Source organism: Mucilaginibacter kameinonensis, assembly GCF_003675385.1.
Taxonomy (GTDB): domain Bacteria; phylum Bacteroidota; class Bacteroidia; order Sphingobacteriales; family Sphingobacteriaceae; genus Mucilaginibacter; species Mucilaginibacter kameinonensis.
Window position 1 is genome coordinate 1 of the sequence record NZ_RCWZ01000009.1, and the last position, 54045, is coordinate 54045.

At 37.5% G+C, this 54045-nt stretch carries 73 protein-coding genes (1 of these 73 only partly in view); 10 read left to right on the forward strand and 63 right to left on the reverse strand.

Annotation, left to right across the window (positions count from 1 at the left end; genetic code table 11):
• From EAH55_RS30085 to EAH55_RS30185, 21 genes are all read right to left on the reverse strand, one after another.
• The coding region (locus EAH55_RS30085; protein ID WP_162997108.1) for a hypothetical protein at positions 1-419 on the reverse strand (419 nt) is incomplete at its 3' end.
• Positions 419-1267: a conjugative transposon protein TraN gene (gene traN / locus EAH55_RS30090; RefSeq protein ID WP_121813030.1), complete on the reverse strand. Its 849-nt coding sequence runs from the start codon at positions 1265-1267 to the stop codon at positions 419-421. The genes traN and EAH55_RS30085, both read right to left, overlap by 1 nt.
• An 11-nt stretch (positions 1268-1278) precedes the next feature.
• Positions 1279-2529 carry a conjugative transposon protein TraM gene (gene traM, locus EAH55_RS30095; RefSeq protein WP_121812954.1) on the reverse strand — a complete coding sequence of 417 codons (1251 nt, stop codon included), beginning with the start codon at positions 2527-2529 and terminating at the stop codon, positions 1279-1281.
• Positions 2529-2978: a hypothetical protein gene (locus EAH55_RS30100; protein WP_121812955.1), complete on the reverse strand. Its 450-nt coding sequence runs from the start codon at positions 2976-2978 to the stop codon at positions 2529-2531. The genes traM and EAH55_RS30100 overlap by 1 nt, the downstream gene beginning before the upstream one ends.
• Positions 2956-3570, reverse strand: coding sequence for a conjugative transposon protein TraK (gene traK, locus EAH55_RS30105; RefSeq protein ID WP_121812956.1), 615 nt, complete (start codon positions 3568-3570; stop codon positions 2956-2958). The genes EAH55_RS30100 and traK overlap by 23 nt, the downstream gene beginning before the upstream one ends.
• Before the next feature lie 64 nt (positions 3571-3634).
• The gene (locus tag EAH55_RS30110; RefSeq protein WP_121812957.1) at positions 3635-4795 is read right to left on the reverse strand and encodes a plasmid transfer protein; all 1161 of its coding nucleotides are present in this window, start codon (positions 4793-4795) and stop codon (positions 3635-3637) included.
• Positions 4792-5586: a hypothetical protein gene (locus EAH55_RS30115; protein ID WP_121812958.1), complete on the reverse strand. Its 795-nt coding sequence runs from the start codon at positions 5584-5586 to the stop codon at positions 4792-4794. The genes EAH55_RS30110 and EAH55_RS30115 overlap by 4 nt, the downstream gene beginning before the upstream one ends.
• The gene (locus EAH55_RS30120; protein ID WP_121812959.1) at positions 5586-6248 is read right to left on the reverse strand and encodes a hypothetical protein; all 663 of its coding nucleotides are present in this window, start codon (positions 6246-6248) and stop codon (positions 5586-5588) included. The genes EAH55_RS30115 and EAH55_RS30120 overlap by 1 nt, the downstream gene beginning before the upstream one ends.
• Positions 6245-6895: a hypothetical protein gene (locus EAH55_RS30125; RefSeq protein ID WP_162997109.1), complete on the reverse strand. Its 651-nt coding sequence runs from the start codon at positions 6893-6895 to the stop codon at positions 6245-6247. The genes EAH55_RS30120 and EAH55_RS30125 overlap by 4 nt, the downstream gene beginning before the upstream one ends.
• A gap of 6 nt (positions 6896-6901) precedes the next feature.
• Positions 6902-7567 (reverse strand): hypothetical protein, encoded by a 666-nt coding sequence (locus tag EAH55_RS30130; RefSeq protein WP_244228407.1) that lies wholly within the window; start codon positions 7565-7567, stop codon positions 6902-6904.
• 17 nt (positions 7568-7584) lie between these two features.
• Entirely contained in the window at positions 7585-10242 is a 2658-nt protein-coding gene (locus tag EAH55_RS31380; RefSeq protein ID WP_162997110.1) for a TraG/VirB4 family ATPase, read from the reverse strand.
• 166 nt (positions 10243-10408) lie between these two features.
• The gene (locus EAH55_RS30140; protein ID WP_121812962.1) at positions 10409-10708 is read right to left on the reverse strand and encodes a DUF4133 domain-containing protein; all 300 of its coding nucleotides are present in this window, start codon (positions 10706-10708) and stop codon (positions 10409-10411) included.
• Positions 10708-11022, reverse strand: coding sequence for a DUF4134 domain-containing protein (locus tag EAH55_RS30145; RefSeq protein WP_121812963.1), 315 nt, complete (start codon positions 11020-11022; stop codon positions 10708-10710). Before EAH55_RS30145 ends, EAH55_RS30140 begins: the two co-directional genes overlap by 1 nt.
• Positions 11023-11261: 239 nt before the next feature.
• A complete protein-coding gene (locus EAH55_RS30150; RefSeq protein WP_121812964.1) occupies positions 11262-11588 on the reverse strand; it encodes a DUF4134 family protein in 327 nt (108 codons plus the stop codon).
• Between the two features lie 2 nt (positions 11589-11590).
• The gene (locus EAH55_RS30155; protein WP_121812965.1) at positions 11591-11974 is read right to left on the reverse strand and encodes a hypothetical protein; all 384 of its coding nucleotides are present in this window, start codon (positions 11972-11974) and stop codon (positions 11591-11593) included.
• A gap of 2 nt (positions 11975-11976) precedes the next feature.
• Positions 11977-12348, reverse strand: a complete 372-nt coding sequence (locus EAH55_RS30160; protein WP_121812966.1) for a hypothetical protein — start codon at positions 12346-12348, stop codon at positions 11977-11979.
• Positions 12333-12980, reverse strand: coding sequence for a ParA family protein (locus EAH55_RS30165; RefSeq protein WP_121812967.1), 648 nt, complete (start codon positions 12978-12980; stop codon positions 12333-12335). Before EAH55_RS30165 ends, EAH55_RS30160 begins: the two co-directional genes overlap by 16 nt.
• Positions 12981-12989: 9 nt before the next feature.
• A complete protein-coding gene (locus EAH55_RS30170; protein ID WP_121812968.1) occupies positions 12990-14828 on the reverse strand; it encodes a relaxase/mobilization nuclease domain-containing protein in 1839 nt (612 codons plus the stop codon).
• Positions 14829-15227 carry a plasmid mobilization protein gene (locus tag EAH55_RS30175; RefSeq protein ID WP_121812969.1) on the reverse strand — a complete coding sequence of 133 codons (399 nt, stop codon included), beginning with the start codon at positions 15225-15227 and terminating at the stop codon, positions 14829-14831. It abuts the gene before it with no gap.
• Between the two features lie 1157 nt (positions 15228-16384).
• The gene (locus EAH55_RS30180) at positions 16385-17317 is read right to left on the reverse strand and encodes a helix-turn-helix domain-containing protein (RefSeq protein ID WP_121812970.1); all 933 of its coding nucleotides are present in this window, start codon (positions 17315-17317) and stop codon (positions 16385-16387) included.
• Entirely contained in the window at positions 17314-17901 is a 588-nt protein-coding gene (locus EAH55_RS30185) for a GNAT family N-acetyltransferase (RefSeq protein WP_121812971.1), read from the reverse strand. The genes EAH55_RS30180 and EAH55_RS30185 overlap by 4 nt, the downstream gene beginning before the upstream one ends.
• 256 nt (positions 17902-18157) lie before the next feature.
• Here EAH55_RS30185 and EAH55_RS30190 point away from each other — a divergent pair, with 256 nt between their 5' ends.
• From EAH55_RS30190 to EAH55_RS30205, 4 genes are all read left to right on the forward strand, one after another.
• Positions 18158-18547, forward strand: a complete 390-nt coding sequence (locus EAH55_RS30190; RefSeq protein WP_162997111.1) for a helix-turn-helix domain-containing protein — start codon at positions 18158-18160, stop codon at positions 18545-18547.
• A 64-nt stretch (positions 18548-18611) separates the two neighbouring features.
• Positions 18612-19355, forward strand: a complete 744-nt coding sequence (locus EAH55_RS30195) for a ParA family protein (RefSeq protein ID WP_121812973.1) — start codon at positions 18612-18614, stop codon at positions 19353-19355.
• 4 nt (positions 19356-19359) lie between these two features.
• Entirely contained in the window at positions 19360-19626 is a 267-nt protein-coding gene (locus EAH55_RS30200) for a hypothetical protein (RefSeq protein ID WP_121812974.1), read from the forward strand.
• Positions 19627-19872: 246 nt separating this feature from the next.
• Positions 19873-20145 carry a hypothetical protein gene (locus EAH55_RS30205; RefSeq protein WP_121812975.1) on the forward strand — a complete coding sequence of 91 codons (273 nt, stop codon included), beginning with the start codon at positions 19873-19875 and terminating at the stop codon, positions 20143-20145.
• A 2-nt stretch (positions 20146-20147) separates the two neighbouring features.
• Here EAH55_RS30205 and EAH55_RS30210 read toward each other — a convergent pair whose 3' ends face one another.
• Genes EAH55_RS30210 through EAH55_RS30235 form a run of 6 tightly spaced genes read right to left on the reverse strand, consistent with a single transcriptional unit; the run spans position 20148 to position 26051 of the window.
• Positions 20148-21029, reverse strand: a complete 882-nt coding sequence (locus EAH55_RS30210) for a restriction endonuclease (protein WP_121812976.1) — start codon at positions 21027-21029, stop codon at positions 20148-20150.
• A 3-nt stretch (positions 21030-21032) separates the two neighbouring features.
• A complete protein-coding gene (locus EAH55_RS30215; RefSeq protein WP_162997112.1) occupies positions 21033-22931 on the reverse strand; it encodes a Z1 domain-containing protein in 1899 nt (632 codons plus the stop codon).
• Position 22932: 1 nt separating this feature from the next.
• Entirely contained in the window at positions 22933-23961 is a 1029-nt protein-coding gene (locus EAH55_RS30220; RefSeq protein WP_121812978.1) for a restriction endonuclease PLD domain-containing protein, read from the reverse strand.
• Positions 23962-23966: 5 nt separating this feature from the next.
• On the reverse strand, positions 23967-25061 hold the full coding sequence (locus tag EAH55_RS30225; protein WP_208644988.1) for a DNA cytosine methyltransferase: 1095 nt from the start codon (positions 25059-25061) through the stop codon (positions 23967-23969).
• A 52-nt stretch (positions 25062-25113) separates the two neighbouring features.
• A complete protein-coding gene (locus tag EAH55_RS30230; RefSeq protein WP_121812980.1) occupies positions 25114-25629 on the reverse strand; it encodes a hypothetical protein in 516 nt (171 codons plus the stop codon).
• The gene (locus tag EAH55_RS30235; protein WP_121812981.1) at positions 25626-26051 is read right to left on the reverse strand and encodes a very short patch repair endonuclease; all 426 of its coding nucleotides are present in this window, start codon (positions 26049-26051) and stop codon (positions 25626-25628) included. Before EAH55_RS30235 ends, EAH55_RS30230 begins: the two co-directional genes overlap by 4 nt.
• 68 nt (positions 26052-26119) lie before the next feature.
• Here EAH55_RS30235 and EAH55_RS30240 point away from each other — a divergent pair, with 68 nt between their 5' ends.
• Entirely contained in the window at positions 26120-26362 is a 243-nt protein-coding gene (locus EAH55_RS30240) for a hypothetical protein (protein ID WP_121812982.1), read from the forward strand.
• A gap of 399 nt (positions 26363-26761) precedes the next feature.
• The gene (locus EAH55_RS30245) at positions 26762-27040 is read left to right on the forward strand and encodes a hypothetical protein (RefSeq protein WP_121812983.1); all 279 of its coding nucleotides are present in this window, start codon (positions 26762-26764) and stop codon (positions 27038-27040) included.
• Between the two features lie 3 nt (positions 27041-27043).
• On the opposite strand, the gene EAH55_RS30250 is transcribed toward EAH55_RS30245, so the two are convergent.
• From EAH55_RS30250 to EAH55_RS30275, 6 genes are all read right to left on the reverse strand, one after another.
• Positions 27044-27319: a hypothetical protein gene (locus EAH55_RS30250; protein ID WP_121812984.1), complete on the reverse strand. Its 276-nt coding sequence runs from the start codon at positions 27317-27319 to the stop codon at positions 27044-27046.
• Between the two features lie 291 nt (positions 27320-27610).
• Positions 27611-28156, reverse strand: a complete 546-nt coding sequence (locus EAH55_RS30255; protein ID WP_121812985.1) for a hypothetical protein — start codon at positions 28154-28156, stop codon at positions 27611-27613.
• 187 nt (positions 28157-28343) lie between these two features.
• The gene (locus tag EAH55_RS30260; RefSeq protein ID WP_121812986.1) at positions 28344-28541 is read right to left on the reverse strand and encodes a hypothetical protein; all 198 of its coding nucleotides are present in this window, start codon (positions 28539-28541) and stop codon (positions 28344-28346) included.
• Positions 28542-28758: 217 nt separating this feature from the next.
• Positions 28759-29316, reverse strand: coding sequence for a recombinase family protein (locus EAH55_RS30265; protein ID WP_121812987.1), 558 nt, complete (start codon positions 29314-29316; stop codon positions 28759-28761).
• A gap of 13 nt (positions 29317-29329) precedes the next feature.
• Positions 29330-29527, reverse strand: a complete 198-nt coding sequence (locus EAH55_RS30270; protein WP_121812988.1) for a hypothetical protein — start codon at positions 29525-29527, stop codon at positions 29330-29332.
• A complete protein-coding gene (locus EAH55_RS30275) occupies positions 29524-30468 on the reverse strand; it encodes a CHC2 zinc finger domain-containing protein (protein WP_121812989.1) in 945 nt (314 codons plus the stop codon). The genes EAH55_RS30270 and EAH55_RS30275 overlap by 4 nt, the downstream gene beginning before the upstream one ends.
• Positions 30469-30664: 196 nt before the next feature.
• On the opposite strand from EAH55_RS30275, the gene EAH55_RS30280 reads away from it, so the two are divergent.
• Positions 30665-30886: a hypothetical protein gene (locus EAH55_RS30280; protein WP_121812990.1), complete on the forward strand. Its 222-nt coding sequence runs from the start codon at positions 30665-30667 to the stop codon at positions 30884-30886.
• Positions 30887-30903: 17 nt separating this feature from the next.
• Here the strand turns inward: EAH55_RS30280 and EAH55_RS30285 are convergent, their stop codons facing one another.
• The 4 genes from EAH55_RS30285 to EAH55_RS30300 all read right to left on the reverse strand — a co-directional run bounded on the left by EAH55_RS30285 (position 30904) and on the right by EAH55_RS30300 (position 34723).
• Positions 30904-31098, reverse strand: a complete 195-nt coding sequence (locus EAH55_RS30285; protein ID WP_121812991.1) for a hypothetical protein — start codon at positions 31096-31098, stop codon at positions 30904-30906.
• 161 nt (positions 31099-31259) lie between these two features.
• Positions 31260-32462 carry a hypothetical protein gene (locus tag EAH55_RS30290; RefSeq protein ID WP_121812992.1) on the reverse strand — a complete coding sequence of 401 codons (1203 nt, stop codon included), beginning with the start codon at positions 32460-32462 and terminating at the stop codon, positions 31260-31262.
• Between the two features lie 6 nt (positions 32463-32468).
• The gene (locus tag EAH55_RS30295; protein WP_121812993.1) at positions 32469-33758 is read right to left on the reverse strand and encodes a hypothetical protein; all 1290 of its coding nucleotides are present in this window, start codon (positions 33756-33758) and stop codon (positions 32469-32471) included.
• Positions 33759-33868: 110 nt separating this feature from the next.
• Positions 33869-34723, reverse strand: a complete 855-nt coding sequence (locus tag EAH55_RS30300; protein WP_121812994.1) for a DUF72 domain-containing protein — start codon at positions 34721-34723, stop codon at positions 33869-33871.
• A 58-nt stretch (positions 34724-34781) separates the two neighbouring features.
• Here EAH55_RS30300 and EAH55_RS30305 point away from each other — a divergent pair, with 58 nt between their 5' ends.
• Positions 34782-35042: a hypothetical protein gene (locus EAH55_RS30305; RefSeq protein ID WP_121812995.1), complete on the forward strand. Its 261-nt coding sequence runs from the start codon at positions 34782-34784 to the stop codon at positions 35040-35042.
• Position 35043: 1 nt separating this feature from the next.
• The gene (locus EAH55_RS30310; protein WP_121812996.1) at positions 35044-35721 is read left to right on the forward strand and encodes an SOS response-associated peptidase; all 678 of its coding nucleotides are present in this window, start codon (positions 35044-35046) and stop codon (positions 35719-35721) included.
• On the opposite strand, the gene EAH55_RS30315 is transcribed toward EAH55_RS30310, so the two are convergent.
• Complete coding sequence (locus EAH55_RS30315) at positions 35705-36994, reverse strand: Y-family DNA polymerase (protein WP_121812997.1); 1290 nt, start codon at positions 36992-36994, stop codon at positions 35705-35707. The genes EAH55_RS30310 and EAH55_RS30315 overlap by 17 nt on opposite strands.
• The gene (locus tag EAH55_RS30320; RefSeq protein WP_121812998.1) at positions 36900-37427 is read right to left on the reverse strand and encodes a LexA family protein; all 528 of its coding nucleotides are present in this window, start codon (positions 37425-37427) and stop codon (positions 36900-36902) included. The genes EAH55_RS30315 and EAH55_RS30320 overlap by 95 nt, the downstream gene beginning before the upstream one ends.
• A gap of 91 nt (positions 37428-37518) precedes the next feature.
• Between EAH55_RS30320 and EAH55_RS30325 the strand changes: the two genes are divergently transcribed.
• Positions 37519-37749 carry a hypothetical protein gene (locus tag EAH55_RS30325; RefSeq protein ID WP_121812999.1) on the forward strand — a complete coding sequence of 77 codons (231 nt, stop codon included), beginning with the start codon at positions 37519-37521 and terminating at the stop codon, positions 37747-37749.
• Between the two features lie 232 nt (positions 37750-37981).
• Here EAH55_RS30325 and EAH55_RS30335 read toward each other — a convergent pair whose 3' ends face one another.
• From EAH55_RS30335 to EAH55_RS30455, 24 genes are all read right to left on the reverse strand, one after another.
• Positions 37982-38287, reverse strand: coding sequence for a hypothetical protein (locus EAH55_RS30335; RefSeq protein ID WP_121813001.1), 306 nt, complete (start codon positions 38285-38287; stop codon positions 37982-37984).
• Between the two features lie 15 nt (positions 38288-38302).
• Complete coding sequence (locus EAH55_RS30340; RefSeq protein ID WP_121813002.1) at positions 38303-38830, reverse strand: hypothetical protein; 528 nt, start codon at positions 38828-38830, stop codon at positions 38303-38305.
• Positions 38831-38841: 11 nt separating this feature from the next.
• Entirely contained in the window at positions 38842-39204 is a 363-nt protein-coding gene (locus tag EAH55_RS30345) for a hypothetical protein (RefSeq protein WP_121813003.1), read from the reverse strand.
• Between the two features lie 143 nt (positions 39205-39347).
• On the reverse strand, positions 39348-39818 hold the full coding sequence (tmk, locus tag EAH55_RS30350; RefSeq protein ID WP_244228408.1) for a dTMP kinase: 471 nt from the start codon (positions 39816-39818) through the stop codon (positions 39348-39350).
• A gap of 16 nt (positions 39819-39834) precedes the next feature.
• The gene (locus tag EAH55_RS30355) at positions 39835-40305 is read right to left on the reverse strand and encodes a hypothetical protein (RefSeq protein ID WP_162997113.1); all 471 of its coding nucleotides are present in this window, start codon (positions 40303-40305) and stop codon (positions 39835-39837) included.
• 15 nt (positions 40306-40320) lie between these two features.
• Entirely contained in the window at positions 40321-41025 is a 705-nt protein-coding gene (locus EAH55_RS30360) for a hypothetical protein (RefSeq protein WP_121813005.1), read from the reverse strand.
• Between the two features lie 349 nt (positions 41026-41374).
• Positions 41375-42172: a Fic family protein gene (locus EAH55_RS30365; RefSeq protein WP_121813006.1), complete on the reverse strand. Its 798-nt coding sequence runs from the start codon at positions 42170-42172 to the stop codon at positions 41375-41377.
• Positions 42173-42186: 14 nt separating this feature from the next.
• Complete coding sequence (locus EAH55_RS30370; protein ID WP_162997114.1) at positions 42187-42423, reverse strand: hypothetical protein; 237 nt, start codon at positions 42421-42423, stop codon at positions 42187-42189.
• Between the two features lie 232 nt (positions 42424-42655).
• A complete protein-coding gene (locus tag EAH55_RS30375; protein WP_121813008.1) occupies positions 42656-42934 on the reverse strand; it encodes a hypothetical protein in 279 nt (92 codons plus the stop codon).
• Complete coding sequence (locus tag EAH55_RS30380; protein WP_121813009.1) at positions 42931-43140, reverse strand: hypothetical protein; 210 nt, start codon at positions 43138-43140, stop codon at positions 42931-42933. Before EAH55_RS30380 ends, EAH55_RS30375 begins: the two co-directional genes overlap by 4 nt.
• Positions 43141-43482: 342 nt before the next feature.
• Positions 43483-43734 carry a hypothetical protein gene (locus EAH55_RS30390; protein ID WP_121813011.1) on the reverse strand — a complete coding sequence of 84 codons (252 nt, stop codon included), beginning with the start codon at positions 43732-43734 and terminating at the stop codon, positions 43483-43485.
• 1072 nt (positions 43735-44806) lie between these two features.
• Positions 44807-45853: a replication initiation protein gene (locus EAH55_RS30395; protein WP_121813012.1), complete on the reverse strand. Its 1047-nt coding sequence runs from the start codon at positions 45851-45853 to the stop codon at positions 44807-44809.
• A gap of 196 nt (positions 45854-46049) precedes the next feature.
• Positions 46050-46409 carry a DUF6876 family protein gene (locus tag EAH55_RS30400; RefSeq protein WP_121813013.1) on the reverse strand — a complete coding sequence of 120 codons (360 nt, stop codon included), beginning with the start codon at positions 46407-46409 and terminating at the stop codon, positions 46050-46052.
• 350 nt (positions 46410-46759) lie between these two features.
• On the reverse strand, positions 46760-47095 hold the full coding sequence (locus EAH55_RS30405; RefSeq protein WP_121813014.1) for a hypothetical protein: 336 nt from the start codon (positions 47093-47095) through the stop codon (positions 46760-46762).
• Between the two features lie 73 nt (positions 47096-47168).
• Positions 47169-47486 carry a hypothetical protein gene (locus EAH55_RS30410; protein ID WP_121813015.1) on the reverse strand — a complete coding sequence of 106 codons (318 nt, stop codon included), beginning with the start codon at positions 47484-47486 and terminating at the stop codon, positions 47169-47171.
• Between the two features lie 150 nt (positions 47487-47636).
• On the reverse strand, positions 47637-48149 hold the full coding sequence (locus tag EAH55_RS30415; RefSeq protein WP_121813016.1) for a hypothetical protein: 513 nt from the start codon (positions 48147-48149) through the stop codon (positions 47637-47639).
• 132 nt (positions 48150-48281) lie between these two features.
• Entirely contained in the window at positions 48282-48701 is a 420-nt protein-coding gene (locus EAH55_RS30420) for a helix-turn-helix transcriptional regulator (RefSeq protein ID WP_121813017.1), read from the reverse strand.
• A gap of 62 nt (positions 48702-48763) precedes the next feature.
• Positions 48764-49279 (reverse strand): hypothetical protein, encoded by a 516-nt coding sequence (locus EAH55_RS30425; RefSeq protein ID WP_208644989.1) that lies wholly within the window; start codon positions 49277-49279, stop codon positions 48764-48766.
• A 130-nt stretch (positions 49280-49409) separates the two neighbouring features.
• A complete protein-coding gene (locus EAH55_RS30430; RefSeq protein WP_121813018.1) occupies positions 49410-49877 on the reverse strand; it encodes a hypothetical protein in 468 nt (155 codons plus the stop codon).
• Positions 49878-49978: 101 nt separating this feature from the next.
• Entirely contained in the window at positions 49979-50479 is a 501-nt protein-coding gene (locus EAH55_RS30435; RefSeq protein ID WP_162997115.1) for a hypothetical protein, read from the reverse strand.
• Between the two features lie 13 nt (positions 50480-50492).
• On the reverse strand, positions 50493-51032 hold the full coding sequence (locus EAH55_RS30440) for a PH domain-containing protein (protein ID WP_121813020.1): 540 nt from the start codon (positions 51030-51032) through the stop codon (positions 50493-50495).
• Positions 50968-52449, reverse strand: a complete 1482-nt coding sequence (locus EAH55_RS30445; RefSeq protein ID WP_121813021.1) for a hypothetical protein — start codon at positions 52447-52449, stop codon at positions 50968-50970. Before EAH55_RS30445 ends, EAH55_RS30440 begins: the two co-directional genes overlap by 65 nt.
• A gap of 155 nt (positions 52450-52604) precedes the next feature.
• Positions 52605-53306 carry a topoisomerase C-terminal repeat-containing protein gene (locus EAH55_RS30450; RefSeq protein WP_162997116.1) on the reverse strand — a complete coding sequence of 234 codons (702 nt, stop codon included), beginning with the start codon at positions 53304-53306 and terminating at the stop codon, positions 52605-52607.
• A 156-nt stretch (positions 53307-53462) separates the two neighbouring features.
• Positions 53463-54045: the 3' portion of a hypothetical protein gene (locus EAH55_RS30455; RefSeq protein ID WP_162997117.1), read on the reverse strand. The gene runs 122 nt beyond the window's last position; only the last 583 of its 705 coding nucleotides appear in the window; the start codon falls outside the window, past its right edge; its stop codon occupies positions 53463-53465.

The window sequence follows — 54045 nt, forward strand, 5'->3', positions numbered from 1 at the left end:
CGGTGGTCGCCCCAAAATAAAACCTGATTTCTGTTTGTTAATAAAAGGTCAAAGCCTTTGCCAATACTCTGCGCGTATTCTAAACCAAGCTGCGGGGCTGCAACAAACTTTTGAGTTGTCGAACCGAGGCCCGCTCCGAGCCTAAATCTGACTGCCGTATTGCCACTTCTAAACAAAACGGGCTTAAGGACAAATCCCCCCATAATAGTTTTAATATCATGGTTCTTGTAATTTTGGTAGTATTCACCAAAAATTTCATTTTGATTAAAATACCTCGTACTGATATCAAAGCTGATCGTACCGGTATAAGCGTTTTTAGCGACCCAACCGCCTTGCAAGCTGAAAAATTTTGTGCCGTTCTGCGCCCTAACATTTATGGCTGCCATAAACATAAAGGCAAAAAATAATACCTTTTTCATTATAGGGTATCTGCGTTAAGTACATCTGAATAATCAAGCTGTAAGGTGATCACACGGCCTGAAATTTGTTTTTCCGTAAGTTCAATAGCTAAAACTTTGTTATCTGGAAATGTGAATTTTTTGAATGCAAAAACGTTACGGTATTTTCTTTTAAATGCTGATTTATCATAAAGCTGATAAGCTGGTTTAATTTCAACCGATTGTACGTTTGTAGCCTTGGTAATGCGCTTATCATCGATCTTAAACCTGAACTCGTCCACATCGTATTTAAGATTAGTATTATTTGTGTACGTCACATCAATAAAAACATAATCGTCTACAGTATATATGTTATTCACCTGGGCATCCATTCCGTAGGCTGACGAACGGATTGCATGTGTTTTCGTACCTTGCTTTAATGCTTGTAAAGCATAATTATGAAGATCGTTTTGTGACATAGTAATGTTGCCGACATCTAACGGATTGGTGTTTTGTGGCTGAATTTCTATCTGCGTCTGAACGCTATCCTGGTTGTTTGTATACCACACATCGTATTGACCAATGAACTTTTCACCGACAACGGTAACTATCCCCAGGCTGCGGTTAACGAAGCCGTATTGCTTAATACTATCAGGTATAAATTTTAAACGTAAAACGTTTTTAACGGGCAGGTCGCCCAACATGCTTTTGGTGGAAATATCCGCGTATTGGATTGGCTCGGGTGAGACAAAATGCAATGATACACCGTCTGTTATATAAATCTTTTTAAGCTTACTCTTTTGTAAGGTGCCGTCCTTGATTTTTTCCTGTGAGTAGCCTTTAGAAGCTAAAAGGGAAACGATTGATAATAATATAAGTATCTTTTTCATGTGGCTTTGCATTAATAGGTTTGTTGTTTTTCTTTTAATTCGTCAGGGTCAATTAAGTACACGAACGTGCTGTATTTTAACTTCGCTTTGTTTTGTCGGATAAGCTTTGATACCGCTGTAGATGTTGAAGTAAATAACTTTGAAAGGGCGCTCATGTAAAGTTGATTTGCACTTGATGGGTCTTGCTGCATCTGAATACTTGAACCCAAGTCGCTAACTTCCTTAGTGAATGCTCGAAAAGCAGATGCGGGTACATATAACCCCTGCATACCGTCTAAATCATAGAGTTCTAATTTGACCGGCAATATTTTATCTTCGGTCATAACAGAGGTTACGGTTAGTTTTACCCGTTGGGCATCAAACCCCGATATGAGTGCATAGATGTAGGTGCCTTTCTTTATCAAGTGTTTTCCGGCCTTGATATCCTCCAATAACCTGATACGCACCCTTGAACCGGCATAGCCAGTTACAGTCTGATCTATGATCGCCTTGATAAAATCATTCTTTTTCTCAACTTGAACCGTATTAAACGCATCGTTTAAATTAGAGGCTTTAGCAACATCAAGTTTAGGCAGCTTCACTACTTCCTTATCGACTTTATTTAGTAATTCCTCTTTTTGTTTTTGGGCTTTATATTCGGGGTCGTTCGCCTTTCCAACGCTATCAATTACCTTCATTTGCTCCCGGAATAAAGACATTGGATCGTCGTATTTTTCTTTAGCAGATGGTGCGCTCGGTTGTGGATGGCCTGTGCCTCCTGTGCCTTTTAAATTAGATAAGGCATTAGCCAATTCTTTATCTTCTTTACTTAATGAATTGCCGTTGTCCCGATTTTCATATGCTGACATGCTTTGCGGGATGGCATTTCGCCCTCTGCCTGAATAACCACTACGGCCCGATGACACCGGTGTATTATACTTTTGTTTATATGCGGCCTCTACACTGTCCAGGACGTATTTCTCGCGTTCGTTATAGTGGCCCTTCAAGTCTGTGGTAGCTGTAGGGTCTTCGTCTAATGGATTTACGGCGGTATACCCATCCCCTTTTTTATATTGATCTTTAAAAGCATCAAGCTTATCAGCTAAATCCTTCTTTTTTATATCATCCGAAACGCCTGCAACGTTCGATTGTAATTCGGGTTTATTTTCAACCACCTTGCCCTTTTCCTTCGTAAAGGATAGAGCGCAAAAGTTGAAAAGGAAAACAAATGGCAGTATAATTAATGGAATGATATACTTTGGTTTTTTAAAATCTATTGTCATCACTTCTTTTGATTAAGGGTTTTACTTCTCATGGTTGGTTCCAACTGTTGAATAGCTTTTTCTAAAAAGAGCGTATCATCATGGGATAATTTGGGCTTTTTCAACACTACCTCGACCTGCTTTCGCAAGTCGTTCAAATTAGATATCCTTGTGCCCAGGTCAATGATCTGCCCTACACCGGTAGAAACCTCATTGCCTACATGTGTGGTTCCTTTTAATACATCAGGCATTTTTTCTTTCTGCCTTTGACTGGGCGTAAAAACCAAAAAGCATATTATGCCTGAAAGAACGATCATCACAACCATTCCAATAAAAATTTGGTTCGGATAAGCCTGTAAAAATCTATTCCGGTTAGCTGCTGCCTGGTCAAAGTATTGCCCAAACTCCCGGCGTATCTCCTTTGCAACTGTTGCATCAGGGTCAACATTAGAACTGATTTTTCTGAACATTGCTTAAGTCTTTATTTTCAAGTGTTTTCCAGTTTGTAATTAAAACCCCATGCGAATTATTATCGCTGCGCGGTATATCTTTAAGGTTACCGGTCGTGATAAGTGATCTTGTGACGGTTGAACTTCTTCGGTCGATGACCTGCTTACCGTAATAGACAAAGCGCTTATTAATCATATCAAGCTGAATGCTATCGGTCTGTATAGTTAAAACTGAACTGGAAGATAGAATTGAGTTAAAAAATCCTTTTTCTTTAAGGTTGTTGTATTGCAACATCCCTGATTCGTCAACCAGGTACATAGCCCGCTTCATTTGATATTCAATAAATTTGTCATCAGGTGTGAGAGAAAAAAATATTGAATGAAATAAATCAATACTTGCCCGGTATTCAGCAGGCCGATTCAACTGCATATTGGTTTGCTTTGCCAAAATGGGGACATTGTTGTCCAATATGTAAATACTCTGACGCGCGTTGCTTACTTGCTTATAAGAAGAAATACAGACCACAACGCATATTATGATGGAAGTAGCAAAGCTTCCGAGGGCAATAAATAAGGACAGCCTTATTTTATTCTCTATGTTTTTGATTAGCATAAAATTTCGATTAAATAAAAAAGGCTTGATAAATCAAGCCTTTGAATGTGTTTATGTTAAAGCATTATTTTAAAATTGCTTTGGAAGCAATTCGGGCAACTTGTGAGCCGGTTCGCGCTGCGGTAGATGTTGCAGAAGAAATACCGGAAGTAGAAATAATCCAGGTACTGATACTTGGTACTGTAGTAATGGCAATTGCGCCGACTAAAAAAGCAACGATAACAAGCCCAAAACTCAAAATCCCATTACCGGCAAACCATGCCATCTTTTCCATTGCATCACCGGTTGTTCCCGTTAAGGATTTATACTTATCGATTTCTACGCCGAGGGAATATTTTTGAAGCATTCCAACTATATAAAGGATTAGATACGCTACTCCTACATACAAATTAACGGATATAAAACGGGCAACCCATGTGCTAAATGCATCCCTATAGGCCGGTAAAACGCTTACAGCTACAGAAAACGGCCCAAGTATAACTAAGACTGTAGAGTAGATAATTTGCAGCATAAAAACGATATAAACGCAAATTCGCAAAATCCATATCGCGATTAATTCCAAAGCCTGTGTAACCAATAATTGTAAGCTGGTTTGCATTCGGATTTTCATTTCAACGATGGGGTTATAGATGTTATCGGCAAAGAAACCTTTAACACTTTCAACTATTTGCTTACCCACGCCCTGATTGGTGTCTTTAGCCTCGTCCGCTGCTATTTCTGTTTTCGCCTGAAAGGTCATTAATTGATCGCCTACCTGTATCATCAGTCCTGCCCTTTCAAGCCGCATGGCGTTAATTTCGTCCTGTTGTTCTCCAAACATGGCCTCGGCCTTTGCAGCAACTAAGTCGGTAGGGTAGGCAAGCACTCTACAAAAAACACCCCACCACATGATAACCATCATCAAACCAAATGGCCTCAAAAGCGGCATTATTTCTAACTGCTTATCACCAGACATCATTTCATATGATTTTATAGAGAAAAACATTAGCATAAAAATACATGCTAACCCCTGTGCATCATAGATAAAAGCCGCAAAGTTACCAAAGGCATAATCACGCATTCCTTCAAAAAACTTCATTACTGGCCGGTCGTAAACATCGTTTCCCTGTAGGAAGCCAATTGCATCCTTGTACTGATCAGGCGGGACAGGCGTTTGCGCTTTTACACCCAAACTAAAAAATACCCCGACTATCAGGATAAGTAACATTATATACTTTTTCTTCATGGCTTAAGTGTTTTACGGTTTTTTAATATTTCGTTCATTCGATCATCCTCGCTTTTTGTTGAGCCGCTAAAAAGATCACCGGCATTTTGGTTTTTATTTTTCATTTTGGCCTGGTAATCCAACATCGTTTCCGCCATTGATAGCTTATACTTCCAGTTGTCGGCCAGCTTTCTATGCTCCAACATAATGCGGTGATACAATAAAATGCGCTGTCCCCGGTCGATATCAACTCGCTTTGCATTTTCATATCGCTCTTTCAAGCTGTTCATTTCTGTTAAGTACCAATTATATGCGCCACTTTCAGCCATATATTGAATGACATTAGCCGGTACGTCTTTAAAGGCATTTCCTACAATATCATCTAAAGGGGATAACTCTTTTTTATAGAAAAGTATGTATAGTGGGTCTGTTGCTGAAACGGTGCCAGAGTAGTTTGCGAACTCCGCAATAGCAGTATTTCTTAAGGTGTCGGATTCCTTTTTATAATAGTTATTCGTAACCTGCATGGCCGCTGCCAAAGCAAGCCGTTGGGTTTGTTCACCACCGGCACGAAGCGGGCGTAAATCCGGCCCATTCTTATAGCCAAGGTGTAGCAACCATGTGAGCGAATAAGCATAATAGGAATTTGGTTTATACCATTTAAATTCAGGTGTAAACTTGTTTTTATCCCATTGCTTATATACCATTCGCTCTTCCTGATTGATAATTGCCTGATCATGTATTATCCCTTGACCAAAGCAGGAATAGCCGATTCCTGCAAACAATATGAGTAGATAGATAGATTTGTTCATTACTTTATGATTTGACGTTTGCGTAATATATCATCCATGATGGCATCATCTTTTGATACGTATTGGCGATAGGGGTTAAGGCTTTTAATGATTCCGCGCTCTTTTGCCCAATACATATTTTGCCATATTCCATACGCAAGGGCATTCATTATTTGTAATTCATTGACGACCTTTCGTATGAGTTCATCCCGAACATTATAATTCATCATTAGTTCCTCTTTTTGCTGTAAGACTACTGTTGAAACTTCGGTAACGATTTTGATTCCCCTGTCTCTCATTTGTTGTGTTGCAGACTGGGCGAACAACATTAATTCGGGATTATCCTTTGCCAAATCAAGTGCCTGATTGCTATATTTTGTTATGCTGCTGATCAGGGTGCTCAATTGCTTAATTTGGATGCCATCTTTTAACGCCTCGTTAACCTCCGTTAAAGAGCGGTGTATCATGGTTTGAACCAATGCCACACTTGAAAGATTAACAGCAATATCGTCCGTGTTTTTGTGGATTTGTTCAAGTGAATTATGGTAATTTATTTCGGCGGCAAGCCTTGTGGCTGCGTTTGAATTAACAATTTCCAAATGCCCAGGGTCAAAAACGATTCTTTGGCTATAGCTGACTTTTACCCAGAAAAGCGAAACTATGAGTAGATACACCGGCTTCATTTGGCAAGGGTTTTGGCATTAGCCATTATTTGGTTGACAATGCCCATTTCCTGATTAACGTACCCCGAAAACGGGTCTGTGCCTCGGCTTTTAATAACTGCTGCTTGTAATGACCGGGCCACACCGCCTGACAAATAAGATATAGTCTTTAATTCGTCAATGATAAATTGAAACAAAATCCGGCGGTCGCTTACCTTCATTTGGTTGATGTCGCCAATGGTAGCACACAACCCGATTAGATAATTAACAAGTGAATTTGCCCGTTGTACAAAAATGACCTCACTATCCATAGCAACGGGTATTAATACCGGGTCGCTTTGAGCGTAGGTAACGATTACCTGTTGCTGTTTGATAATTTCTTTTACAAGGGGGGTAGCGCTGATTCCAATATTTGCAGCATCAAAAACAATACTCATTTTGGCGAAGCGCTCCTGTAACGTTCTATATTTGGATTTTAAGGTTGTGGTTAAGCTGCGGTTGCTCGCTTCGATGGCGGTTGATTTTCCCTGTTCATCTTTGGCAGCAATTTGCTTTTTGTTTTCTGTTTGGCTATTGTCAACCAATTGGTGCAATAAAGGCACATTCAACTGCGCCTTAGCCTGTAGAGAGATACCCCCCACAAGCAACATAAATATAATTCGTTTCATACGGCATTATTTTAAGTACTTGCGTTTATTAAGTATATCATCCATGATCTGCTGATCGATATTTACATAGCCCTGGAAAGGGTTTAGTGAACGCAACACACCTCGCATTTGGGCGTAATACATTGCCCGGTACATGCCATAGGTCAATGATCTTAGGATTAGCATTTCGGTCAACACTTTATTTACGAGTTTTGCGCGTTCCCCGCTATCCATCAGGTTGTCACCTCCACCTTTCAAGGCAAACTCGCTGACCTCTAAAGCTAATTTTGCAGCACGTGTATAAAAATAATTGGCCTGTTCTTGGGCAAACACAAGCAATACTGGGTTTTTTGCTGCAACGGCTAACCCCTTGTTGATATCATCTGTCATGCCGATGGTGATTCTTGATATTTCCTGAACATCTGCCAGGTTCGTTAGAATTGAAGATACCTGCGAAAGCCCCTTGTAAATTTTTGATTGCATATCATTCACTATCCCTAACTGGCCGGTAACGGCAAGCTGCCCCTGCTCAACAAGTGTTAACTTGTCTTTCGTGGTGTTTAACTGGGAATTTATAATTGCAGCATGCGCTACCTGGGCAGCGGAAGTTACCGGGTCAACATAGAGTACCTGGGCTTTAACAATGCTTCCTATAAGACATAGTAAAAGCATTAATAAAATTTTTGCTTTCATAAATAAATGGATTATGATTAACTAACTAATTGTAGTACTTCGCCTTTGGGCTGCTCGAAGATTGGCCTACGTAAGCTGTTAACCTTATTGAAAAAGTCGGGTAGTTTTAATCCTGATTGCTTTAAGTCCTTCACAAAATTATTAATGCCATCCCGGTAGCTTCCGTAAAAATTACTGTAAAATTCAACGGCCCTCTTTTCAGGCTTTTCCGTTGTGTATATCAAATATTGTTCAAGGGCAACTTCTACGCCGTAAACTTCACCAGTTGCGCCCCTTCTGATATAAACCTCTTTAAACCTGCCTCTATTTGCTTGGTTATCCAGTTGGTTAATCGTTAATATTTTCTTACGCTCATGGGTATTGATAGACAGTAATTTTGCGATTTCATCAAAGTTGTCTTTGAACTTTGATTGATCTAACAACATGGTAGTATCGGAGTTATTTATAATACTATCCTTAACTACTGTATTGCCGATAATGTCGCCCAGTTCCTGTGTCACCACAATGGCCTCACCCCAAAACTTTCTCACTGTTTTGTACAGGTATAAAATGTAGCCGCCCATAAGCGGCGAAGCGATGGCCTTCCACGCTTCTTCTATAATTAAAGCCTTTCGCTGCTCGGTTCGGAAACGCATTTTTTGAATAAAAACATCCATTATTATGAGCGTTACGATTGGAAACAAGGTTTTGTGCTCTTTTATACTGTCTATTTCAAAAACAACAAATGGTTCGGTGAATAGGGAACTATCTGCTTCCTCGTTTAATATCGCTTCAAACTCACCGCCCTTGTAAAACTTCTTTAAAACAAACCGGAACTCGTCAACATCAAAAGGGATATTTTCTTGCTTTTTGATTTCGGGAATTTTGTATAAGGCGAAATCATAAAAGGAATTAAAGTTTAACTCAACAACGTTCTTCCTTTTAAATTCTTCTTTTGCTTTTTGTGTTGCTTCATGATAACGTTCAGATTGCAATTGATCTACATCGGCATCCCTTAGCCATTCAATGGTATCGTCCAGGTTTTCCTTGTAAAGTCGGTTATATTCCGCCTCATAGAAGGTTACTTTGTCATCATCGCTGCCGACAAAATTGTTAGTCAATTCCTGGGCTTTGCTTTTCATATATTCAATATCCTTTTCTACTAACTCCTTCGCCCGGATTGAATAGTCGGTACTATCCATCTCTGCCTTTACCTGATCGTAAATCGCATTAATTTCGGCATCGGAAATATCTGCAAAAAGTGGCTTTGTAAAGTAATTGCTGTAATAGGATGATATTACTTGTGCGATTACGTCACTTTCAACCTGATTTACGGTGCCATCTGCACCTTTCCATAAGAGGCTAATTAGGGTCTTTAGAAAATCTTTCTTTTCAATGTTGTATTCGCCTTCACTGATTGCAAAAGGGTTCATCGTAATAGGCTTTTCATCGGTATAGGTGATGTATTTACCGTTATAATAGGCGCATAAACCGGAATATGAGTGTCCAACATCAACAATTACAACGTCCATTAACCATTTAGGGTTTGGAGAGTAGTTATACATGCAATACTGTTCAATCAGGGCATTCATAAAAAACGATTTGCCGGAACCACTGGGGCCAAGCACGAACTTGTTTCTATTATTAATCCTATTTGTTCGCATCGGCAAATCTGCGGGGTCAATAGCGACTGGTATGCCCTGTCTATCAGTAAAGCGAATTTGAAAGCCACTCACTTCATCTTTACTTAGGGCTTCTTTAAAAAAAAAACAAAGGGCTGCATCTGCTGTCGTCAAGAATAAGTCGTAATCCTCTAACTCTACCGTATTGCCAGGCAATGCCGTTCTGAACAGTTCCATTTGATTGTAGGCGTTTTTGTTGGGGATGATGCCTTGTTGAAATAGTGAACTTTCAATATAATTACAAGTTTGTTGGATATTATCCAGTGATGCGCATACTAAAATATTGAAGTGGCAGTACACAAGCATTTGGTTTTCCCTGGCTATATCTACCAAAAGGTTATCAATATCCTCTACGCACATCAAATTTGCGGGGTCGGGAATACCTGAATGTCGCTTTTTTTTAAGTTCTAACTTTCGTTGTGTAATGTTTTGAGCAGGTATATCAATTATCTGATTATATACGATGGTTTGATATAAGGGCACACTGTATAATAAGCCCATCGTGTCAATGGGGAAACCCTTTAAAGTGTCTTTGTCGTTTCGCTCGATATGGGTTGAAACCTTTTCGGGTAAATCAATGGTATCAATATTCACAAGTGGGACGCTGCGCACGGCTTTGTCGCCCATTTGAATTTCCACATCTGTAGCGCGCATATTATTGAGTGAAACATGGTTAGTACTAAAATTCATACTAAGTATACGTTTCACGTAAAGATCAATTTCGTTCCTGGTTAAGAGTTGAGGTTGTAAGTTGTTCCTTTTAAGCAGGTCGTCCAACTTTCCAATATTTTGCTCGAAATCAGTATAGTTTTTCTTATTGTAAGTATAAAAAGAACCTCGCTTAGCCTTGCGCGTAATGACAAGGTAGGTAGTGAGGTCAGTATATTCCCTACCGTTAAAATGCTCGTCATATTTCTGCTGTAAATATTCCGTGCTATCTGCTTTATTATAAATTTTTTTGGTTAAAACATCTTGTTTTTGTATCACATACCCTTCACCCAAAATTTTTGTCATGTTTACGAATAGTTGATGCGAACTGTCGTATGCGCCTGGGTCGGCTGAATATTGAAGAACAGGATTATTAAGCCTGAATATTACCGAATAATCGCCTTTTAGATTATATAAGGTGGGATATAACCCACTTTCATCAATACCAAAATATGGTAAAGTGAACTCTGTTTTACGTTTTTGTGCCATTTCTCAATTTTCTAAAATCAGTACCTAACTTGAATATTCCTGTATGCCTTGTTTTAAAGTGTAGCCCCTTCTTTTGCTGTTGGGCGGTAAAAAAAAGCCCTCCGGCAAAGCCCCCCACGCAAATAAGTCCTCCATAGGCCATACTGGTTAAGCTGCCTACTACTCCACCTGCTACCAAACTAATGATCAGGGACGCTATACCCCATCCGATGAATTTTCCTTGAAAACCACGATAAATCAGGGGCTTTTGAAGCCCCCGATAAATGTTGAATTGCTTTGCCATTACACACCGAAGAATGCCTTGATGATAACACCAACCAGTACTAAGAATAGGCAAGAACCACCCCAGCCCATAAGTTCCTTGTTAATGTCTTGGTCACCACTATTCCATTTCACGTAGACGCGGACACCGCCGATAATACCAACAACCGCCCCGATTGCAAGACAAAGCGTAGATATCGGGTCAACGTATTGACGTAATGAGGTATTGGCGGCGTTAATGCCGGTAACACCATCCTGTGCCATTGATTGACTTGCAGATACTGCGATTAAGGTTGCAACTGCGAATGCTTGTTTTACTTTTTTAGAGATTTTCATAACAGATAAAAATTAATGGATTAAAAAATTGAATAATACTTATTGAATAAAATTTGTGGATTGTGAAGTTGATGATAGCCTTTCGCTATCAATTAGTTTGAACCTGGTTGGCTGCAGCCAAACAAAATGCTATCAAAATGAGCTGAGGATCTGCAAGCCGGTTTGAAATTTTGCTATCAATTTAGAATGTGGGCGGGCCTGGTCTGCGGATGCTCCGGCCTCGGTATGATAGCATTATGTCAAATGCCGTATATACCACCAATTATGACAGCGATTAATTGAAGAAATATAAATGCGCCTAACCAACCCATTACCTGGGCATCTATATGATGTTTACCTGATTGCCAATTATTATAAACCCTCAACCCGCCGACCAAGCCAAAAATGGCACCGAGTATTGAGGCCGTTGCGGTTAAAGCATGATATTGGCTTTTTACCATTCGTGTTGCATCGCCAAATTCTTGAATACCCGGTGGCTCTTGGGCTAACAATGAAATTGTAAGGCAACAAAAAAGGGCTGTCAATGTAGCAGCCCTGATAAAGTGGATTTTTTTATAATTTCTCATAGCTAAAAAACAAGGGAGCGTTTATAATCAATTGTATTAGTTTGCGCAAGCTTGATGACTTCGGACATTTGGGTAATGCCGCCTGTGGAGTTATTTATGTTATGCGAAACAATATTTAATTCCTCGGTGTCTTGTTCTTCTCTTTCCCAAACAGCGCTTAGACTGCCGTTTTCTAAATCATCATCAAAAGTTGATATTGGAATTACGGCTTGTTCTTCTTGATGTTCAACTGGGATAGATTGTACATCTTCGCTAAAGGTGAGCACATCACCATCGGTAGATACCGGGCGTACATTTTTGCTTTTGATTAAATCAAGTATGATGTTAAACCCATAGTATGCCACATAGGCGACTATCAGTATGATTGTAAACTTTGACCAATTCATAGTTATATTTCTTTAAGTGAATTTTTAATTGCGTTCTTCATTAATGTTTTAATTTCGGGATGTGCTTCAAAAAAGTATTCAATTGAAAAATTGACAAACTGCACTACGTTGACTTTTAAAGCCGGTTGAAGCATATTAAGTATGGGCATATGTTTATCATCAAACCTGATTAACATTTTAGTTTGCCCGGAAACCTTTGCAGAGGTTATTTGCCCTATTAGATCGGTTAACTCGGCACGGCCATTTTCGGTAATTTCATCGACTGGGGGGCTGTTGGGTGCTGGCTGTTCAACATCTGTACCGGCTCCCCTGACTAAGCTTTGTTCTCTTTCTTTTCGTACACGCTCGGTTATTGATTTTATACCTTCTCCCATGACCGCGCATATTTATGTATGAACTCATTAAAAATCAAATCGAATACCGGAGACACAACCTGAATGATACTTGGCGGGGTTTCAAAAGTGGTTATGCGCTGGAAGTCTATCCTTTCAGGGATAGGCTTTGTAACTGCCCCAAAATTTGACAGTACCTTATTTACACTTTCAAGGGTTTCATATTTAACGTTAGTTTTGATACGGTTAGGTATAAAAATGATTTTTGCTTTTTCGTTAAGTGTACGTACCACTTCTGAAAAATCGATAGTCGCTCCTACTGAAAATTCATCATAGGCAAAAGGGCAGATTATCAGATCAACTCCTTGAAAAACAGGAATGAGGTGGTCATTTTCAATATTACCAGCCACATCCAAAATAGTAACCAGGTTTTCATTTTCCCTGACGATGGAATTTATAGTAGCAAACTGCTCCATTTCGGCTGCTTCGACTTCGTACAGGGGTTTATTCTCCAAAACTTGTGCAGCTTGAAATTTATTATAGATTGACCGTTGGTTGTCCATATCAAATAAAACAACCTCTTTATTCTGTACTAATGACAAGTAGTTTGCGAATAAAACGGCAAGGGTGGACTTACCCACTCCCCCCTTTTGGTTTGCGAATAGTGTTATCATAAAATTGATTTATCTGGTGTTAATTCTTGCTTTTTTCTCCCTGCGCCTGTTTCTGCCGTTGATTTGTTCATCGTCGATATCATCTGCGATACTTAACTCAAAACCTATAATAGCATCTAATAAGGCACTTTCTTGTTGATACAATGATTCACCGGATGAAGCTGCGCTCTGATCATTGACGTTTTGGGTTTGGAACCGGCTTGTTTCTGATCGTTCATCGGGCGCTGAAACCTCCCAGTCATTGCGCTTAACTAATTTATTTTCATAGTGTGTGGTTGCTCCTTCCGCATCTTTAACAGGAACTTGTATTTGCACCTCATTATAACCCTTGTAATTAAGTTGTACCAGTTCGCCAACTTTATAACCTGATTCCTGTATAGCGCGTTCCAGGTCTAATCCCCATACTATTCTTGGCTTTCCGTCCTGTTTTAGCAGTTCAATAAAATAACTTGGCTTTGCATCCTTTTCAAATTGATAGTTCGCGGCACCATGATTCTTTAGGATGCCCTTTAGTGAGTAGGCATTACTGGTATCGGTTTTAATAATTAGTTCTTTTTCTTTTTGCGGTAACCTTAAACCGGAACGCCTTGCCATTAACGCATAATCAGATGGGCTTAAAACCCGCTTTGCGTCAATCAGTATATTGTTGCTCCTATCCAAAATAAACAGTCCCTTGTTATCAGAATGAAGCTCCATTTTGTGGTAGCTAAGTCCTTCATTCAAAAAGTTGAACTCATGTAAGGATGATTTAAGTAAAACATTTATTAAGGCCAGCCTTTCGGCGGGTATGGTAGCAAAAGAAACCATACCTAAACTGCCACCAAAAATTTTTGTAGAGGCTTCCTTTTCTTTGAACCCATCAACTTTAAGGCGAATAGGCTCATTGGTTTTCGTTTGCCGTGTCTTAAGGAGCGTATTATCAATAAATTCTTTCAATGGCATAATTTCACTGCCTTTAAAAACAGAATTGCTTTTGTGATCTATGATAGTATAACCGTAAGGTGGTTTGCCGTCCTTCCCATGATATACAATGTCAATGTCAAACATCTGCTTAAGCAGTTTTGACAAATCGGATGTGTAACCGATAGGCTTTTTTAAATGGTCGAATTTGGACGGCTCATAAACTGTATTAACCGTAGCATCGGCGCGGCCCTTATATTTATTGATAATGGCTTTTAGTTGAAGCATCCGGCCATCGTCCTTTTTACTCTCTGCAATAAGTGAGTTAACCTTTTGCATCGGTATGATCTGCTGGATATCATCATACTTACGCAAGGTCATTCCGTTGTCGTTGTAAAAAACCGAATAACCTTGTTGCTCAAAAAGAAGTTTAAACTGGGCTACCGTCGAAATACTGTAATCAAAGGTTTTTTGTACCAGGTCGATTGTAGCGTATTTAATATCGTTATTGATAATTCTTTGCATGACCTCCATAGCGCGTTTATGCTCGAAAGAGTCATCAATCTTTGCACCATTATGATCTATCCGACTGCTGACAATATGGACGTGATTATTAGCCGTATCGTTATGAAATACGACCATATAAGGATTTTCGCCATAGCCCATTGCTTTCATAAAAGCATCGGCCATATCTGTTAACTGGCCTTTATCATACTCCCGGCCCTCTGCTGATAAAACCAGATGCATTTGTTTATCCCTTATCGAAGAATTAGTATTTGACCATGACCGTAAATAATTCTTGTATTCCTCCGGCATTACATTTGGAATACCTTGCAGATAACCGAAGTTTTCAGTTTTCATTAACTCTCCCTTATCCTTATCCATCTTGTTTGTATTATAGCTTACTCCATTAAAGGAACTGTTGCTATTCAGGAATTTCGCTACCATTTATTTTTTCATTACCCGATACATTTGCCTTAACACTTTATATAGTTCAGCTTCTTGGATTGAATGAAGGTCTAATAAGCTGTTATACTGGGAAACAACCTGTGGTGGCAAGTCTTGATTTTTAATTACTGTGTTGGCGTGTTTAGCCAACTGGTTTATATTACTGCCTATCTTACCTATTTCGGCACCAACTTTTGCAAGCTGTCTGATCACATCCTGTGTAACGATGTAATCCTGATTTTCTAAAACACGTTTTACAAAAAGGTCGGTGCGGTTTACTCCGATCTGCTTTTCTAACTCGATCAGCTTTTTATGCTGATCTTCTGTTAATCGTAAATGCGCTTGCTTGATTTTTTGGCCTTCATGCTTTGGCGGCCTGCCTCCTTTATTCCTTGCCATAGGCTTATGCAGTTGGTTTACGAAAAATGAGTTGCGAATTTTTCTCTACCCCTATTTTAAAATTTATGAGGTACGAATGAATTTTAGGATAGGCAAGAACGTGTTGTGTTTCGGGAACCCGTAGGGGTTTACGATACACATAAACACATCTTGCAGTAAGAAAAACAACATTTTTCTTGCTGCTTCCTAACCTAATCAAATGTCGTAAACGGGTTTACGCACATCATTTATTGATTCTAATTTTAGTCACACTCCATTAGGGGCCTGGCAAACTCAATATTCAATTATTTAAATATTTGAATAGCTATATATATGACTATGCAATAGCCGGCTATTGGAATATCTGTATATACAGATATTCAGATATATGGATATGGGATTGGTTTATTAATTGGATGGCCGATAGGGGTACGGCAAAAAGAAAAAGTTGAGGGATTGACCCTAAGTACAGGCAGTGGCTTTGACACCAGTAGTTAACTCATTAACGCTGCCTGTATATTAAGTCGGGAATACTCACGTAGGTAACTACATACCTGCCAAAACTGGCTGCCTATGGTTCATTAAAAACAGTCTTTTATCATTCACGATGAATAAAGAGTGAGTTCAACTGCACTTTAATTCTCGGCTCTGCACCGAAAACGCTTCTTCCCCCAATGTCAAAGACCTTGTTTGTTCCTATCTGAATATTTATCTAATCAGATATTCGGATATACAAATATACGGTTTTGCTATATTTTACAATGGTAATTTATCAAAACGCTATATTTATGAAACAACTAATTGTATATCAGAGTAATAAAATTATCTGATAAACAAGCTAAGCTTGAAAAAAGTTAGGGGTATTAAGGTTTTGGCCTTTTTTTTGATGCCCGTATACAAGCGATGACAGCAATTAATACATAGTAGACTAATACTGTCACTACCGGAATGTAAGGCTCCATTTATGTTTTTCAAGAATAGATATAACAAATATGGGGCTTCAAAAAGAGGATGTAAATACGTAGAAACTACTATTCTGCGGGTAAAAAAGTAGCGTTTTGTGTACTACGTGATTATACGTATTTACTCATAAATTGCTGATTTATAAGGGGCAAAAAAAATACGTATAATTGACTATGCAACTATACGTATATACGACTATTCAGATATTTAAATATTTAGGATTTTCCTTTAAGTAAATTTACAAGCTCTAACTTGTTTTTAGCACCGGTCTTTAAAAACATATTTTGTACGTGCGTGGTAACTGTTCGTTCCTGGATAAATAACCGCTCGGCCACTACACGGTATTTCAAACCATCTGCGATAAGTGCTGCAACCTCAATTTCTCTCGGGCTTAAATTAAATGCCTGGCAATTCCGTAAAAATAAATCCTCTTTAACTTCACTATCGGTTACAGTAGTAAGTAAAGTTTGTAAGCGTATATTGTTTTCTCGTGTTTCTTTAATTGCTTGTAATATAAAGACACCGGTAATCACAAGAAATCCTCCGTTCATCACTAATACTTCGGGTATTTGGCTTACCCTGAAATAAGATAAAATTGGCATAGAAACCCAAGGCGCTATTGAGATTAAACTCAAATACATTTCCTTACTATCTGTTTCATTCTGATCTGCTTTTTCTTTGATGGAGCGATACATCGCGATAACACAAATCACTGCGTACACGCATGGTATGATTACACCATGTTTTATAGCCCTGTCTATATTATGATTGATTAAGTAATCAAGCCCAAAAAACAATGAGAATGGAGCCAATAGGAATAACAATACTCCATATCTCGCATGAAATTTCAACCTTTCCAAGTTAAACGCCTTATAAAAATAGTAAGGCAGGAAACAGGCTAAAACAACACCACTTCCCCAGGCAAGTGCATTCTGCACCATTAGGGGGACGCTGGTATTATTGGGGTCGGGATATAAACCACCAAATACATTATAGATAAGGTATAGTATTAATAGAATAATGTAATATTTCCGTTTTTTCTCAAAGGGCCTTTGCAGAAAAAACAACAACTGGTAGAGTAACATTATTGCCTCAAAAATTATGAAGATAAATGTTACAAGCTCCATGTCTGTATTAAAGACTTTCATACGATTGGTATCTCGTCACCCCTCCGAAGCATAAACAGTTTATAACCAAAATCCAATTCGTTATAAATAGAAAATCCAAATTTTTGATACCAGGGGATGTTTTTTGTTGTGGATGTTTCTAAATAAATCGGCCTTTGTTGCGCCTGGCTATCTTTAATTATGTCCGTAAGGAGCTTGCTGCCTATGCCCTGGCCCTGATCATTGTTCATGACCCCCAGGAACCATAGGTAATAGATTGGTTCTTTTGGGTAATTGCTCTTAATCGAACTTTCCCGGCTCATGGCCTTACCTGCACGGGATATACCAATGGCTTTAATTACCAACTCGATATCCAGTAAGGTTGCCTTAATTGAGAAGGTCTTTTTATCAGGGTAAAGTACTAACGCACACGCCTTTTTATCGTCGGATAAATAGACTGCACCGTGCATAAAGCATATTTCAAACGAATAATCCATGAGCGCTTTAATACGCTCCTGGCGTTTCTCGTCCTGCTTAACGATGTAATTTACACTTAGGTTGTTTTCAAATGAATTTGTGAGAATGTTTATCACTAATGCTTTAAGGTTTCTGTCGGCTTTAATCATAGGTTAAATGATTTGTTTCAATATTAGTTATTAATTATATATTATTTACTTTAACATACATTAACCAATACGGACAGGGTTGGTTTACAGCTATAAAAAAATGTAGATACTTTTATATCTTTACACACCGCTTACAAATCTCCCGATTGTGAAGGAATAAAGCAGGTCTTGTCGGAACGGTACCTAATTACGGTTTTGCTATATTTAAACAGATATTGAATGGTTAAGGTTTATGGGTATTAATGAGAATGAGCAATTGAGGCTAATAAGGAAAGCCTTAAATTATAGTCAAAAAGATTTTGCGGATTCTCTTGGCCTTACACAAGGTGGTTACTCGGATATTGAAAGAGGAAAAAACGGAATATCAAAACCGGTTAAGTTGATGTTGATCAATGTTCACAAGGTTAATCTTTCATTTTTAGAAAACAACCGAGGTGAAATGTTTTATATTGAAACCCCTCCCGATCAGCCCGAAGCGGTTAGTTCAACATCCGACCCTAACGATTCGTCCGATACAAAGGACAGGGTTATAGAACTACTTAAGGCAGATATCAAAAGATTAAATGCCGAACGTGCATTATATATTGAATTGCTACATTCAAAAGATAAAATCATAACTGCACTTGAACGGCAATTAAAAAATTAATATATTTATATCAAGATATCAATATATAAAGATATTTACGTATCATTGTATAAAGAATTTTGATATGAAAACCATTGCTATACTTAACCACAAAGGGGGCACGGGCAAAACCACATCCGCTGCAAATATTGGTGCCGGGCTTGCACTTCAAAAAAAGAAAACGCTTTTAATCGACATTGATCCGCAAACTAATTTAACAGAAGGCTTCGGCATAAAGGATGTTAAGTCATCCATCTACAATAGTATCAGGGACGGTGCGGACTTGCCAATCGTAAAAATCAATGAATATTTAGACCTCGTGCCATCCTCGTTAGAATTGGTGGGAGCCGAACTTGAACTTGTGTCAAGAATGGCGCGGGAAAGTATTTTAAAAAACCTGCTTAAGAAACTAAAGGCGAAATATGATTACGTGGTGATCGATTGCCCTCCGGCCTTGGGAATGCTTACTATTAATGCCCTCGTGCCTGCTGATACTGTATTGATACCACTTGAAGCCGAATTTTATGCATATAGGGGGATAGATAGAATGGTTGCTATAATATCAGATGTAAGAGCGCATTACAATGAAAACTTGACTATTGGAGGGGTATTTATAACAAAATGCAACCCTAAAAGACTTTTAACAGAACATATCACCGAAAGCGTACAGAAACATTTTGGGGACAAGCTGCTATCAACAAAAATAAGGGTAAATGTTGCCCTGGCGGAAGCGCCGACCCAAGGAAAAGATATTTTTAGATATGCACCAACATCAAACGGAGCAATAGATTACGAAAACTTAGTAAAAGAAATTTTAACAAAAATATAAGGTTATGGCAAAGAAGAATTTTGGAAACATCGAAGAAAATCAGAAAAACCTTACCGGTGCGAATGCTTTGTTTTCACCACCCAGTGATGATGCAAAAACAGCAAAAAGAAAAACCGAAGCTGAGACAGAGGAAGGTGAAGAAATTACAGCTTACCCGTTAAGGATGAAGAAGGACTGGCTAAAAGCGTTAAAAATAATGAGTGCAAACCGGGGCGAAAGTGTAAAAAACCTGATTTTACAAGCTATAGCGGATAAGTATAAGCTTTCGTGACTATCTATAAAGATGCCCAGTAGTGTGCATCTTTATAATATATTTTGCTATCAATAAGCAAAGTCCGGAAGATCTTATTGTGATAAAAATGCTATCATATTTCCGATCTGCAGAGGTCTAACGGTTAATTTTTTGCTATCATTTAAACATTAGAAACAAAATAGGACTATAAAAATCAAAGTATTATAGTCGAGTTGTGACTTATAGTCTACAAGTTCAAAGAACTAAAAAATATATATTTGAGTTATGCAGGATATCATAATTACTCCCACCGCTATAGGTCAAATTTGCAAAATTGAAAATCTTTTTGAAGATGAAAATCCAAATGACGTTTATATCGTTACGGAAGATCCAACGCCGTTTGACCTCGAAGATTCTATATACGTTACCAATTTAAGCGATTTACAAAAGAACCTGCATGCGCCATTATTTACCCCTCAACATGCTGTTGCAAAAGGGGATTTAAATGTTATAGCAGATAGCTTAGAGGGATATATAAACTCATTCAATCACAAATAATATTAAAGTAAATCAAACCAACCGTTTTCTATAACAACATGTTCAACTAATTCAGTTTTTACACCTAATTCTAATTCTTTTAGTTTATCACATAAAAGATTACCATCGATTAGATCAATAGGAAATGCACCTTCTCTTGTGGCCTCTTTGCGAGCATCACGGGTAAATGTTCCGGTCGTAATGAATATTCCTTTGTCGGTTCTACCCTGCATAGCTCCTCTAAAATCTCTTACTTGACTTGGAGTTATCGAGCCTTTATATCTTTTACATTGAAAAATTACATGGAAGGAGAGAAATCCACTTATTCTTACTATGCCCTTACCATCAATTCCACCATCACCAGTTTTTCCTGTAACTTCAACTTGAATAAACCCACTTTCGCGTAACATCTGTTGAGCAAGTCGTTCAAAAGAATCCGGGCGAATTGTATAAAGTTTTTTAATTAAAATTTCTTTCCAATCTGCATTTTCATCATCCGCTCCCTCAACAGAATTTGCAAAGGTTTCATCAATAGGCAAATCTTTAAGTTTATCTGTAGTTGTTCTTCTATTTCTATCGAATTTTTTTTGATTTTCATCAATGTCCAAATCATCAATGTTGATGTTTGGGTTTGTTAATGTCCATACACCCCTTGATGAATTTTCTAATAAACCTTGTAATCGCAAACGGGTTCTCGCCCAAGCTAATCTATAATCTATTTGTGTTCTGCCGTCTTTAGAATGTGGGATGTTTAATATTTCTTCGGGCAGCTTAGTTAAATCATAAACCTTATCATTTATCTCTTGAATGTTGCCTGAACCGCCCAAGCTCAACAATGCTTGAACAGTCGGTTTTACTAATTCATTGACTTGGGGTACCCCTAAAATTTTCTTTTTTGCTGGCATAATTTATATATCAATAGTATCATATATACAAACCCCATCAGGTAACCTGATATTTGGTATATAAAAAGGCGCACCTAACCAGCCTTTATCTGTTGAACCATTAACCTTATATAAGGTTAAAACGACCCAATTTTTAAGTCCATCGCCTATTCTTCTATCTGTCGGAGAAAGAAGCGTACCTGTGCCTTTACCAATATCCCTGCCTTTCCTAACAATTAGAGCGAACCGCGTGGTGGGTCGCTTAGTAGCCAGGGTGCTTACTGTGTTTATATACTTTTGATTATCCCAATCCTCATTAGCTTCGTCACCGACATATTTAAGCAATTCGGCAAGTACACTTGAATTAACCACATGATAATGCTCTTTTTCATCATAATCATCTACAAGGTTATCTACAATGGAGCCATTATCTTGCCTTGGGTATGATGAAAAGAAATTAACCCCTCCCATTATTAAATTAAGGGCCTTATTGTCAAGTACATTTTTACGGGTTGGCTGAACACCTTTAGGGTAAAATAATTGAATATCTTTTACATCAGCATGGGTAATCTGATTAATAAGCAGCTTGTTTGATATATTCAATTCACTAAACAGATTGTAAAGCGAGGGTGGCAAAAATATTCTTAATAACCCCCTGTCTCTATCATATCCAAACATACGAGCATGTTGCCAAAAAGTATCGGCCTGTGGGGTTTTCGCTTTTCGGCAATAATATACAGTTTGAAGCTTAGGAAAAGTAACACCGCGACCGAGGCTGTTGCCACCGACAATAATGTTATAGCCAACTTGATAATTAATAGATATTGCGCTTGTCGAGTTCATCGTCATTACTGTGATCAACTCATTCTCAAGCAGGTAAGCAACGGCTTCGAATACATCTTCAAAACTTTCAATATCGGGCTTGGTTGTTCTTAAATCATTCCAAACAGCTTCAAGCTGCGGTCTGATAAAGCTTTCGGTATCATCTGTTACTGCTAAAAGAAACTCGTTTAAGTGTTCACCAAGAACATTTGAAAAAGTTAAATGGTCATTAATTTTTACGCTTGGGTGCACAAGAAAATTGCAGGTGTTTACGCCTTTTATGTGGTAGTGGGCACAAACTATGAGATATGAAAAAAGCGCGACTTTTAACCCTTCCGGTATATAGCCTTCTTCATTTTTGATTGCGCCGAGTTCATCTTCATCGGTAAATTGAATACAATAGGGTTTTGGTTGGGCATATATAAAATCCCCTCCGATATATTCGCTTCCTGGCTTAAAATAATAAATAAAAGCGGGCTTCCATCCCGAAATATTGCTTTGAAGCAATATCGCCTGGGGGGTAGCCGTAACTTCTAAATATAGGCTACTTGCGGAAAGTTCCTTTAATGCGCCAAGGTGCTTATTTATGGTACTTACCTTATCTTTATTAACCAACGTGTTAAGACTGGCTGCATCAGCCTCATCGTCGATAATTACTATTGGCCTACCTGAGCAATACCCTGACGATGCAAAAGTATTACGCCACCTTTTTAAAACGCTACTGTTTTTTTTGAGGACAACAATGAGAGGTTTTACCAGCCTGTCGCTTAGAAAGGGAACGTCATCGTCCTCTCCATAAACGTTAAAAGTTGGTAGTGATGCTTCGGTTCTTTCCTTAGTTTGCTTTTGAAGATAAATGTTATCCGTTGTAAGAAGAACAAAAAGTTCAAATCCCCTATCTGCCAAATTGGTTACAACACCAAGCAATTGCCCTGTCTTTCCGCTTTGTACATTGCCTAAAAGCAATCCTGTTATATGTGATCTGTAATCAAACCGATCTTCAATAAGCTGATAAACCGACCTGCTGGTTTCCTCGACTGTGTCTCTAAGCGAAGAAGATTGTAGACCAATGATCGATAGATAAGTTTGTAAATGATTCATTTTACTGGGCATAATCAAGATACCAAATATTTGGTTCTGTAGTTGCAGTCAAGCGCATAAAGCTTCGGCCATATTTAGCAATGACCTCATTCGTTACTTGTCCTCCCATTCTCAAAGCTCCGCTGTTTTCAAGACGTCCCTTAATCCATTTCCCTAATACTTTTAAATCGTCTTTTGATCTAAGATTTTTATAGTTGGAGCCGTTGGTGGTACATCGAAAAGACCAACCATCATCGGTAAAGACGGTAAAGGTTTCTCCGCGGGGATAACCTGGCTGCTTAAAAATAGTGGAAGAAACTATAATTTCTACCTCATACCATGATCGAGGCTTAACATACCTGCCGTTGTCCCTGCCTTTTCCGAAATAACAATTTAAATTACTTTTTTCTTCGGATTTTATTTCGATATCAAAATAAGTAGAAGTCCTTTTGTCTTTTATATCCTCCAAATCGCTGCTATCAACCTTCTCAACAGCTAAATTATTATCCAACAGCTTGTTGAACTTTAGGAAATCAGTGATAGTAACACTGCGTAATGGTGCCCCTATTCGATTTATTATTTCTTTAACCGATGTATGAATTACAATAGAATCATCTCCTTTTAAGAGAAAATCTGTTTCATACTGTTTAGTAACATTATCAAACAAACTTCCAAGATTGGAAGATCCTATAATTGCAGTTTTAGTGGCATCCTGCATGATAAAAGAATACATTTTACCATGAAATTTAAGAGTGTCGGCAATATAGACACCTCCCAAATTGTTACTAATCAAATAATCATTCAATATACATGCAGCGTCATACTGATTTTCAGTAAAACCATCAAAGTAATGCATACCTATTAAAAGCTCCAAAGTTGGCCTTTTGTTAAGCTCTATTACTCGTTTCAAATCCATTAAAGAATCTGACGAGATATAGCCACTCGCTATTTTTAAATCTGCACAATCTCTTAAAGCAGTTTCAAAATAACTTCGCGAGGTATTAAAATCAGGAAAAAAGGCTGGTTGAAAATTTGATAATAGTAATTCCATTAAAATTAAACTGCTATACTTAGATCAAGGCGCTCTTTTAATGTCATACTTTGAAACTCTGCACTTTTCTTTTCAAGATCAGCATGATGGTAATTACCCGTAAACAACGGTAGCAAAGATTTAGCTAAAGCAAATACCCCATTTGGCGGCACTGCGTTTCCTATTTGCTTTCTAACATCTGCTACAGTTCCTTTAAATATAAAGTCATCCGGGAATGATTGCAAGCGTGCGCGTTCGCGGTTCGTTAATGCACGCGGTTCCGGCCAGTGGTAGCCGTGGGTTCCCCCGCCACCGGCGGCGATTATAGTCTTTGATGGTTCATCTAATTTAAGCCGCCTATAAACGTGACTAATCATGCCTTTAACATATAGAGGGTGCTCTTTAGGAATACTTGTAAAGTTGCCTCCTTCGGGAATGAGTTTTAATAATTCCTTAGTTCGCTCGGCTATATTCATGTGTTCATTATTAAAGGGGATATCATTAGCATTTGCAATAGCTTCCCCGGCAGTTACGTAAGGATATTGTCCTTTAGGGCCGTGTGTCGGTGCTGGATGGGTAAAGTTAAATCCTGTATCTATACGAACGCCTACTATTAGTACCCGTTCGCGGAACTGTGGTACTCCATAATCTGCAAAATTATAAAGCTTAGGCGTGACAATATAGCCAGGCATAATGCTTTCAAAATCTTTAATAATTTGCTGAATAGCTTTTTTATTGTTTGCCGTTAACAGCCCTTTAACGTTCTCTGCGATAAAAACCTTTGGCTTTTTTGCATCAACAAAACGCAAAAAGCTTTTATAAAGATTCCCACGCTTGCCGTTAAGGCCCGGTTGTTTCCAAATCATCGAAAAATCCTGGCAAGGAAACCCGCCTAAAATTAAATCACAATCCGGGATAGATTTATCTTTATAGGGATCAATTTGTTCAATATCGCCTTCCACAATTATTCCATTGCCGAAATATGAACTAAATGTTTCACAAGCAAAATGTTCAAAATCGTTAGCCCATACCGTTTGATAACCTGCTTTATGAAAGCCAAGGTCAAGGCCACCGCAACCTGAAAACAATGAAATAATTTTAGGTTTTTCTTGTGTCATCATGTATCTTATTTTAATCAAAAGTACTAATATAATTAGCACTAAAAACAGTAAGTCAGTATAAACTTAATTCATTAATCGGTAATAGTTCGTGAAAAGTTTTAAACACCCCTAAATGGCTCTTCTCGTCCAAAGGGGAAAGTAACTTGCTGTCAATGAATTGAATTAGTTTTTGCCGGTTCATAAACCCTAAAATATCACATGTTCGGTTTTCCAGGTTAACCAATATAAATACTGCGATATCAAATTCCCTCTTAGGTATTTTAGGGGTTTCTCCAAAGCCAAAGGCAACAACGATTATCTTTTGGGAATTTAAATTAAAGGCTGGGGTATAATTCCGGTCAGCTTCTTTCCGGCCCGCATCAATGTGCGGCGTTCCCAAAAACCTTTCCAGGGCTATTTCACCATAAGAGCGTACCAAAAAATTATTAAAATATACCTGCCCTTCAAACCGGTCGCGTAAATGATTTATATTTTTAATGCCTAAGTTTTTTAACGCTAAACTTTTTAACCACTCGTATTTAACATATTCAACCTTTACTTTAAAAGTGCTTTTGCTTTCTAAATTCATTCATCAGTATTTTTTATGGTAGCTGCAAGGTTTTGTAGGGTGTCTTCAATTTTACCCTTTTTTAAATCACACTCCCATACTTCTAAAACACGCCAACCTAATCCTGTCAATTTTTCTGCGGCCTCTTTGTCGCGAGTAATGTTCCTCTCTATCTTTGGCAGCCAGTACCCTTCATTGCTTTTCGGTACAACGAAATATCTGCAATCTTTATGTCCGTGCCAAAAACATCCTTGTACAAATATCGCGGTTTTATATTTGGGTAAAATCAAATCAGGTTTTCCGGGAAGTTCCTTTACGTTCAGACGATATCTAAACCCGCGCGAAAATAAATATCTACGCACCTTAAGTTCCGGTTTAGTATTCTTACTGCGGATTTTGGACATATTAAAGCTGCGTGTTTCCTTTGAATGAGTATCCGCCATTACCGGTAAAATTTGTTTAAAAGTTAATTTTTATTCTTGATATTTCTGAATAATTCGTATTTTTAAATATGAATTTTTGGGCTAACACACGTTACGATTATCAGTCTTTAACGACACTTTCAGAAGATAAATTGCTCTTGTTGGTTAATGGCATGAGCCGTGAGGATATTATTGAATGGCTCGCCTGGAACGACCCAAACGGTATTTATCACGACGAGCAATCCTTAAAAGAATTTGGCAATAAAATGTCTCGTAGTGAAGGCTTAGAAATACTTCTTAGACAAGTTGAGGAAAATCGGGTACCTGTTTAATTCTTGAAACTTTACAAGAGAAACCTTTATCATACTCACACCTTCCTTTATTCTTAACTGATACCACAAATGGGGCTATGCTATCATAATTATATGCGATGCCTGGTAATAAAAATAGTTTTTGCTATCATTTTGGCTGCCGATCTGACCTGATCAGCGGGCGCTCCTGTATTGATATGCTATCATTTATCATGTTGTAATCTGATATAAATAAAAAGCCGTCCAAACTTGCTTCAGACGGCTTTTAACCTAAACCTTATCACAATAAACTGGTAAGGTATACCAGTTGATTATTTTTATAGAAGCAAATATAGTGGCTTTATCGGCAAAACAAAGTAGTGAGATAATTACGGCAGCTTTTTTGTTAGTTAAATAAGTTAAAGTTCAAATAACACTGATATGGGATATTTTACAACGCCGGTTGTTCTTGATATTGACACACCCGAAGGCAACAGAAAGACTATAACTATAGTTCCTGATTATGTAGAAAGTGAAAAGCGTTTTACAGGGGCTTATGAAATTTGGGAAGAAGATAGAAGTCACGGATATATCGCTTTTGATGATGCCCACGAGCATTGGGAACATAGCGATATGGATTTGTCATATTCAGAAATTGTGCAGCTTGCTTCCTTTATTAAAGATCACGAAGATGCAGATTTAGACGGAGTAGAGTTTTGAGCGTTATTCTTCGGTTCGCAACTCGATGTCGGGATAATCCAATAAATTGGCAGCATACCATAATATGGACATTTCAATATCCATTTGCTCCTGACCGGAATATCCTACCGTTTGAAATATTAACGGGTCGCCGTGATCATCACCATAATATTGTACCTCGTTTGCGTCAAACGAAAATTCGTCAAACATTGCAAAAACTTCAATAGATAAGTTTTTACTGGCGTTTATAATAATATCACGTTTGGGGTTGGTATCTAATACCTCAACTATACAATTCATTTTTTAAGGAATTAAGGGTAATTATTAATATAACAGGTTACAAAAGCTAAGGTTGGATATAAGGGCACAAAGTTTTTATATGTATAATACAGCAAAAAGAAAATGATAGCAATGTAGTCGCTGATCAATCGACCGGCCAATGAATAATGCTATCATAGTTTTAACCAGGTAAAAGCTCCAGCTGATTAAAATGATAGCAATGCAATAGTCGCAGCCTGGCTGCAGCCAGTATTTTTGCTAACCAAGATACACCAAAGTGTTTATGACCATAAAGACCAAATAATAGGTCTGCTATATATTATTTTTAGAATAATCATTTAAAAGCTCTATTGCTTGCTGAATTTGCAATTCGCTTAACTTACCAGTGGTACAATCTTCCTCGATAAGTCTGCGTATTCGGTCTTTACCGTCCTGATTATGTTCTATTAAATCAAAAACGCAAATCATTTCACCGGCAGTAAGAGTGGGGTTTAAATACCCGGCTTCGGCTAAAGCGGTTACCCTTTCATTAAGCTGGTTTTTTTCGCGTTGTTTTTGGTAGAAGTTTGACAAAAGCTGCAAAAGAAAATTCTTTTTAATGTAGATATGGTTGGATTCAGCAAAGTCACTTAAATATTCAATTGCTTGTTCAATTTGTCCTTTCGTTAAATCAGTTGTGTATTTCCCGTTTAACAGACTATCTAACCTCGTTTTGCCGTCAGGGTTTTGCTCGACTAACTTAAAGACATTGATCATTTCATAAGCGGTAAGATTCCTACGTAAAAAATGAGCCACAAATATTTTAAGCACCATTTCGGTAATGGATTGTTTTTCGGTTTGTTCTTGGTATTCTATCATGCCGGGAAACTAAAAACTAATAAATAATTAAAATTACGGGTTCCCGTATTTAGATCGTTCGCGACAAAAAATTATACTGCTATCAAAATTCCATGCAGCGCCTGGTAGCCGGTCTCAAAAATGCTATCACTTGTAACACTGATCTGGCCGGGCCTGGGCATGCTCCGGCGAATAATTGATAGCATTTTCAAATGATATCTTCTTTTATATTTTCAATCTTGTTTTCATTTAACCACTTTTCAAAAGCCTTTGGCTCATTGGTTGTATAGTGAATTATACGTCCATCTTTGAGCATAAGCGTAAAAAGCTCATTTGATGGTTTAAATTTCTTAATGTTTGATGCCGATTCCTTAAAATCAGCAAAAGGGCTTTCTGTCTTTTTCATAGGTTTAGGGTTGATTAAAGTTATTCTTTTTGCCGGTTAATTCAAGTTGCTTTCAGTATATGAAAATGCTATCAAAATAATTAAACTTGAAGATCTCTTGGTTGACCATTTGCTATCAAAACCGGTTTCAGATCTTGCGGCCGGCACAAAGTTTTGCTATCATTCTATAAATTGTTTTGTTTAAGGAAGGACGGCGCCTCAATTCGTGTGATAGCATTTAATGATAATTGATATACTTATAAACGGTGCTATTGCTTTTTATATCAAGCGTTTTCCTGATCTCCGCTATACTAACCTTTGCTGCGTATAGCTTTTTCACCTTCTTCATCTTGCTTTCTGCATCAGGGCTTAAACCTTTGGGACGGCCCCCTACCCTGCCACGTTCTTTAGCAGCCCTTAAACCGGCTACAGTCCGTTCGATCTGAACGGTTCGTTCATTTTCAGCAAGGATGGCATTTAGGCTAAACCAAATCTTACCCATCGGTGTAGCTGTATCGATACCTTCACTGATCGAGATAAAACGGATATCTTTTTCCTTGAACTCGGTCATTAGTTTGATTAGTTCCCAGGCTGTACGGCCTAATCTGTCGATCTTCCACACAACAACCGTATCACCACTTCTAAGTTGTGTATAAAGGGCTTCCCATTCCTTTCTAAACTTAACCCCACTTTCCTTTTCAAAGAATACTTTATCACATTTATAATTGTTTAAAGCATCATCTTGCAGGTGCAAATTTTGATCTTTTTTTGAAACCCTTTTATAGCCAAAAATCATATAGTAAGCCGCTTTATTTTATTAATGATTTGTACTCCTGCTCTAATTCCCGAATATAATCATTCAAACACTTTTGCAATCCAAAAACCAAAGCTGTGATAAGTAATACGCCGATGGCGGCCGTTAAGATTACATCTGTGAGTGTTGCTTGATGGGCGGGCTGTTTCATTCCAGTCCCGTACAACGCCGCTAAAATATCTGCATCCATCATCTTTTCATTTTATACTCGCCGCGCTGCGCCATTAAAAAATCGTTAATATCATTCAATCCTTTTTCAGCGTAGAAGGAACTCTGGTCGGTGGCACCTTTAATAAGCTTGATAGCTTTTTGGGTTGCATGCTTGCCCCCTACTCCATCACGGCCATTATCAAAATACGTATGAACTGGTATGCCTTTTTCAATGGATTTGGTATTAATTTTCTCGCAAAGCAACTCTGTAAGGTTACCGGTTCCATTAAGCAAAATGGCATTGAAACTTTCATCAGGAAATAAATGCCTATAGCTGGCAAAGTCCATAGAACCTTCAAATAATTTTATGCTTTGCGGTTGGCTCCCCACCGTGAAAGTGGAGATTCCACCGCCCTTCAAATTGCCTTTATACACGCTCGACCGAACGGCGTAACCGTTATTGGCGTTTTGAAAACCAATTGCAAAAAAGTGATCTTTTCCGGTTGACCAGTGAACTTCCTTTGCTACTCCCTCCACATCTTTAATTCCTAAACCCCGGCTATGCAAATAATTTATTAAAGCGGGATGCTGCACCGTGTCGAGTACTTTTTTTATTTCAATGTCCAGTTCTGTTTCGCCGTTTTTTTTAAAGAAGGCGTGATACCCATCGGCAATGATATCCGTGCTATTGGATAACCGCTTAATAGCTTCAACAAATGTCTTATTTTCAAATTTTTGTACAGCCTTTATTATATCGCCACCTTCACCAAGGGCATGATCGTACCAAAGATTATCCTTGTCTTTTATACTGATTGAACCCGTTTTTTGGTGGTCAAAGCCAAAAAAGTACTCCTTCCCTTTTTTGCCCTCGTAACGTAATGTGCCGATATTTTCTAAGGTGAAAAAGTAATCCAGCAAGGACATTTCGGATTTAATTCTTGCAGCTTCTGCGGTTAACGCGGCATAATCATTTTTGGCATTCATAAGTTTACAATTAAAGGTAATAATTAATTAATAATGTGTAATCGGTTTTGTGTAATAGTTTTGTGTAATGGTTTTGGCACAAAAAAACCGACTTTTAATCGGTTCCGGCAGATTACATTAAAACGTTCGTTTTTGTGTAATGGGTAATAAACAATTCAGATAGCGTTAGTTAGCACCACAATGAATATATTTGATTATGGCAGAAATAGTAGAAGTAGTTCATCTTGAACAATTAAACCGGATATTAGACTATATCGGTATTGTGCTTAGAAAAAGAGTTGAAAATGGGCACCAGGTGCAATTTTCGTATGAGAATATCACTAATCATATAGAAGGCCTCGACGAAGATCCCTTTAGAAATGGCATTGATGCTTTACTTGAAGTATATAAACCGGGATTTCTAAAATTTGATATTTAACCTGTAGGGCCAGGGAATTAAGATGGTAGCCTATTACGCTTAATTCGGATTTGTCTTTTTCGCTCTGCATCAGCCAATCTTAGCTCTTCTCTATCCTCATCTGATAAGCTTTCTAAATATTTTTCATGTTCATCCCACTTTGCTTGTTGTTCTTCTTGCTTTTGCCACTCGCGATCAGCTTTTTCAAACAGGTAATCTTCTTCATTTTTCATATATACAATCTTTTAAAGTTTTTATTTATTTATAAGATACTGACTGACAAAAAAAGGCGGGTTCAATCCGATTACTCGCTAACAAAAACCAAATCCGGTTTACTTTTAGCTCTAAAGCTCCTCACTCGTGAAACCATTAGGCTTATCGGAAACTTCAGTACTTAACAATTCTCATATTTTACAATTACTTCAAAAATTAATTTTTCAAACTCAATATTCAAATTGCGTAATAAGTCGTCGATATCAGCAAATTGACCGCTAAGATTGTGATAGTCGTGCACAATTTTATTCCGTAAAGCATAGACATGTTCAGTTAAGGTTTCACAATTTTTCTCCGGCAGCAATGTTTTACTTAAGGATTCCAACTTGGGAAAATCAGAAATTTCAAGCTTGCATTTTTCATTGAATAACTTGTTTATCCTGGTATCTTCTTTCTTTATATCAATGGCAGCATTAATATCTTTATTTATCAAAGTTACGTTATCCATGACGCTTCTAAATGAGGTCGCGGACATCGTATTTATCATTAAGGCTGACATCTTAGAACTAAAAGGAGCTTTATTTTTAAAGTACTCAATGGCAATCTTATCAATCAACAATTCAATAACCTGATATAATAAAATGAATTTGGATAATGGAGGAATTGCAGCTTTCAATGTGCTCTCGAAAAGCTGAGATATGTATTTTTCTTCAATTAAACCATTGTCAATACTCTTTAGTTTGATACTGTCAAAAAGACTATACGAGTAAAGCAACGTCTCATTTAGTGGTATACTTACAATTTCAATTTCAGAATAATCGGTCTCTTTTATAATTGGGGCATATCCTAATTTATAAAGCTGCGGATAATAAATCTGTAGGTCGAAAACTGATAGCTGATCCTTAGTATCATGATATAATAATACTACCGTTTCATCATCATAAAAATCTTGAATTTTTAGCGAACTGGGGTCAAACAGATTATTTACCTCATTAATCTTGTTAATGACAAGATCTGCGCTGAGTAAATGGTAATAACTAATATGCAAAAAGCGATAAAAAAAGTCGGATTCTTTGGAATCGCCTATTGGTGGTAAAATTGAAGAATTGGAAAAGATCGAAATGGGAAAAATGATTCCTTTTCTTTGGTTATTAATTTCAACATTGAAACAATTATCGTCTTTTGATCCGAACCGGTTTTTTAATAAAAATATCTTACATGAAGAAAAATCCTCCTTCGGCCTTACAAGCGGTAAAGGATACTTAATAATAAATGTGTCCCCCGCATCATTGATTAACGTCCCTTCACCTGCCGTTGACGCATCCCAGTTTTTTAAAGTAATTTCAAAATGGGCTTTTGAATTATCAGTTAAAACTAAACCCATAAAAGTTTACACGGTTTTTCGGTAAGCTGAATCAACAGCATTCTCAAATATTAAATATGAATCTTGATCATTTTCGTTGAATAGTGATATAAAGAAAAACTTAAAAAAGGTACGTTGGCTCTCGCCAATTTTCTTAGATTCTTTTCTTATTTGCTCTAATCTTACAACCAAGGTATCAAACGCCTCTTTAGAGCTTGTTGCAAATTTAATTTCTGTTATAAAGCCGTGCAAATTGACAATATCGGATATCACGTCCTTTTGCTTTAAAAAGCTCAATGCAGCACCTAATCCAGTAAAAATTTGAGCCTTTAAAAAAATATCTTGTGCTGTTCGGCCGAAAGGTGAAAGACGTGTTTCTTTTCCATTATCATCTACCTTTTGAACTGGGAAAAAAGAAAGATTTTCTTCTGTTAAGGTTTCATAATTTAACTCCCAATTATTAGACTTTTTAACAAGTTCTGTCAATAATTTATGATAAGTGATTGTAAATGAATCAAAAATGTCTCCGGTATTTTTTTCAGAGGAAAGTTTTTTCAGGGTTTTGATGTAGTTCAAAAGATCAAATCTATCTAAAGAAAATTCAGAACCATCAATAAACGATGTTACACCTTCAACAACATCACTAAATTTGTATTGACCTAACTTCGGTGGTCTGCTTTCTGAGGCATCCCTGGTTAAAACTATTCCGTCTTTTTCCTTAATGTAATAGTCCGAATATAATATTTCTATTTGGTGTCTTAATGACATCGGTGTTTGCCCAGTATTAAGAGTTAACATCCTATAAAGGATTCCAAACCTACTAACATTTAAATAAACCTCTACTCGAATATTTCTTTCATGTAAATCATTTAGGATAGCTAAATCATTGGTAATTTGTTCAGCATCTTTACCTTCTTTATTCTTTAAATCATTAGACAAATCAATTAATGTATTAGTCCTTTGAAGGCCATCTAATATTTTTATAGATTCAGAGCGTTCGCTAATGTTTTCCTTTACTTTCTTATAATCGGGTTCATGGATATCAAATACCGCTTCTGATTGATCGTCTAAAGCAAGTACAATTGATGGTATTAGACATCCATTTTTTAAGTCCTCTTTTAGCAGTGCATACACGGTTGATGGATTTCCTACCCTCTTTCTTTGCAGCTCATTATTGTTTTTGATGGTGTTTGCTATTTCAAGGTAGTCTTTGACTTTTAAGATCGCCAAAATATTTAACGCTTCTATTTTAGAATCATAGTTATGATCTTTGATGGTGAGCGAATCAAGGGTAGGTGTCTTTTGCGTTATATCCATAAAGGAATTATTATCGAATCGATGCTTTTTTATGAAGCTAATTTAGAACTTTAGTCAATGTATAAAAATAAATATTAATGCGGTATTTAATAAGCTATGACCGCAGGTATTTAAAGTCCGAGCTTACGGATCATATACTCGCAAAGTTCGGGTTCAAAATGAGGTTCGGGATGGTTGATAAAAAAGCCTAACGATCTTAGTCCCGCGCTTTTCCAATAATCGATTTTTTCACACCAAAAATCCAACCTGCGTTTATCTACCGTTGGATTTCCCGATGGCGAAAACCTTACAAAAGCATGTGGCGTAGTGAGGTTCATGTGTAGTACGTCTCGTCTACCCGGCGTATCAGTAATAGCAAAACCTATATCTTTAGCCTTAAATATTTCAATGACTTTTGTTAATATATCTTGTTCAAACCAGGCTTTGTTTCTCAATTCAACGAATAAATCAAAATGCTCCGGAAGCGCAACTAAATAGTCCTCTAAATGAGCGATATTTTTAGGCGAAAAATGTTCTCCTAACTGCAAAAGTGAAGGCCCCAACTTTTTACCGAAAGCGGTTAAACTGTTTATATGTTCAATGGTTATGGCCTCCGCATTTCTAAGGCGGCGAATATGACTAATGCTTTGGGGCATTAACGGATAAAAAAGAAAATCAGGGTTAGCTATAGTCTGTGCTTCTAAGGCGGCAATCTTCTCTACTGTGCAAACTTGGTAAAAAGTATCTCTTAATTCTATGCTATTAAAATGCTTTACGTATTCATTCAAAAAGTCCTTTTCCGTAATCTTAGAGGGATAAAAATTCCCTATCCATGTTTTATGTCCCCGCCTGCCACATCCTATATAAATTTTCGTAGGTATTGCCACCTCTGAACTGGCTAAGACGTTTAGTGTGCCTTGGGGGTCACTTGGCAGGGAAAAGTCAATATCAGAAAGCTGATTAGGGTCGAGACGTCCAAATTCCATAAGAGGCAAAATAAACAAATCACGTTATATTGCTGTATTATAAAGTAAAATATAGCTCATGCATAAAATAGTTGGTATCAACCTTAACGGAACGGTTAAAAATGTAACAATCATTCCCGAACATTGGAATCACGGGCAAACCGGATTCGAGAATGCCGATGTATACCTTATAATAGAGAGCGACACGGAAAAACACCTCGCCAGCCTCTGTTTTACAGAAGATAAGTCGGATTGGGAAATGAACAGTGATCTTGATCTCGATACGGAGTATGAAATTGTTAATTTCATCAAATCACAATCGCCATTGACTTCATTATAATATGTGTTCCCGTATAACATTCGAAGTTACTGAGGAAGAATTAACTTCTGCTTATGTGGCGGAAATTGGCGAAGATTGTATCGCAAAGCCTGTAAAAAAAGATATTCGCATAACGGATGAAGCCTGGGTGATTACGGCAGACGAGCCAGAGCGGTTACAACAAATGCATTTTGGTTTGGTTCCCTGGGATGCTCCTACCTGCATGATGACAAGATCGACCTTTAATGCAAAAAAGGAAAATTTACTTAAAAGCCCTTTATGGTCTAAGTTGATGAATAGTCACAAGCGGTGTATCATTATAACCAGTGGCTTTACTGAACCTCAACATATAGACGCAGATCGCACAAAGCATTGGATGTTCAAATTAAAAGAACGGACAGTATTTTCAATGGCTGGCTTGTGGTCTGAATGGCGCGACCCCCAAACTGGTTCTGCTTACCGTTCTTTTGCTATAATTACAAATGTGGCAAATGAGCAAGTGGCCGAGGTTCACACCAAAAACCGTATGCCGGTTGCACTAACTAAAGAACAGGAAAAATTATGGCTGAGCAAAAGCCTGCCAAATATTAAAGATTATCTCGACGTGCTTACTACGATTCCTGATGATGAAATGAACCGTGATCAAACTTATAAACCAGGTGCTAATGATGATGATAGCCAACTCAATCTTTTTGAATAAAAAATGGGTGAACGCCAATTTCCAATAATTCAGTGATCCGGGTGGTGTAACGTTTAGATAAATATTCCTGCCTCATCTTCCATTTTTGCTCATAACCCATAGCTGCAAATCGTACAAAATCTTTTCCAAAACGATTATTGAGCTTATCTGCTAAACGGCTTACATCTGCTAACTTTTTCCGCTTTTCAGGATCGTCCAAAAGATACAGCTGCCCGCTGCTTGCCGGTGAAAACCGGGTCATATATACCCCAACTTTTTGATAAGGATAACCAGGCTGGTAAAGCCTTTTTAAGCATTCAGTAGCGTATCGTAATAGTTCCTGAGTGATGTTAGTCGGTATGGCTATGTCTATTACTGTCGAAATAGCTTTTATTTTGTGGGTAACCTCAAACTGGCTGGTCATCAGGAATACTTGTATCTGTCCGCAAAGTGACCCCTGTTCGCGTAATTTTGGAGCGGAATTTTGGACAAAAGAGCATAGCGCATCTTCGATAACCCGATAATCATCTGTCTTTTGCCCGAAGCTTCTTCCGGTATTGATACCCTTTTTATCAGCACGGACATATTCCATTTTTAGGCATGGAGTGCCACGTAATTCATACCAGGTACGTAAGCCGGTTATTGTAAACCGTTTTTCTATATAAGCGTAATCATTGATTACAGCGAAATCCCAAGCTGTACTTATACCTATCTTAGTTAATTTAGCTGCATTACGAGGGCCTATGCCCCAAACATCTTCGATGGGTAGTTTCTTTAAAGCGAGCATCCTGCTCAACTCATCATTAATCATAAAAACGCCTTCAACAAAATGCTTTTTGGCTACTCGGTTGGCTGCCTTAGCTAAGGTGCGTGTCGGCCCAATGCCTATGCAAACAGGAACGCCGGTATATTGAAAAATCTTTTGTTTGAGTTTAATTGCCATCGCAAATAAATCATGGTTCTTAAATAACTTAAGATCACAAAAACTTTCATCAATGCTGTAAATTTCAATCTCCGGCCACAACTCACCAACAATAGCCGTGATACGGTACATCATATCCTGATAGAGTGCGTAATTCGAGGAACGCCACCAAAGCTTACCTGTATCAACCAACTCCTTAAGCTCAAAGAAAGGAGTACCCATTTTGATACCCATGTCTTTTGATTCTTGACTCCTGGCTATAGCACACCCATCATTATTACTTAGGACTACTCCCGGTTTGCCTCGTAGCTGCGGTTGAAACACTCTTTCGCAACTCACATAAAAATTGTTGCAGTCGATTAGCGCGTACATTAGCTTGTCTCCTTTGGTTTAAAAGTGTATGAGGTACCACACCTTCAATGTTAAATTCGGTGTATTGCTCTATTTTTACCGGTTCATATTGAGGGTTGTCGGGAACTAAGTATTTCAGGCCGTTATATTCGAGATAACAAGCAATAATATGATCCCCATTCAGAACACCAATTACAATATCTCCGCTAATTGGTGTTAAGCTTCGGTCAACTACAAGCAAATCGCCGTCATTTATGCCAGAACCTATCATGCAATTTCCTGTAACCTTTATATAAAAAGCAGCTTCGGGATGGCGGGTTACAAATTCATCCAAGCTAATTCTTTCTTCTTCGTAATCGGTGGCCGGGCTTTCAAATGCAGCATGAATTACCCACCCCGCCAACGGAATTTTAAGATTTCCTCGATAATTTACATTTGCTGCTTGCACTGCCATTTTCTACATCAATCTATGAAGCACAAAAATATGCTAAAAATATTAGCAACATCAAGAGAGTTGTAAAGTTTTATTTTGTTTATTTTGGCGTATGGAAGAAAACGAATATCCGGCCTTTGGTTTTGGTATCGATTATGGGGACGAACTCGTTTATTGTGAGGTTATAATGGGGCACACCTCGTATAATATTCATTTTAACAACAAATGGATGGCCTCTATAGAATACACAGAAGATTTTACCTGGCTGCAAGCTTCCGGTACGATTTTACCGCAAAAACTTGTTGATGAAATTGGTTTACAAATTGAACATCACTACAAATAATTCATTCGCACGATATTAATTCTTGAAGGCTATACTGGCTGATCTTATTGTTAGCCTTTTGCTGAAAAGTACGAAAAGTTTTATAGCCAAAAAGAGGTTTTGCATTAAAAATAAAAAGGTAGTCGCCAGTAATTTTCGATTTACTAACGAGTGCTAAATCCTCACCATTATGTAGCTCGATAATTTCGCTACTGTCTAACCGGCCCTTAATCATCTTTATATCCATTTTATCTTATTTTGCCATTAAGTCTTTGTAATCAAAAAGATCAGTATTAAAAATCCGATCTATATTTTGCATAATAATATTTTCATCACCAAACATTATAGCAGCTTCATAACCTGCTATTGCTATTAGGACAGGGACTTTCTCTGCCAATGATTGGCTTACTTTTAACTGGGTGAGCGGACTATCCAACTTAAAATTTTCATCGTTAAAAAAACTGGCAAGCCAAGTATAAGCTTCTGTTTCATTCCGGCAAATAATAGGATTAATTAATACCCTGGGCTTACCGGTTTGAATAAATCCTATTAAGATCATCTTTAAGTTTTTGGGCTAATAAGCATTAATGGTAGCTATAATTTCAGATTTAACTTCACGCCATTCAGGATAAATAGCTGTTGCCGGGTTCACTGGCGATATGCCCTTTGTGCTCCATATCTTAAATTCCTTGCTGAATAACTCGTAGAATTTTTTTACATCTAACCAATGTTCTGAAATATCGTGAGTGATACCATTCTCAATTAACCATTTCTCTTCGCAAACCGCTTTGTTCATTGGGGTGTACAGCAACTCTTCGTCATAGGTGATGGCAAAATCCAGACCGTAAACTTCTGTAACCTGCGGCTTTTCACCGTCCCAACCGTCATCGGTTATGGTAGTTATTCTGATAAACAAACTGCCTTCGTCCGGCGTTGGATGGTACGCGGCTTCGACTTTGGTAATGTCCCGGTAATTAACCATCAGGAAGCCCATGCAAAGGCGATCAATAATCTGTACTATTTCATCATCAGTTAACGTATCTAACGTTCTTATATCCGGGTCTTCATCAAAAAATTTCTTTCTAACTTTAAACTCTGCCATAATTTAAAAATTTAGTTGTTTACTTTATCCTGATACTCTCTATATAAATCCTCGCCCATTTGTTGTATCACAAAGTCCTCTAAGCCTACATCATTCTTTTCATTAACATAACGGGTGAAGGATAAAACCTTCTTACAGTATTCAAAACCCTTTCGCTCCATATCTTTACGTATGTTATCCGGCAAACCTTCTAACCATTCGTTAAAGTCAAGCTCTGTCGGCAAGTACCCTTCGGCATTATTGTGATATCTGTAAACCGCATTACCATAATTAAACATTAGTTCATGATATCGCTTCTGCTCCTGGGGACACGACATTAAGAGGGCGGCTTGTTGCTGATTGCAAGATTCTAATGGGTGTTTCACTTTAATCATTTGGATAATATTTTGTCCCATATTTCGTGGGCTATTTCTTTCGGTTCCTGATCTCCATTTACAATAAAAACGCTTTCCTGATTTTTTAACAAATCAATAACCTCCAGGTACTTTGTTCTTACTTTTTGCAGGTTATCAAGTATTTAATACAACTCTGTAGTTTCCCTGCCTTTGGCTATACGTGCTACGCTAATTTCAGCACTTATATCTATGTAAACATTTAAATCAGGTCGCAACAATTCCGCACTTAACGAATTTGCCTGAATTACCCAGTCTAAATCCATGTGGGGACTTTGATACGCGTAGGATGACAAATAGTATCTATCGGTAATTACTGTGTGGCCTTCTTCAAGCATTTTTAAAATGCCATTCTTTTTATTTAATAAGTGATCGAGCCGGTCAGCTACAAATAAACCGGCTATGGTTCGGTGGTCTGCTTCCATCCTACCACTAAAAATATCTCTTATGATTTTCCCTATTGGGCTATCCGTAGGTTCGCATGTGGTATAAACTTTTAATCCGGCCCCTTCAAGTTTTTTTTTCAATAACTTAACCTGTGTACTTTTACCGCTGCCGTCTATGCCTTCCAGGGCAATAAAAAGATTCTTCTTCATCCTATCTTATTGAACTCTAAATTAAAACCACATCAAAATACAAGGTGCTATTACCGATGGAAAAACGCCTCCCTACTATCAAAAGCCGTTTATATGATTTATTCCATATAAAGCTTTCAGTAAATAACCGGTACATGATCTGCTCATTTTCTTCAATATATTCTTCTGTAAAAAATGACCTATCCCAACTATCGCTATTTAAACTTATGGTATCACCAATATTGATATTTAACGCATATTCAGGGTCTGCTATATAAAGCGGGTAATCATCAAAAAAAGGATCAAAATCAGGTAGTTGCTTGCCTTCATAAAGCTTGCTGCATTCCCTTTCGTACCGATCTATTATTTCCTCAAGAAATTTAACCTTTTGTGATATGCTCATTTCTTCTTCAGGATAAGCACTTTTTAACTCACGTTGCACAATGTCATTATTCCAAAAGAAGGTAATATGTTTCATTAGAAACACCGCTGTTTTTATCTCTCTCATAATTCAGAATTAAAGTTAAAATTTTACTGGGCTATTTAATGCGTTTTCTCTATAGCTCTGTAACTCTGCATGGGTGATACCTTGCGTATTGGCAAGCGCATGAAATTCTTTAATCGTTCTTTCAGGCGTTGTCCAGTGGAAGGGATAGGCATAAGTTTCGCCGGTAAGCTTTACTCTCAAAACAATAGGCTTGCGGCACTTATGCGCGTAGGTAAGCGAAGCAATGCGTTCACAAATCTTGTTATACTCTATCGTGTCTACTTCTGTAGTTTGATACAGCACTTCCAGCTTTTCTAATTGCAACGTTCTAAAATCATATTTCGTTTTTTTCTTACCGGCCTTACACATTGAACGCTTAATTAGCACATCCCCTGGCAACATTTCCGAATTATAATCAGGGTATATTTTATTGATCTCTTCCATCGCAAACAGCCCCCATTTCTTATACAACCTGCGGACAGTGTTTTTCCGTTTTGTATTTTCTATTTGATTAACCCGTTTCAAGGCGCGTTCTAAGGTTAATGTAAACGCTTGGTTTTTTTCTTTGGCTCGGATTGCCGCACGTAAAATAACGCGCACCAACGGCGCTAATTCATGGTCTAAAACACTAAATAAGTCTGCCCATGAATACCTTTTAAGGTTAGCCGTAAATTCATCTATTAAATCCTGTGGCGTTAAATAGGGTAGCTTTATTGGTTGACCTTCTATTAAATGTACCATTGATAAATCATTTATATAAAGATACAAAGATATCTTTATATTTTTATATCAAATTCAATTTTTTCTTATTGATAGATAGTAATAGTGTAACGGTTGAAGTAACTGGCTTTACAACTCATAAAAAGATTGGTCTTACATGGCCGTGATATGATGGAAGGCACTGCGGTTGAAGGGCCTACCTTGAAAATGGCTGTTGCGGACTTTTATAGGCGTTGATATACTGACCGGGTTCTGTGGTGATAGATAAATTTTCGATAACGTTTCACCCGAGAGCAGTGAAAGAAAGAAAAATTTTTTTGTTGTTCAAGTTATATCTTGGCGTATTGATATAAAGATATCTTGATATCATCTAAAACATTAAAGTGAAGCCTCTCCCCAGTTTAGGCTTGTCTATTTCTTCAAACCGGGTAATTTCCGATTGCAATAACTTAGCATATTCTTGGCTCATAAATTGTCTGAAAAACTTAATATCGTTTTTTTCGAGTGATTCATTTAAAGCGGTGATATAATCCGGTTTTGATTCGTTATGTACAATAGCGAGTGGTAAATTATAAAATGACTGTACATAATTCATAAGCAGCCGGGATGTTCTACCGTTACCATCGTACCAAGGGTGTATATTTACAAGGTTATAATGGGCATCAAATGATAGGTTTATTTGCTCACTTTGTTTTAAAGGCTTCTTCATCAAATCCCTCATTTTTGTAACCATATCAGTGAGCAATGGAACTACTTTACTGTAGTTAGGAAAGTATGTTTTACCCGCTTGTACGTTGCCAAGGCGCAATTCTCCTTTTGATGCATCTACGGTACCCAATGCAGTATTATAAACCTGGCCAGTATTTCTAATTACCAAAGAATTGATCTCTTTTAATAACTCCAACGATACTGGTCTTTTTGCGCGCGCTTCTTTTAAAGTATATTGCAAGGCAGCGTAATGATCAGTGACCATCAAAGTATCATGTAACGCTTTGTTATTAGGTGTTAAGCCATCTTCAAGTAAAACCCTTGTTTCCAGTTCTGTTAAAGTAGAACCTTCAAGTTTAGTGGAGTGGTGAACAATTGAGATAAGATTAAATTTCTCATGGTCTACCACTTGGGCAATCCCCAGGGCGTTATATCTATCAATTAATTTTGCTAAGTCCATGAGATTCAAAATGGTTATTTCATTGTTTTTCGTTTCTTGACAATATCGTTCATACGCTTCATATCACGTTCTTCGTCTGTTTCTCTTTTCGGTTTACTGGCCGTAATTGTGTCTTTTTTTACCGTGTCCAGTTTTGGAGTATCAACAGCGGTTAAAGTATCAGACTTTTTAGTATCTCCGGTTTTCTGACCATTTGAGCAAGCACCTAAAAACATGACTATTGATAATAAAGCTATAAACGATGTTTTCATAAGGATAATTTTGGGTATATATTATTTCAAAGGTATCTATTAATATATCAAAGGGCAAAAAGTAACATTAAACTGGTCTAATGCTATCAAAATATTTATCCTGGAAGATCTACGGGAAAGCAAAATGCTATCAAATTTAAAGGCTGCAGCTGCCGGCATTCTTTAATAATGCTATCAATTCAACGGTAAGCCGGGCCTGATCAGTGGATGCTCAATTAAAAAATTGCTATCATTATCTTGGTTCAGCTTGCAGTATAAATGACAGTGAATTTAATTCAGTTTGGTTATTTACTTCTCGCGTAGTAATTTCATAAGCCGGGTTGCTAATATGCAAATCTTCGATATCGGTTAAGATATCTTCTACATCATCATCATGTACTGCGCAAAGCAAATAATGGTTAAAACTGGGCAACCTTGCACACTCATAATCATTCTTCGCAATCTTTATCATCGCTTCTAAGTCATCCCCTTTTATAATGTCGGTGTTAATTACCAGTACATTTAATTTCATCTTTTTAGGTCTTTGACTGTCGTTACAAATTCAGATATATCTATTAGAAAATCCCCATTCTTAATAACATAGGCTTGCAAAATATTAAAGTGGATATCCGGGCTTAATTCTTTTTTGAGGGTTTCTAAGGCTTTGTATACGTTTTCTCCATCCATTTCTAACCTGCCGAAATGTTCAACTTGAAAGACATACTTTTCTGTTTCCATAATAGCTGCAATTTGTAGGTATCTATATATAATGATATCTAAATATCATGTAAATGACGCTTGATATCATCACATTCCTTTGAGTTTTCAAACCTCGTTTTCGGCATAACTGCCATAAGAAAGAAGGTAACTACGCACGTGAGCGTAAACAGTATCATATCAAACAAATTATAATTCTGTCTTAATCGCGCAAGCAATAGGAGTGAGATAAAAGCATTCCAGGCAACCCATTTCCAACGGTCGAAATAATATTTTCTCTTAGCTTTTTTATAAAGGGGATGTGATTCTAATTGATTCCTCATAATTAGATATTTGATATATAGATATCTTTAAATACAGATATCATTTATTGGTTAATTTGGTTAATTGTGCTATCCCGCTTAACAAGTCCAAACTGCCGCGTCTATAATCGCTTACCTGAGCCTGTAGATTTGCTCTGTCGCGTTTAAGGTCGGCATTTTCTTTTTCAAGCTGCATACATCTTTGAGCAGCATACAACAAGGCTTTAGTATTTACAGTGATACTATATTTTTTTTTAATTTCTTCGATCAATTCATCCTCGGTTTCTGTTGATCTAACGGTTAAAACTCCCATTGTCTTAATTTTTATGATTAATGAATAATCAAAGATATAAAAATATCTTGATATATTGATATCTTTATATAAATATTATGTGCTTTTTTGCTTTTCTGGTATAGACTTTGTACCTTTATATAAAGATACATTGATATAAATGTATCAAATGTTTTTTTACTTAAAGTACCTGTTATGACTGGGTTTGGAAAGTTTTTGGTTGCTACAATAGTTAGCTTCTTTTTAATGATTGGGGCATTGGGGTCTACGCATCCTGTGCCGTTAATAGGATTAGCTGTATTGGTATGGGTTATCTATGCTTTCTCGGCATCTTCTCGTGGTAAGAGAATGTATTAATCATTATATTGACAGGTAACCAGGTAACCGTTTGTATTCTCTTTTTGCTGATTGTTCTATTTGCGTTATAGAACTTATAACTGACAGATTCCGAACATAAATCCCTTTTAATTCATTACGACAAATACCGAACATTTTAGTTGATTATTATCATTAACGACAAAAACCGAACATTGATAATTTCGCACTATCTGCATTACGACAAAAACCGAACATTTTAACGCCGCGCCCTCTCATATCTTTTGTTTGATCTTGATTTCTTTCCAATTTGTGTTATCTTTCGGACAGAATGGCAGTTTTTTTATGTGAAAAAAGTTATATCACTAAAAATTCCTTATTTTGAATAAAAATTGTTTTAATTAATTGTTAATTGTAGACCGCCGAAACGTTATGAATAACAGGCCGTTACAGAGGTTTTGTACGACAGAAACCGAACTCTTCACCGACAATTTCCGAACTTGTATTAGACAAAAACCGAACATTACCCCAGACAGTTTCCGAACTGGGAAATAAGATGAACGACAAATACCGAACATTTTAGTTCAATTTAAGCGTCTTTGGGCATTGAAGCGACATATCTGATCACATTCAAATCATATTAAGGGCTTTTCCGAGGCGAAAGATGCTTTAAAATCTTTAAGCCCGGCCGGTGCAGAATGTATTAACGACAAAAACCGAACATGCAGCTTACAAGATTGAAGATTCCTTTATAAAACCTAAACGACAAAAACCGAACTTATTTACCAAATTCGGTTAAAAGACTTTTTATGAGATAAGCTTTAGGATTTCCAATTTCATTAACTGATATATGTTCGCTCACCTCCATGATCTTCTTAAGTATACCCTGTCGCTCAATTTCAGGGCTTTTAAGCACACTTTCAATAGATTTGATATCAGTATCAGTGAATTTATAATTATCGCGTAATATGCGGTCTATATAGGCCGTCTTTTTACTATCTTCTTCTGCAAACTCCGGCGTGATAACTTTAAATGATAGATGGGTTACAGTTTTACCGTCCCGAACCTCAAAATCCTTGCCTTTACAATTAAACCAGCAATCAGCTTTTTCAAGTAATTCTTCATAAGCAGGAAGTAATACCCTTCTTTTGAAATCATAGTAATTGGGGTACTGGCCGGTCACTCCCAATTGTTCTTTAAGCACGTCCAATGAAATAATAAAACCACCTTTTTTCTTCCAGCTTGAAATGATTTTATATAATCGAGCGGTATACTTATTTCTTGAATTTTGCGCGATCTCATAAATGTAACGCGTATAGTTGATCGGTCTTTGGTTGGATGGGTCTTTGTCAATATCTATGAGTATTTCCGCAACCAACTTTTCCATTTCAATTATAACGTTTGATTGGTACTCCGCTTGCTCGGGTACGTCAAAGCTAAAAAGGCTGGTGATCTTTTTTCTCTTTTTTTCATTGGCATCCAGGTAGGGTATGGTCATTACAATTCCGGCCATCTGCTGCATAGCTTCTTTAACCTCTCCGTACTGTCTTGGCTTTGCGATCTCCCTTAATGGAATTGTAATGCGTACTTTTTCGCTCTTAGTAAATAAATCAAGCTGATAAAGATTAACATTCTTCATGGACTGGTTAATCGGCTCTTGAAGATAAAACATAATAGCCGTAAATATTTTCTCTTGGATAAGAGTATAGTTGTATACAGCGTTTGTAATCCGATTAGGCTGAATTATATAATTCTTTACCTCTGGAAGCATTATTATGCGTTGTCGTTTTGCAGTCGCTTTTCCTACCTTATCAGATTTTGCCATTTTATTACGTTTATTATGGAATTAAAAATTTGATATCTTGATACAAAGATATCATTATATATTTAAACCACAATACCAAACTTGTTTGAAAACAATGTAAAGTAAAAATATGGTTTTATTTCAATTTGACGATATCCCTCGAAATAGGGTAGGGGTTTAAATAAAATCATAAAAAAAGCCCCGTAAGGGGCTATTATTAATGTTCATTGGGTAAATGTATAACTTCATTTTCTAACCAAAGGTGGACTTCATCAGCCTCAAAGTCTGAAATTGGAATATCAATTACTTTGATAACATTTTTATTCCCGTCCTCAACAGATAGCTTAAAGTATGAGCCTACAAGCCGTTTTAAAATCCACACTTGAAATTCTTCTGTATCTTTAATGTCTCGCGAATGTATACAGATCATATCAAGCAGCCAGTAGCATTCATATTTATCAGCAAGGTATTTAACACCCTCGGTGATCAGTATTCCAAAATTGAATCTGTACACGTTTTCCGAACCGCCCATAAATTGATTAAATTCAAAAGTGTTGTTTAACCTAAAATTTTCCATGATTTTAAATTTTACGTAAACCTGAATTAGTTTACATGCGGTTACTCGGCTCTAAGACTGAATAAGTGCAAAAAATTTCGGAAAGAAAATGCGGTGGGTTCCCCCAGGGATACCCATTTTGTTTTCAAATTTATTGGCGGGGGGATTCGGGCGCTGCCCACGTTTCGGGGTTATGGGCCGAACTTTGTATTTAAACTGATAATAGGACTAACTCCCAAGTGTTACCTTAAACATAACACCCTCTATATATAGTAAAATGCTATCAAATATGCTGGCGCCGGTTGAGCTGGCCATAAAATTATGCTATCAGAAATGAAAGCCCGGACTTTCTCCAGGCGCAAGTTTTGCTATCAATTTAATTTCCTATTGTTATCAAGCTCAAGAAAACAATCCGCATAGGCATCAGGGCGAGCAAAAATTGATATCATAGTATGTTCGCCCCTGTAAAGCAAATTATACCACTCACTGGTAATTGTGCGGTTTAAAATCACTTCCAAATTGTCTAAGCTACATCGCGGGAACGAACCTTGTTGTGTTTTTGCATGTTCCCAAATTTTATTTTCTATATCCTTAAGGGTGGTTATACCATAAATTTCAGGCTCGGCCATTAGCGCCGAGCAGTGTTTTTGTAAAGCCTCAATCAGTAAGTTTGCAGGCTTTTTGTAAGTGATTTCTATTACACGCATACTTGTCAACTTAGTTAAGTGATATCCAAAATTAAGCATAAAAGCAGTACCTTATAACTAATTCCCTGATCGATTAGAAAAGGGAATATTGGGTTTCGGTATCAATTTCGATATAACCCTCTTTAATAAAATGTGTGATGGCATCTTCTGCGAAAACCGGAAAGGATGTGTAACCAATTAAGGTTTCAGGGTGAAAATAGTGCGATTTGCCATTTTTCTTACCGGTAACCTGGTTAATGTGGCTAATCTGCAAATGCGATATACAAGGCAAGCCGTTATCCTTAAGCACATTGTAAGGTTTAAATCTGAAATGAACGGTTACGGTAGTACTGCCGATGGTTTTAGTGTAGTGGTTTTCAGTTAAAAAATCTTGATGAATGTTCGTTTCCATAACAATAAGCTTTATTTTTTATTGCAGTGGTAAAGAAACTGGAAGCGTATCTGTCAAGGGCGGTGAGGTACGAACCGTTCATGTACCCTTGATGGATATAAAGCAACAGTTACACCTTCGCATATTAAAAATAAAGCTAAACGGGAAGGATTAATGATGATTATTAATTTTGGAAATTCTGCAATCTATAAAAGCAACAGAATAATATCTGACCGGTTTTTGTTGAAGCATTTTCTTAATTACATGCTCCTTATCAATTTGTTTGATAGTGGTATCAATGGTTTTGTTTGACCTTGCAATATTCGCGGATGAATGATCTTTAGCTAAAAATCTACTCTTTAAGAAATCAGAAACCTTACGAATACACTCTGGGGGTAGTCTGAAATTTTGACTGGGGCCAATGTTGTTTCTTGATACATAAACGGGTATATATTTAACATGAACCTTTGTAAAATCATCCAATGCCTCAACCACCTTATACGGTTTATCTTTGTTTGAGTACCAAAGCAGTAGTTCATTTAGGGACTTAAAAGCGAACATCTCCCATCCAAAAAAGCCAGGGATTAAAGATGCTTTTGAACTTATCACACGTTCGTCTGACTCTTGTTTAGATACTATAGATGAATAAATTTTTTTTTGCTCTTTTCGGCTTAATATATCCATAGTAAAACTAAGTAAACATGGGGTTATGCTATCAAAAACTGAAACTAAGTAGATCTGCAGGCGAGATTTATGCTATCAAAATAAAGCTGAGATCTCGTTGCCGGCAGCTGATTATGCTATCATTCTAATTCCTTATTTAGAGCTATTTTTAAGCAATTCCACCTTCTCGCGTTCGCTGGCAAGCAGCTGTTCATAAAGCTTCTTATTTTCATCAACAAGCTGCATTAATTTATCAAGCGGATTAAAAGTACAGTGGTAAAGGCCGCTGTAATTGCTGGATGAACCTTCGTAGTTATTTTGGATGTTATAAATAGCTTTTTCTTCATCAAAATTCTTGATTGCTTCTTCCGGAACCTTTAGAGCTTTAGCCACGCGCGTGAGTAAATCGGGTTCTATCGTTTCTTTGGCTTCCAAAAGTGAAACCCTCCTTTGGCTCCAATCATCACCAAGTTCAAAAGCGAGCGCATCTTGCTTCAAACCAAACATTTCTCTAAAACGTTTGACGTTACGGCCATGATGAATGTTTTTAGGATTATCGGTTGTTGTGCTCATAGGTGATTGTGCGATTCAAATCAAAATTAACAAAATAATAAATATACCCTGAAGGTATAATATCAATCAGTAAAGTTTGCGAAAGGCCGCTGTCCAAACCTCGAAACAAAATGTCTTATCAATTCAGCCTCATACTCTCTTGGCTCTTGGCTTGGTAAAGATTTCCAACAAACAATTAAATCGGACGAATTTTGTATTTGCCAAATTAATCTGCCTCCCCAGTGGCCAACTGGCTTTCCGTGCCCAAATTTTAAATATTGCCTTAATCGTGTCCTTAATGTTGATTTTCGCCCTTCCCCGCCCGCTTTGCCAATGTAGATAACCTGGCTGCCTAACACCCAATTTCGCTTAAGTTCCTGTAAACTAACATTCGGGTTCTTGCCTTTGAAGTGTCCTCCACAACCAACCTCTAAAAAATTACATATTCCATTAATTGGCGTAAGGATGCAATAAACACCTTGTTCATCAGGTAGGGTTGAACTGCTTTGGAAAAGTTCGCTAATTGATTTAAATCCCTCAAAACCCATTTCTTTAAACTCTTTTAAGTCATTGAATGTCAAAACGGATATCTCAAACATATAAATAAATCAGAGTTATTAAATGCTATCACTTTTACGGACTGCGCCTGGTGCCGGGTTAGTAAAATGCTATCATCTATTGCGCCGATCAGCTCCTCCCCGGGAACGCTCCGGAATAAAAATGATTGCATTAACTACCTTGCTCATTCACCATGAAATACCCATCGTGAAATGACAAGGTACTTTTGGGAAGAACATAAAACCCAAATTTGTTTTTTACTGCACCTTGGGTTCGGGCTGCATTTATATTGCGGTCTTTAAAATTGTTAAAGTTTTGAACGGAAGCTCCGCGCTGCCTAAAGGTTACACTGGTTATTGCACCGTTTTTAAAAATGATTTCTATAAGGAATCCTTTATTAAACTTACGGTATGTCGAGTATTTAGACCGGGTTACACCATCGGCATTAAGGTGGTCATAATCCTTTAACTTATAGAATTTGTGGCATTTTATAAATGAACTATTTTGACCTAACAGTTCAAACCCGGTTTTTACAAACAGTATTCGTTTTCGTTTTTCGCGTTTAGATAAAATACTGTATAGGCAATAAATGCCTATGGCCAATACGATTAGAAAAAAGCTTGACTGGGTAATAACCATTGATTATGAAACGGTAAGCAAAGACCAAATATAAAAAATAAAAGGGCGACGACCTCGGCCATCGCCTCTATTATACTCTAAATCTACAGCAAAAGAAAATATCAATATGCCGATATATCCAAGTTTTCTGATACTGGCTGTGTAACCTGGCCTGCTGGTAATGCTACATAAGCATACGTAGCAATAAGCTTATCGTCTGCGTAGACTTTAATGCTTGCGGATAGCGGAACCTGGGAAGTATCATCAGTATTCCTTGTTTGAGTTGCAGACAAGGTAAAACCTAACCGGTTAACAGCATCCTTGCTTTGAACTGTAAAATTGGCACCAGTTAAATCACCTATATAATTATAAGCGTTGCCTTGTGAAACTACCTGCGTCCATTGGGTATTTGCAGGGGTGGTGATCACTGGCTCAACAAAATCACCTGAACCTTTTGTTAAAGAATTAACTGCAAATAAAAGTTGATAATTCTGGTAGCTGCCTCCAAAAGCAACTTCAACCCTTACTTTTTTTTCAGATGGTGTTTTTATATCGTTTTGCTTGTCTTTACTGCAAGCGGTAAATAGTAATGCCATCAGGCATAGGGATAATAGATTTTTCATAAGTGTAATTGGATTAATTAATTTCGATTATTTTACTCTTTGCTCTCGCGCGTTGCACCAACTCCCTGATCGTATCATTTAGGTTTGACTGAGGGATGCCAGTTAAGGCAATTACGAGGTCTTGTTTATCTGTGGTATAAAGGGTAAGTGTCATTATTTTAAACAGCCTCATGATAAGGTCTTGCTTAATAATATAGTCTTTAACCCTGTATAATTCGAGCGTTACAAGCGTATAGCTGAAAATCCCAGTGCGAACTTTTAAGGTTTCTTCGGTAAGGATATAAAGCATTGAACGGTTATAAAAAAACCGATAAAAGGCGATAGCTAATACTACAATGGCAGGTAAACATAACATGTTTAACCAAAAAGCCCCTGCCAAAAAAGTAACTGCCAATAATAGCAGCCCAAAGACTGATAAAAAGCAGTAGGTAATGGTGGGGCTTAATTGTAAGTATCGTTCCTGGTTGGGTATGCCGATACTGTTCATGTTATCGGCCTCGTTGATAGCCTTTGTCTTCCTGATTCTGAACCTTAATGTCCTGTGGCTTTTCATACACAAGCTTCAAGTCTTTATCATAAAGGCTTAAGTTTTTAAACTGCGGACTTGCGGCGACAAATGCTTTTTCCTCGGTGCCGTTCTTTTCGAGAGTTACCGATTGAAGGTTTCCCCGTTTTAAGGATGACATTAAACGTTCCCGTTGATCGGGGTCGTTTAGTTCCTTTATAGGATGTGCTGTTACTGCTTTATCAAGGTCAAACCCGTAATTTTTAAAGAAAGTTTTAAAAGGAAACTCGCCCTGATCGTTTTTCTTTTCAAAATCCAGCTTCATCCAAACTTCTTCTTTTCTTTTTGTTGGTGCGAGGTCTATCTCCTTGCCCTTTTCGTCAAATTTACCAATTGGCACGCCTTTTTCAGTAAGCGTTAAGCTGGCCGTATTCTTATCTTTTATAAGTTCCTTGACCATCTGCTTTGCACCGGCCATATCGCGAACATCATACGGAATATCGTCGTTCCCTTTATCGTTCTTCTGTATAAAAGCATGAATAAGCTGCAAGTTTTCACGCGCGGTTTTGACCGGCGTTTCCTTACCGTTTTTATCAAACGTCTTGATGGTTACGTTATCCTTGCCTTGGATGGCGTAATCACCGGCAGCGCCTGTCTTAACTAATTCTTGAATTTTGGCTTTTGCATCAGGCATATTCAAAACCTTAGCCACTTCCTGATTGGCGGCTAAGACAGTAAATCTATCAGCAACCTCGGCATTTTTTTGAATAGATCGACCGGAAAGAAGATTGTACGCTTCTTTAGCGGTAATATCATTGCCTTTGTTTAAAACAAACACGCGGCTGATAGGCTCCTGCGTAGTGCCGTTCGCGTTGCCTTTTTCAAGGGTCGCCTTATAGTCGTTCAAAAAATAGTTGTCGGTGGTTTTACTTTTACTAAACCTCAACTCATAATTTACCATGTCCTTAGCGGTGGCGGTTGCGAATGCAGCCGATGCGCCCAGGGTAAATTTATCCGAACCCCCTTTTAGCCGAACCTCTAATGCGTAATTAAGATTTTCCCCAAATCCCAGGTATTTAAGGCTTTTTTTGAGGTATTCAAAGTTTTGTTCGTTAAGTTGAGTTTCCTTCATATTCATTAATACGTCCTCAAAATTAACAAATCTCTTAGCTTCATCGGTGGGTTCATCCGTAAAATGTCTCATAATATACCCCTTATCATCGACAAAGTAGTATAACTCTTTCTGATCAACTACCAGAGCATCAAGTAATAAATCGTGCTTGTCTTTAACTGATAGCTGGTAACCATCTATCACATCAGGAATAGAGGTCAATTGCTCCGTGGTAAGTTTTGGTTTTTCCAGTGCTACCGCAAGGTCGGCATCTTGTTTAAATGGAGCCTCAAAAAGCTCTTTTTGTTCATTGGTAGGTGGTATCACCTGAACCGGATTTGGCTTAATTTCCATAGTACTATAAATTTTAATGGTTAAAAATCTTAAATGAATACTCGGTAATGAGCATCAGGGATAGTAGTGGTTATCCTTTTTGCGTGGGAAGGTATAGTGGGGGCAAAAAGATATGAACGGATAGCCCGCCCGTAGGGGATGCCCACCCCTTACTTTTAAGAACTTTTTACAATAACGAGCTTAAAATCTTTATCAAATTGGTAAAAGCCGGTATATTCTTCGTTCTTACTTGATTTAAATTTTGTTATTTCTGACCGCCCATTTTGGCACAAACCTAAAAACTCCACCGGCGTAATTTTTTTACCGAAAATCTCTCTCCAAACGGTAAAATCACACTTAATATGGTTCTTAAAATTTGAGCATCCATACGCCCAGTTATTAACCGAAACGCTACCAGTAAGGCATTTTGGGCACTTGCCTATTTCGTAATTAAACTTGACCTGGTACTCATTATCAAGAAACAGCTTTGCACCAAACAGCTTATTATTACTGCTTAAAAAATCATTCCTATACGCTGTCGAACTGCCATTTAAAAGCACCTCCGCATCATAATCAGACAAAACCACGCTTGCTACGTTCTTGTTAATATACAAGTCGCAATCTTTATTAAAAGCGCCCTCACAAATAAACGCTTTACTTAAAACATGCACCTTTTTACCACATATCGGGCAGGGGCTATCTAACATTTTGTTTTGAAAAGATGGCTTAACAACACCATTTTCAATAATCAACTTTGCAGAAAACCTTTTATTTCCTTTAGTAATCAAATCATCAAAAAAGACCGTTTCCTTGCTTACCACAAGCTGGCTAATTAGTTCAGGGGTCATTTCCTTACCGAAATAAGATTTGAAAATCATAAAGCTGCATTTATCTTCAAGATTCTTAAAGTGATTACACATATAACCCTTTTCGCCCTCGATCAAATCACCTTGATTGCAAACCGGGCATTTAACGGCATTATTCATAAAATGATTTATTTATATTTTGATATATTGATATAAAGACGTATTCGGCTAAAAGCCGTTTTTATGGGCTAAGTAGCTCATAAAAGACGAGTATTTTCGATCACTCGGCTTATGCGTTTTTATGTTACTGCGTTTTCCAAACTGTCGGTGGAATGCAAAATATGAGAATTGATCACGCAAAATACCGACGGTTTTTTTTGCCGGTTCATTTTCGGTTACGGCAGTAACCGTAATAACGTCATTCGATAAAAGAAACGAACAGTCTTTGTTGGTAAGCCAAAGCGAAGCTTTGCAATCATAAATTTTACCAATTAGATCGTTACTGAAAACCGTGTGAAACTTGCAGTTCTTATATTGCTGCTTAATGAGGTCGATTTGATGCTTTGAGGGCGTTACGCCCAGGGCGATAAATAAACAGCGGGAAAATCCATTAAATTTAGATGCGTTTAAGTGAGCAAAGGCAATAGCTTCCATTGCGGAGAAAGATAAAAAGATCGAAGTGGGTTTATTTGCATCCCCGGCCAACCAAAGTCCTTTTGTGCAAGCAAGCTTTACCGTTTTAAAGCCCAACACTTCGTTATCCTTCAACTGGTCATTATAAATATAATTAAAAATCAATCTGCCCGCATGA

What these genes read in the sequence shown, in the direction of transcription:
- traN (WP_121813030.1), bottom strand. Translation starts at nt 1,267, where the DNA reads ATGAAAAAGATACTTATATTATTATCAATCGTTTCCCTTTTAGCTTCT.
- traM (WP_121812954.1), bottom strand. Translation starts at nt 2,529, where the DNA reads ATGACAATAGATTTTAAAAAACCAAAGTATATCATTCCATTAATTATA.
- EAH55_RS30100 (WP_121812955.1), bottom strand. Translation starts at nt 2,978, where the DNA reads ATGTTCAGAAAAATCAGTTCTAATGTTGACCCTGATGCAACAGTTGCA.
- traK (WP_121812956.1), bottom strand. Translation starts at nt 3,570, where the DNA reads ATGCTAATCAAAAACATAGAGAATAAAATAAGGCTGTCCTTATTTATT.
- EAH55_RS30110 (WP_121812957.1), bottom strand. Translation starts at nt 4,795, where the DNA reads ATGAAGAAAAAGTATATAATGTTACTTATCCTGATAGTCGGGGTATTT.
- EAH55_RS30115 (WP_121812958.1), bottom strand. Translation starts at nt 5,586, where the DNA reads ATGAACAAATCTATCTATCTACTCATATTGTTTGCAGGAATCGGCTAT.
- EAH55_RS30120 (WP_121812959.1), bottom strand. Translation starts at nt 6,248, where the DNA reads ATGAAGCCGGTGTATCTACTCATAGTTTCGCTTTTCTGGGTAAAAGTC.
- EAH55_RS30125 (WP_162997109.1), bottom strand. Translation starts at nt 6,895, where the DNA reads ATGAAACGAATTATATTTATGTTGCTTGTGGGGGGTATCTCTCTACAG.
- EAH55_RS30130 (WP_244228407.1), bottom strand. Translation starts at nt 7,567, where the DNA reads ATGAAAGCAAAAATTTTATTAATGCTTTTACTATGTCTTATAGGAAGC.
- EAH55_RS31380 (WP_162997110.1), bottom strand. Translation starts at nt 10,242, where the DNA reads ATGACAAAAATTTTGGGTGAAGGGTATGTGATACAAAAACAAGATGTT.
- EAH55_RS30140 (WP_121812962.1), bottom strand. Translation starts at nt 10,708, where the DNA reads ATGGCAAAGCAATTCAACATTTATCGGGGGCTTCAAAAGCCCCTGATT.
- EAH55_RS30145 (WP_121812963.1), bottom strand. Translation starts at nt 11,022, where the DNA reads ATGAAAATCTCTAAAAAAGTAAAACAAGCATTCGCAGTTGCAACCTTA.
- EAH55_RS30150 (WP_121812964.1), bottom strand. Translation starts at nt 11,588, where the DNA reads ATGAGAAATTATAAAAAAATCCACTTTATCAGGGCTGCTACATTGACA.
- EAH55_RS30155 (WP_121812965.1), bottom strand. Translation starts at nt 11,974, where the DNA reads ATGAATTGGTCAAAGTTTACAATCATACTGATAGTCGCCTATGTGGCA.
- EAH55_RS30160 (WP_121812966.1), bottom strand. Translation starts at nt 12,348, where the DNA reads ATGGGAGAAGGTATAAAATCAATAACCGAGCGTGTACGAAAAGAAAGA.
- EAH55_RS30165 (WP_121812967.1), bottom strand. Translation starts at nt 12,980, where the DNA reads ATGATAACACTATTCGCAAACCAAAAGGGGGGAGTGGGTAAGTCCACC.
- EAH55_RS30170 (WP_121812968.1), bottom strand. Translation starts at nt 14,828, where the DNA reads ATGGTAGCGAAATTCCTGAATAGCAACAGTTCCTTTAATGGAGTAAGC.
- EAH55_RS30175 (WP_121812969.1), bottom strand. Translation starts at nt 15,227, where the DNA reads ATGGCAAGGAATAAAGGAGGCAGGCCGCCAAAGCATGAAGGCCAAAAA.
- EAH55_RS30180 (WP_121812970.1), bottom strand. Translation starts at nt 17,317, where the DNA reads ATGAAAGTCTTTAATACAGACATGGAGCTTGTAACATTTATCTTCATA.
- EAH55_RS30185 (WP_121812971.1), bottom strand. Translation starts at nt 17,901, where the DNA reads ATGATTAAAGCCGACAGAAACCTTAAAGCATTAGTGATAAACATTCTC.
- EAH55_RS30195 (WP_121812973.1), top strand. Translation starts at nt 18,612, where the DNA reads ATGAAAACCATTGCTATACTTAACCACAAAGGGGGCACGGGCAAAACC.
- EAH55_RS30200 (WP_121812974.1), top strand. Translation starts at nt 19,360, where the DNA reads ATGGCAAAGAAGAATTTTGGAAACATCGAAGAAAATCAGAAAAACCTT.
- EAH55_RS30205 (WP_121812975.1), top strand. Translation starts at nt 19,873, where the DNA reads ATGCAGGATATCATAATTACTCCCACCGCTATAGGTCAAATTTGCAAA.
- EAH55_RS30210 (WP_121812976.1), bottom strand. Translation starts at nt 21,029, where the DNA reads ATGCCAGCAAAAAAGAAAATTTTAGGGGTACCCCAAGTCAATGAATTA.
- EAH55_RS30215 (WP_162997112.1), bottom strand. Translation starts at nt 22,931, where the DNA reads ATGAATCATTTACAAACTTATCTATCGATCATTGGTCTACAATCTTCT.
- EAH55_RS30220 (WP_121812978.1), bottom strand. Translation starts at nt 23,961, where the DNA reads ATGGAATTACTATTATCAAATTTTCAACCAGCCTTTTTTCCTGATTTT.
- EAH55_RS30225 (WP_208644988.1), bottom strand. Translation starts at nt 25,061, where the DNA reads ATGATGACACAAGAAAAACCTAAAATTATTTCATTGTTTTCAGGTTGC.
- EAH55_RS30230 (WP_121812980.1), bottom strand. Translation starts at nt 25,629, where the DNA reads ATGAATTTAGAAAGCAAAAGCACTTTTAAAGTAAAGGTTGAATATGTT.
- EAH55_RS30235 (WP_121812981.1), bottom strand. Translation starts at nt 26,051, where the DNA reads ATGGCGGATACTCATTCAAAGGAAACACGCAGCTTTAATATGTCCAAA.
- EAH55_RS30240 (WP_121812982.1), top strand. Translation starts at nt 26,120, where the DNA reads ATGAATTTTTGGGCTAACACACGTTACGATTATCAGTCTTTAACGACA.
- EAH55_RS30245 (WP_121812983.1), top strand. Translation starts at nt 26,762, where the DNA reads ATGGGATATTTTACAACGCCGGTTGTTCTTGATATTGACACACCCGAA.
- EAH55_RS30250 (WP_121812984.1), bottom strand. Translation starts at nt 27,319, where the DNA reads ATGAATTGTATAGTTGAGGTATTAGATACCAACCCCAAACGTGATATT.
- EAH55_RS30255 (WP_121812985.1), bottom strand. Translation starts at nt 28,156, where the DNA reads ATGATAGAATACCAAGAACAAACCGAAAAACAATCCATTACCGAAATG.
- EAH55_RS30260 (WP_121812986.1), bottom strand. Translation starts at nt 28,541, where the DNA reads ATGAAAAAGACAGAAAGCCCTTTTGCTGATTTTAAGGAATCGGCATCA.
- EAH55_RS30265 (WP_121812987.1), bottom strand. Translation starts at nt 29,316, where the DNA reads ATGATTTTTGGCTATAAAAGGGTTTCAAAAAAAGATCAAAATTTGCAC.
- EAH55_RS30270 (WP_121812988.1), bottom strand. Translation starts at nt 29,527, where the DNA reads ATGATGGATGCAGATATTTTAGCGGCGTTGTACGGGACTGGAATGAAA.
- EAH55_RS30275 (WP_121812989.1), bottom strand. Translation starts at nt 30,468, where the DNA reads ATGAATGCCAAAAATGATTATGCCGCGTTAACCGCAGAAGCTGCAAGA.
- EAH55_RS30280 (WP_121812990.1), top strand. Translation starts at nt 30,665, where the DNA reads ATGGCAGAAATAGTAGAAGTAGTTCATCTTGAACAATTAAACCGGATA.
- EAH55_RS30285 (WP_121812991.1), bottom strand. Translation starts at nt 31,098, where the DNA reads ATGAAAAATGAAGAAGATTACCTGTTTGAAAAAGCTGATCGCGAGTGG.
- EAH55_RS30290 (WP_121812992.1), bottom strand. Translation starts at nt 32,462, where the DNA reads ATGGGTTTAGTTTTAACTGATAATTCAAAAGCCCATTTTGAAATTACT.
- EAH55_RS30295 (WP_121812993.1), bottom strand. Translation starts at nt 33,758, where the DNA reads ATGGATATAACGCAAAAGACACCTACCCTTGATTCGCTCACCATCAAA.
- EAH55_RS30300 (WP_121812994.1), bottom strand. Translation starts at nt 34,723, where the DNA reads ATGGAATTTGGACGTCTCGACCCTAATCAGCTTTCTGATATTGACTTT.
- EAH55_RS30305 (WP_121812995.1), top strand. Translation starts at nt 34,782, where the DNA reads ATGCATAAAATAGTTGGTATCAACCTTAACGGAACGGTTAAAAATGTA.
- EAH55_RS30310 (WP_121812996.1), top strand. Translation starts at nt 35,044, where the DNA reads ATGTGTTCCCGTATAACATTCGAAGTTACTGAGGAAGAATTAACTTCT.
- EAH55_RS30315 (WP_121812997.1), bottom strand. Translation starts at nt 36,994, where the DNA reads ATGTACGCGCTAATCGACTGCAACAATTTTTATGTGAGTTGCGAAAGA.
- EAH55_RS30320 (WP_121812998.1), bottom strand. Translation starts at nt 37,427, where the DNA reads ATGGCAGTGCAAGCAGCAAATGTAAATTATCGAGGAAATCTTAAAATT.
- EAH55_RS30325 (WP_121812999.1), top strand. Translation starts at nt 37,519, where the DNA reads ATGGAAGAAAACGAATATCCGGCCTTTGGTTTTGGTATCGATTATGGG.
- EAH55_RS30335 (WP_121813001.1), bottom strand. Translation starts at nt 38,287, where the DNA reads ATGATCTTAATAGGATTTATTCAAACCGGTAAGCCCAGGGTATTAATT.
- EAH55_RS30340 (WP_121813002.1), bottom strand. Translation starts at nt 38,830, where the DNA reads ATGGCAGAGTTTAAAGTTAGAAAGAAATTTTTTGATGAAGACCCGGAT.
- EAH55_RS30345 (WP_121813003.1), bottom strand. Translation starts at nt 39,204, where the DNA reads ATGATTAAAGTGAAACACCCATTAGAATCTTGCAATCAGCAACAAGCC.
- tmk (WP_244228408.1), bottom strand. Translation starts at nt 39,818, where the DNA reads ATGAAGAAGAATCTTTTTATTGCCCTGGAAGGCATAGACGGCAGCGGT.
- EAH55_RS30355 (WP_162997113.1), bottom strand. Translation starts at nt 40,305, where the DNA reads ATGAGAGAGATAAAAACAGCGGTGTTTCTAATGAAACATATTACCTTC.
- EAH55_RS30360 (WP_121813005.1), bottom strand. Translation starts at nt 41,025, where the DNA reads ATGGTACATTTAATAGAAGGTCAACCAATAAAGCTACCCTATTTAACG.
- EAH55_RS30365 (WP_121813006.1), bottom strand. Translation starts at nt 42,172, where the DNA reads ATGGACTTAGCAAAATTAATTGATAGATATAACGCCCTGGGGATTGCC.
- EAH55_RS30370 (WP_162997114.1), bottom strand. Translation starts at nt 42,423, where the DNA reads ATGAAAACATCGTTTATAGCTTTATTATCAATAGTCATGTTTTTAGGT.
- EAH55_RS30375 (WP_121813008.1), bottom strand. Translation starts at nt 42,934, where the DNA reads ATGAAATTAAATGTACTGGTAATTAACACCGACATTATAAAAGGGGAT.
- EAH55_RS30380 (WP_121813009.1), bottom strand. Translation starts at nt 43,140, where the DNA reads ATGGAAACAGAAAAGTATGTCTTTCAAGTTGAACATTTCGGCAGGTTA.
- EAH55_RS30390 (WP_121813011.1), bottom strand. Translation starts at nt 43,734, where the DNA reads ATGGGAGTTTTAACCGTTAGATCAACAGAAACCGAGGATGAATTGATC.
- EAH55_RS30395 (WP_121813012.1), bottom strand. Translation starts at nt 45,853, where the DNA reads ATGGCAAAATCTGATAAGGTAGGAAAAGCGACTGCAAAACGACAACGC.
- EAH55_RS30400 (WP_121813013.1), bottom strand. Translation starts at nt 46,409, where the DNA reads ATGGAAAATTTTAGGTTAAACAACACTTTTGAATTTAATCAATTTATG.
- EAH55_RS30405 (WP_121813014.1), bottom strand. Translation starts at nt 47,095, where the DNA reads ATGCGTGTAATAGAAATCACTTACAAAAAGCCTGCAAACTTACTGATT.
- EAH55_RS30410 (WP_121813015.1), bottom strand. Translation starts at nt 47,486, where the DNA reads ATGGAAACGAACATTCATCAAGATTTTTTAACTGAAAACCACTACACT.
- EAH55_RS30415 (WP_121813016.1), bottom strand. Translation starts at nt 48,149, where the DNA reads ATGGATATATTAAGCCGAAAAGAGCAAAAAAAAATTTATTCATCTATA.
- EAH55_RS30420 (WP_121813017.1), bottom strand. Translation starts at nt 48,701, where the DNA reads ATGAGCACAACAACCGATAATCCTAAAAACATTCATCATGGCCGTAAC.
- EAH55_RS30425 (WP_208644989.1), bottom strand. Translation starts at nt 49,279, where the DNA reads ATGTTTGAGATATCCGTTTTGACATTCAATGACTTAAAAGAGTTTAAA.
- EAH55_RS30430 (WP_121813018.1), bottom strand. Translation starts at nt 49,877, where the DNA reads ATGGTTATTACCCAGTCAAGCTTTTTTCTAATCGTATTGGCCATAGGC.
- EAH55_RS30435 (WP_162997115.1), bottom strand. Translation starts at nt 50,479, where the DNA reads ATGAAAAATCTATTATCCCTATGCCTGATGGCATTACTATTTACCGCT.
- EAH55_RS30440 (WP_121813020.1), bottom strand. Translation starts at nt 51,032, where the DNA reads ATGAAAAGCCACAGGACATTAAGGTTCAGAATCAGGAAGACAAAGGCT.
- EAH55_RS30445 (WP_121813021.1), bottom strand. Translation starts at nt 52,449, where the DNA reads ATGGAAATTAAGCCAAATCCGGTTCAGGTGATACCACCTACCAATGAA.
- EAH55_RS30450 (WP_162997116.1), bottom strand. Translation starts at nt 53,306, where the DNA reads ATGATTTTCAAATCTTATTTCGGTAAGGAAATGACCCCTGAACTAATT.